Here is a 57452-nt window from a genome sequence, read left to right on the forward strand (position 1 = left end):
CGGTATGCTCCGACGCGCCGTCAGGCATGCCGACGCGGTCGTGGTGCCCTCTCACGCCGTCGCGGAGCGTCTGTCCGAGCTCGCGAAGATCGGCGACCGTCTCCGTGTGATCGCCGGTGCACCGCCTCAGGGATTCCGCGCTCCCGGTGACGCGTCCGAGCGTCGCCGCGCTCTCTCGCTGCCCGACGAGTACGTGGTTCTGACCGGGTCCGTCTCGAGTCTGTCCGACGGCTTCCGGGGTGCGGTGGCCGCCGGCCTCGACGCGGTGGTCATCGACGCGCCGGAAGGGGCGGAGCCTCGTCACGCCGACGCCGCTGCGGCGGCAGGACTGCCGGAGAGGCGCACGCATGTGCGGGGGGCACTGAGCGTCGAGGATCGTGCAGCGGTACTAGACGGCGCATCCGCCTATGTCGCGACGGATGCGGTGGCAGGCTGGCCGTGGCGCGCGGTGGAGGCCATGGTGCTCGGCGTTCCCGTCGTGGCGGTCTCCAGTGGGTCACATCGGGACGTCATCGCCGACGGGGGCATGCTGGTCCCCGCCGAGTCGATCGCCGACGCGGTCGCCGAGGCGACCGGTGGAGCGGCAGACAGACTCCGCGTGCTCGCCTCCGACCGGTCACGAGCCTTCTCCTGGGCGAGCTCTGCGGAACGCCTCTGGGGCCTGCACGCAGACCTGTGATTCGCTGAGAGCAACCTGCGCATACGCGCGACACGCCGAAAAGTTGTGGCGCAAAGCGTGTAACAGTGGCATCATCACGCAACTTCCGTCACACTGGTCACATGTCTCGACGTGCCCCACGCTCGCGAAACAACATGAGGCTCCCCCGGCTCCTCACCTGTTTCCTCGCTGTCTCCGCCCTTGTCATCGGAACGGTGGTCCCCGCCACTGCCGCCAACGCGTCCGTCTCCGCGAGCGGCTCGAGCACGTCTCGAATGATGTCCGACCCCGCCTCGAGCGGGATCGCCAAGACCTCGCTGGCAGGATTCAACGCCGGCAACATCATCAGCGACGCCGTGTTCACGAACAAGAGCACGATGACCGAGGCGCAGATCCAGGCGTTCTTCAACAGCAAGGTGGCTCGGTGTCAGGGGGGCCGAGACGAGAACGGCGAGCCGATCGTGTGCATCAAGGACTTCACGATGAACACGGTGACCCGTCCGGCAGACGCGTACTGCAGTGGGTATTCGGGGGCTGCGAACGAGTCCGCGGCGCGCATCATCTATCGAGTCTCACAGGCCTGCAACATCAACCCCCAGGTGCTGATCGTGATGCTCCAGAAGGAGCAGAGCCTCGTCACCCACACGTGGCCGAGCGCCTGGCGCTACCGGATCGCCCTCGGGCAGGGGTGCCCTGACAATGCGCCCTGCGACCCGAACTACATCGGCTTCTTCCACCAGATCTACGGGGCGGCTCGCCAGATGCAGATCTACATGGAGGGCAAGTGGTTCCAGTGGTATGCGCCGGGCAAGACTTGGAACATCCTCTACAACCCGGACCCGAAGCTGGGATGCGGCTCTTCCCCCGTCTACATCGCGAACAAGGCGACCTCGGCGCTCTACTACTACACGCCGTACCAGCCTAACGCTGCGGCACTTCGCGCCGGCCACGGCGACGGTGACCGCTGCTCCGCGTACGGCAACCGCAACTTCTACAACTACTTCACCGACTGGTTCGGCTCGACGCAGTCGTCTGCGAACAACCCGTTCGGGAACATCGAGCTGATCGAGGCGCTCCCCGGAGAATTCCGGGTCTCTGGTTGGGCCGCAGACCGCGACACTCGGGATCCCATCGGCGTGCACGTCTATGTCGGCGGCGTCGGAACAGCGATCACGGCAGACCGGCCCAGGGCTGATGTCGGCAACGCGTACCCGGACCTCGGACCCAACCACGGGTTCGATGCCCGCGTCGCGGCGACAGGAGCAGGGCCGGTGGACATCTGCGTGTACGGCATCAACGTCGGCTCGGGCGGCAATGTGCTCTTCCTCTGCAAGACGATACAGGCGAAGAGCGGCCCTCCGCAGGGGCTCCTCGATTCGGTCACTGTCGTCGATGGTGGCGTGCAGGTCGAAGGCTGGGCTGTCGATCCCGACACCGTCGACCCCGTCTCCGTGCATATCTATGTGGGGGCGGTCGGCACCGCCATCGTCGCCGATAAGAAGCGCCCGGATCTCGTCCCTCACTTCCCGGGTTACGGCGAGAACCACGGCTTCTCCGCGAAGATCAATGCGTCACCGGGCCGCCAGGACGTGTGCGCGTATGCGATAAACGTGGGGGCGGGCGGGACAGTGCTGCTCCGGTGCGAGACCGTCGTCGTCCCGGGCGCCGTCGATCTCGGTCGACCTCCCATCGGAGGGTTCGAGGGAGTGTCCGTCGACGGGACTGTCGCGACCGCCTCCGGCTGGGCGCTCGACCCCGACACCACGGCTCCGATCGGAGTCCACCTCTACGTCGGCGCGGTCGGCAAGGCCTATACGGCCGACAAGGATCGTTCCGATGTGGGCGCGGCGTATCCCGGATACGGCAACAAGCACGGATTCGTCGAGAAACTCACCGTGCCGGTGGGAAAGACCGACATCTGCGCATACGCGATCAACAACGGGGCGGGCGGCCACACCTTCCTCGGATGCCGAACGGTGACGGTCGCAGCCCCTGCGGGCCCCGACCTCGGACGAGCGCCGTTGGGGGTGTTCGAGGGTGTGGCCGTCGAGTCGGGCGGAGCCACGGTCAGCGGGTGGACCATCGACCCCGACGTCATCGACCCGATCTCCGTCCACATCTACGTGGATTCCACCAGCGCCGCCTACACGGCGAACAAGCCGCGTAGCGACGTCGGAGCTGCGTATCCCGCCTATGGTCCGAACCACGCGTTCGTCGAGAAGATCGCCATGTCGCCGGGAACGCATCAGGTATGCGTCTATGCCATCAACAACGGTGCGGGTGGTCACAACTTCCTCGGATGCAAGTCGGTCACGATCCCGGCACCCCCGACGGCGGATCCGGGACGCGCACCCTTCGGCGGGTTCGAGGGAGTCTCCGCATACACGGGGGGCGCCGAGGTCTCGGGCTGGGCGATCGACCCCGATACCGCCGATCCCATCTCCATCCACATCTACGTCGACAACTCCAGCGCGGCGTACAAGGCGGACAAGGTGCGCAACGACGTGGGCGCGGCATATCCGGCTTCGGGACCGAAACACGGTTTCGCGGAGAGAATAGCGATGTCGCCGGGAACACACCAGGTGTGCGTCTACGCGATCAACAACGGAGCGGGCGGGCACACGTTCCTGGGGTGCCGTTCGGTGAACGTGCCGGCCCCCGCCGGTCCCGACCCCGGCCGCGCGCCGTTCGGCAATCTCGAGGGCGTCACGGGCGAGGTCGGCGCGGCGACGGTCAGCGGGTGGGCAATCGATCCTGACACCTCGGAGCCCATCTCGGTCCACATATACGTCGGAGCGATCGGGACGGCCTACATGGCGGACAAGACTCGTAACGACGTGGGCGCCGCATATCCGGCGTCAGGTTCCAAGCACGGGTTCGGGGAGCGCATTCCGATGGCAGCGGGCAAGCAAACCGTCTGTGCCTACGCCATCAACAACGGAGCAGGCGGACACGCGTTCCTCGGGTGCAGAGACGTGGTGGTCGGCTGAGCGCGATGGAGCCCGGAGCTGCGGACCTGTCGAATGTCCGCGCAGCTCCGGGGCAGAATTCGTCGCGCTTCATCGCCTTGGACGGGTTGCGCGGTGTCGCGGCAGTGATGGTCGTCGTTTACCATTTCCTGCTCGCGACGAGCCTGAGCGACGAGTACCTCCGCGTGCTCAGCGGGGAGACGAGCTCCTCTCCGGTCGTCGGCCTCATTGCGAACACGCCGTTGCGATACCTCGTCATGGGGCCGGAAGCAGTCATCGTCTTCTTCGTGCTGAGTGGATTCGTCCTCGTGCTGCCCATGCTGCGCGGTAGCGGGTTGGACCTCTGGAACTACTTCCCACGGCGTCTGCTGCGGCTCTGACTACCGTCTGCGGCCGCTGTGGTCCTGGCCATCATTGTGATCATCGCGACGCGACAGGATCCTGCGCAGGTGGCCAGCTCCTGGAGTCAGGCCTTCAGCTTTCCCACGTTGACTGCAGCGGATGTCGTCGATTCCTTCTTCCTCATCACCGGTTCGCCGAAGCTGAACAATCCTCTGTGGACCCTCCGCTGGGAGCTGCTGTTCTCCCTGATGCTCCCGATCGCAGTCCTCCTCGTCCGAGGCGTGAAGAGGAGGCAGTGGCTGTGGATCCTCGTAGGCGGCGCTGCGAGCGGGATCGGGGCCGTGGTCGGCGTCCAGGCGCTCGCCTATGGGCCCGTCTTCCTCGCGGGAGGCCTGCTAGCCTCGACCGTCGTGGCGCGCGGCCGCGACGCGTCCCGGCGCACATCGTGGGCCTGGTTCGTCGGGGGCATTCTCCTCATCGGGGTCCCCGACATCGTCCGGCTCGCGCTACCGGCGGATGTTCAAGGATTCTTGCGCCCGTTCTCCCAGGGGTTCGTCGTCACCGGAGCCGTCCTCCTCGTCTACGCTCTGGTCGGCGACTCGGGGCTCTCCCGTTTCTTCTCTCTGGGAGTGTTCCGATTCCTCGGTCGGATATCCTTCAGCCTCTACCTCATCCACGTGCCGTTGCTCCTCGGCGCGATTCACCTCGTTCCTGCCCACCCGATGCGCGCTATGGTCGTGGCGCTGCCCGTGATCTTTGTCGTGGCGTGGGTGTTCACGCGAGTCGTCGAAGAGCCTGCCGCGGCATTCTCTCGTCGAGTCGGGGAGCGTGCATCCCTGTCGGCACGCCAGTTGGCGCTGCCTGAGGCGTCGCGCAGGGACGGTTAGTCGCGCGGGTTCTGGGGTCCTCGGGAGGACGACTCGCTGAGACGCTGGAGAAGATCCGGGACTATGCGAGGTATGCCGCGAGCGAGTCCATCATGGGGGAGGGCGTGAATCCTGTCGCACCGATCTTGTCGATGTCGAGAACGCTGTTCTTCGGACGCGGGGCCACGGGGGCGGTGGCAGCGGAGAAGTAGGCCTCGGTGCTGACCCCCGTCACCCTGGCCGCATCGTGACCCGTCGCGGTGAAGGCGGACTTGGCGATCTCCGCCCAGGTCATCGGCTCTCCCGCGCCCGTGAGGTTGTAGACGCCATACTCGGGTCGTGTCTTCAGCAGATGCTCCACGCCGGCGGCGATGTCCGAGGTGAACGTCAGGCGGCCGACCTGGTCGTCGACCACCTTCGGATCGATGCCGCGCTCCGCGAGAGACGCCATCGTCCGCACGAAGTTGTTCCCCTCGCCGATCACCCAGGACGTCCGGATAATGTAGTGACGGGGTACCGTGCTCACAGCAACGTCGCCGGCTGCCTTCGTCTGGCCATAGACACCCAGCGGGCAGAGGGGGTCGTCCTCCGAGTACGCACCGTTCTTCGTTCCGTCGAAGACGTAGTCGCTCGATACGTGCACGAGCGTGATGCCGTTCGCCGCCGCTACCTTCGCGAGGGCTGCAATGCCCGTCACGTTGGCGGCCCAGGCATCTGCTCGGCCTTCCGGCGTCTCCGCTGCGTCGACCGCCGTATATGCGGCGGCGTTGATGATCGTCTCGTAGTCACGCCAGCGATGGGAAAGGGGGAAGGAGGGCTGGGTGAGATCCAACTCGTCGCGGCCGGCATACTCGTACTCGGCCGAATCGCCCAGGAGGTCACGCAGAGCGCGACCTAACTGGCCGTTCGCTCCCACCACGAGGGTCTTCTTGGGGGGGATGGGCGTCACATCGGCGAGACGAGGATGGGCAAGGTCCTTCGGCGAGATCTCGACCTCTGCGAGGGGAATCGGCCACTTCACCGCGGCGGTCTCATCAGCGAGGTTGAGGAATGAGTACTCCGCGTCAGCTGACCAGTGGTCGTTGACGAGGTACACGTACGCGGTATCGGCCTCGAGCGTCTGATACGAGTTGCCGACGCCGCGGGGCACGAATATCGCGCGAGAGGGGTCGAGCTCGGCCGTGAAGACGGTGCCGAAGGAGCGGCCCTCACGCAGATCCACCCAGGCGCCGAAGATGCGGCCGGTCGCCACGGAGACCCACTTGTCCCAGGGCTCCGCGTGGATTCCGCGCGTTGTCCCGATCGCGTCGTTGAAGGAGATGTTGTTCTGCACGGGGCCGAAGTCCGGCAGGCCGGCCGCGATCATCTTCTCGCGTTGCCAGTTCTCCTTGAACCAGCCGCGGGAGTCGCCGTGGACCGGGAGATCTGCGATGAGCAGGCCCGGGATCGCCGTCTCAGTGACCGTGAGCGCCTTGCCGAACTCCGTCATCACTGCCCCTTGGACGCGTAGAAGGACTCGGTGGTGTCCTTCGACGGAGCCCACCAGGCCTCATTGTCGCGATACCAGGCGATGGTCGAGGCGAGCCCAGACTCGAAGTTGCCGAAGGCCGGGGTCCAGCCCAGCTCGGTGCGCAGCTTCGTGGAATCGATCGCGTACCGCAGATCGTGACCGGCGCGATCCGTGACGTGATCGTAGGCGTCCGCCGGCTGACCCATCTCGGTGAGGATGAGCTCGACGACGGACTTGTTGTCCTTCTCGCCGTCGGCACCGATCAGGTAGGTCTCGCCGATCTCACCCTTGTCGAGGATGGTGAGCACGGCAGAGGAGTGGTCGTCGGCGTGGATCCAGTCACGCACGTTCTGGCCTGCGCCATACAGCTTCGGCCGGATGCCGCGGATGACGTTCGTGATCTGGCGCGGGATGAACTTCTCCACGTGCTGATACGGACCGTAGTTGTTCGAGCAGTTCGAGATGGTCGCCCGCACGCCGAACGAACGCACCCAGGCGCGCACTAGCAGATCGCTGCCGGCCTTGGTGGAGGAATAAGGAGACGAGGGGTTGTAGGGCGTCTGCTCGGTGAACCGCTCGGGGTCGTCGAGCTCGAGGTCTCCGTAGACCTCGTCGGTCGAGATGTGGTGGAAGCGACGATCGTGACGGCGGGCTGCCTCGAGCAGCGTGTAGGTGCCGATGATGTTGGTGTCGAGGAAGGGCCGCGGGTCGTGCAGGGAGTTGTCGTTGTGGGATTCGGCGGCATAGTGGACCACCGAATCGACATCGGCGAAGAGGCCGTCCACCAGCTCGGCATCGGCGATGTCGCCTTCCACGAAGCGCAGACGGTCGTCGGGGAGGCCGTCGAGCGATGCCCTGTTCCCCGCATACGTGAGCTTGTCGAGCACCGTGACATGGGCATCGGTGTTGTCGATGACGTGGTGCACGAAGTTGGAACCGATGAAGCCGGCGCCGCCGGTGACGAGCAATTTCTGCATGAGCTTTAGCGTACCGGGTGGGGTGCGCAGGATTCGGGGCGTTTGTTCAGGTGAGCGCGATCAGGGAGACTGTAGATCATGCGTGGCATCATTCTCGCCGGCGGCACAGGCTCCCGGCTGCACCCGATCACCCTCGGCGTCTCGAAGCAGTTGGTCCCGGTGTACGACAAGCCGATGATCTACTACCCGCTGTCGACCCTGATCCTGGCGGGCATCCGGGACATCCTGATGATCACGACGCCCCATGATGCGGAGTCGTTCCAGCGGCTGCTGGGTGACGGGTCGAAGTTCGGGGTCTCGATCACCTACAAGACACAGCCGTCCCCGGATGGCCTCGCACAGGCCTTCATCCTGGGCGAGGAGCACATCGGCGACGAGTCCGTGGCCCTCGTGCTCGGAGACAACATCTTCTACGGCCAGGGGATGGGAACTCAGCTGCGCCAGTACACGGAGCTCGACGGCGGGGTCGTGTTCGGCTATCGGGTCGATGACGCGACGGCATACGGCGTCGTCGAGTTCGACCGCGAGGGCAAGGTCGTCTCTCTCGAAGAGAAGCCTGCGCAGCCCAAGAGCAACTACGCCGTGCCCGGTCTCTACTTCTATGACAACGACGTCATCGAGATCGCCAAGGCGCTCAAGCCCTCACCGCGCGGTGAGCTGGAGATCACCGACATCAACCGCGAGTATCTCGATCGCGGGAAGCTGAAGGTGCAGCTCCTCACCCGCGGCACCGCATGGCTCGACACGGGCACGTTCGACTCCCTCGCGGAGGCGACCGATTTCATCCGCACCGTGGAGAAGCGCCAGGGCCTCTCGATCGGCTGCCCCGAGGAGGTCGCTTGGCGAATGGGATTCCTCACCGATGACGAGCTGCGCGAGCGTGCGGAGCCGCTCCGCAAGAGCGGTTACGGCGAGTATCTGCTCAAGGCGCTCGCACAGGGACGCTGACTAGGCTCGACCGAGTTCGATGACACGTCGATCTTGGCGTGGCCATGAGTTGTGCCCTCTTCGCGAGGGGCTGGAGGGATTAGATGACGACGGCGGGACAGAAGCCTGCGACTTTTCCGGACGGAGGGCGTCGCCTCGTCATTTACGTTGTCTACGACCGCCGAGGCACGGTCGAGGAGTTCGTCCGCTACGCGCTGAAGGGCATGCGCGATGACGCCGGGCACATCCTTGCCGTCGTGAACGGTCCTCTGGACGATGCCGGTCGCGCACTGCTCGAGACCGTCACGGATGACATCCTCGTCCGTCCGAATGTGGGTTTCGACATCTGGGCGCACAAAGAGGGGCTCGCGCACATCGGCGACCGCATCGCCGAGTTCGATGAGGTGCTGCTGACGAACGACACCTGGTTCGGGCCTGTGCGTCCGTACTCGCCTGTGTTCGAGAAGATGAATGCCCGCGAGGTGCACTTCTGGGGGATGACCGACCACGAGTGGGAGCCGCTCAACAAGTTCACCAACGAGGGCGAGCTGCCCTACCACCTCCAGTCGTTCTGGATCGCGGTGCGCAAAGAGATGTTCCTTTCGCCGGAGTGGATGGCGTACTGGCGCGATCTCCCCGAGATGCCGTCCTACTTCGATGCCGTGCTCAAGCACGAGATCGAGTTCACCAAGCACTTCCAGCAGCGCGGCTACAAGGCCTCGGTCGCATTCGCGTCGGCCGACTATCCGACCGAGCACCCTTCGCTCTTCAACGCCGATCTGCTGCTCGCCGACGGAAGTCCTCTTGTCAAGCGGCGCCCCTTCTTCCACTACCCGCCCTTCCTAGACAGGCACGCGGTGATCGGACGCCGCACGGCGGCCGTCATCGCCGGTTACGGATACCCGATCGAGTTGATGTGGAGCAACCTCGCGAAGAATGTGCAGCCCAAGACGCTGAACACCGATGCCGGGATGCTCGAAGTCCTCGACGAGATCGAGCACGCCCCCGCACCCGATCGACGAATCGCCGTCCTCGCTCACTGCACCGATCCGCGTACCGTGGACCACATCCTCAACCGGCTCGAGCAGATCCCCGTCGACTTCGATCTCGTCGTCACGACAGGTGACGACGAGAAGGCCGCGCTCATCCGCACTGCGATCGATGACCGGCAGTTCGCGAAGGCCACGAGCGTCGACATTCGTACGGTTCCCGCCAAATACGGGCGGGACATGAGTGCGTTCTTCATCGGCTGCCGCGACATCCTCGAGTCCGATCGGTACGACCTCGTCGTCAAGGTCCACTCCCGCGCTCCACGCAAGCGTGGTGCGAACATCGCTCGCTACTTCCGTCGGTACCAGCTCGAGAACCTCATCTCCAGCCCCGGACAGTTCTCTAATCTCCTGGGCCTCTTCGAGAGAGAGCCGGGACTGGGAGCGGTGTTCCCGCCGATGATGCACATCGGCTACTCGTTGGCGGGTCGCGGATGGTCTCATTATCGTGAGCCCGCTCTCGAGATCTGCGAGCGTCTGGGCATCAAGGTGCCCTTCGATGGGGCATCGCCGCTGGCGCCCATGGGCGGTATGTGGATCGGTCGACCGCAGGCGCTGCGGCTCCTGCTCGAGGACGAACTGAGCTACGAGGACTACGCCGTCTCTAAGCGCGACGGCGCCGACCTCGCGCGCGTGCAGGAGCGCCTCATGCCGCTGGCGATGGGCGAGCTCGGTTATCACAGCCGCACCGTGCTCAACCAGGAGCACGCGGGGATCGCCTATGCGAACCTCGCGTACAAGCTCGACCAGCTCTCGATCACCCCGCCCGGGTACCCCTTGGAGCAGATCCAATGGCTGCATCGTGCGGGGTGGGCCGGCGCCGGTGGAATCGTCGCGATGACTCGCATGTACATGCGTCTGAACCATCCGGCGACCTCTGCGCGTCTCGCACCGATCATGCGCCCCTTCGTCGCGGTCGCCCGCATCGGGATGCACACGCTCCGCAAGGTGCTGCGACGAGGGCACCCGATCGAGGGAGAGATGCTGTGATGATGAACGATCAGCCGTCGGGGCTGGCCCCCGACAGCAAGCGCGCGGTCATCTACGTCGTGTTCGACCGGCGGGGTGCCGTCGAGGACTACGTCGTGTACGCCCTGGAGCAGATGCGCGACGACGCCGATCACATCCTCGCCGTGGTTAACGGAGCCCTGAGCGGGGAGGGTCGGGAGCGTCTTGAGGCCGTGACGGACGACATCCTGGTGCGTCCGAACGAGGGCTTCGACATCTGGGGTCACAAGGCCGGCATCGATCACCTGGGCGATCAGATCGGCGACTACGACGAGCTCGTGCTCACCAACGACACCTGGTTCGGGCCCGTGCGCCCGTACGCGCCGGTGTTCGATCGCATGGCGTCGCAGAAGCTGGACTTCTGGGGCATGACGGACAACGTGCGGATGAAGAACCCTGCAACCGGCGAGGGCCTGGTGCCGGACCATCTGCAGTCCTTCTGGATCGCGGTGCGCAAGCGGATGTTCCTGTCCCAGTCATGGCGCGACTACTGGCGTGATCTGCCAGCCATGGATGACTACTACGCCGCGGTGCTCAACCACGAGGTGACTTTCACGCAGCGCTTCTCCGAGGCCGGTTTCGTATCCGAAGCTGCATTCCCTGCGGAGAAGTACCCGACCGGCCATCCCGCGCTGTTCAATGCCGACCTTCTGATCGCCGAGGGCTGTCCGCTCGTCAAGCGTCGTCCTTTCTTCCACTGGCCGCCGTACCTGGACCGTCATGGAGTGATCGGCCGATGGATAGCCGAGGACATGGCGGCGTACGGATACCCCGTCGAGCACATGTACTCGAACCTGGCGCGGAACGTCCCTCCGAAAGATCTGAACGTCGATCTCGGATTGAACAACGTGCTCGGTGATCGCGATCACGGGTTTGACCCGTCTCGTCCGCCCCGCATCGTCGCGATCCTGCACATCTTCTACGTCGACATGACGGATGAGATGCTCGACCGCGTCGACATGCTCCCCACGACTTACGACCTCGTCATCACCACGCAGGACGAGGGGCGCGCTGTCGAGATCCGAGCGATCATCGACGCCCGGCCGCGCGAGGGCCGATCCGTGGACGTCCGTGTCGTCGCGTCCAACGACGGACGCGATCAGAGCGCGTTCCTCGTCGCGTGCAAGGACGTTCTGCTCGATGGCGCCTACGACCTCGTCGTCAAGCTCCACTCGAAGAAGACGCCCCAGGACGGTTTCAACGTCGGCCGTGCGTTCAAGGAGCAGCAGTTTGCGAACCTGCTCGCGAGCCCGGGCTACGCGGCCAACGTTCTCGCTCTCTTCCAACAGGAACCGGGTCTCGGAATCGTCTACCCGCCCATGGTGCACATCGGCTACCCGACGATGGGGCGCGCCTGGTGGGCGAACAAGCCGGGATTCGAGAAGCTCGCGACGCAGATGGGGATCATGGTGCCGCTCGACGACATCTCTCCGCTCGCGCCGTACGGGTCGATGTTCATCGCTCGCCCCGAGGCGCTGCGGTTGTTGATCGAGCAGCCCTGGGCATACTCGGACTTCGGCGGCGCGGAGGCGTATCAGGACGGTGGCCTCGCCCACGTGCTCGAGCGCGTCCCCAGCTATGCAGCCGCCGAACTCGGCTACCACACCCGCACCATCACGAACGCGGACTACTTCGCGGCGAGCTACACGACGCTCGACTTCAACTTCGACGAGATGTCGTCGACCGTCCCCGGACGGACGTACGAGCAGATCGCCTTCCTGCGAGGCATCGGACATGTGGGGGAGGGGAAGCTGCGCGATTTCGCCCGGATGTACATGCGGCGAAACCACCCCGGTGCCGGCGCACGAATCCGCGCCGTCCGTGAGCGCATCGTCGGCGGTATCCGTCGTCGGCTGCCCGGGCGTCGCTGAGGCGCGCCGCACCGAGGCACAGGATCTGCTGAGGATAGGCTCAGGGACGACCCGAATACCCGTAAAGGAAACCCCCGTGGACAGATTCACTCGGCTCGCCGCCGAGCCGTTCACCACGATCGACGCGCGCGGACTCCGCGACGGCGGTCGTGGCGGCAAGGTCGGCGAACTGTATCGACGGCGCGAGCTGCTCATGCTGCTGATCCGCCGCGACCTCCAAGCGCGTTATCGCGACAGCTTCCTCGGGTTCCTGTGGACGGTGATCCGCCCACTCGTGCAGTTTCTCGTGTATTTCATCGTGCTCGGACAGATCCTCGGGGCCTCACGGGGCATCGACAACTTCGCGATCTACCTGTTCGCCGGGTTCACGCTCTACACGTTCTTCGCCGACGTGATCTTCGGTTCGACGGGGTCGATCATCTCGAACGCCGGACTCGTCAAGAAAATCTATCTCCCTCGTGAGATCTTCCCGCTCGGGAGCATCGGAGCGGCCAGCTTCATGTTCCTCGTCCAGCTCGGTGTGCTCCTGGTCGCCGCGCTCCTGCTCAACGGTCTCCCAGAGCCCGTGCACATGCTGTGGTTCTTCCCCTCTCTCGGCATGGTGCTGCTGTGGGGAATCGCGGCCGGGCTCCTGCTGGCTGCGCTCAACGTCTACCTGCGCGACATCCAGTACCTCACCGAGGTCGTCATGATGCTCGCGATGTGGGCGTCTCCGATCGTCTACTCGTGGACCATGGTCAAGACGGTCGTCGCGCAGTACGACCTTCCGACCTGGCTCCTCGAGGTGTACCTGGCAAACCCTCTCACGGTGGGTGTCTTCGGATTCCACCGCGCGTTCTGGGGTTCCGGAACCATCGCCGACTACCCCCCGAACCTCGGACTGAGGATGGCGATCATGAGCGTCATCGGACTCGTGTTCCTCTGGATCTCGCATCGCGTCTTCACACGCATGCAGGGCAACTTCGCGCAGGAGCTGTAGACCATGATCGATAACACCGACCTCTCGTCCCGCCCGGACATCATCCGTCTCAACGGCGTGAGCAAACAGTTCCGCGTGCGCAAGGACAACAACTTGAAGGATCGCATCGTCCACTTCGGGCGCCACGGGAAGGCGTTCCGCGAAGAGTTCACCGCTGTCGACGAGATCACGCTCGATATCAAGGCGGGCACGACGGTGGGCCTGCTCGGACAGAACGGTTCTGGCAAGAGCACTCTCCTGAAGCTCATCGGCGGCATCGTCGCACCCACCACCGGTACCGTGCAGGCGCGGGGGCGGATGGCCGCGCTGCTGGAACTCGGCGCCGGGTTCCACCCCGACCTGTCCGGCAGGGAGAACGTCTATCTCAACGCCGCCATTCTCGGACTCAGCCGCGCGCAGATCGACGAGCGCTTCGACGACATCCTCGAATTCAGTGGCATCGGCGACTTCATCGAGACAGCCGTCAAGTTCTACTCGTCCGGCATGTATGTGCGCCTGGCATTCGCCGTCGCGGTGCACACCGATCCCGATGTGCTGCTGGTCGACGAGGTCCTCGCCGTGGGAGATGAGGCTTTCCAGCGCAAATGCATGGATCGCATCCACCAGTTCCGCGAGGAGGGGCGGACGATCATCCTCGTCAGTCACTCCGCGCAGCAGGTTCAGGAACTGTGCGACCGCGGCATCCTGCTCCACCGCGGCAAGCTCGTGTTCGACGGAGACATCAATCGGGCTGTCGACGGACTGCGCGACGTGCTCGCCGACCGCGAGGTGGGGGAGGCCCCGCCGGAGGAGACCATCCATCCGATCCAAGTGAAGGGCATCGAGCTCATCGATGACGAGGGCGGGACGATCAAGGAGCTTCCGACAGGAGACCCCTTCACGATCCGGGTTCATGTTGACACGCTGCGGCCTATCGAACGCTGGGAGATCGGGTTCAGCATGGACACGCCGCTCGGCCAGATGGTTATGGCCTCCAACACCGAGGTCCTCGGCGTCACGCTCGACCCGATTGCGGGGAAGACAGTCATCGATCTGCGGATCACCGACGCGGGCTTCGGCCCCGGCGACTACTTCGTCAACGCGAACGCCGCCGGTGTCAGCGAGCCGAGTAGCCACGGCCTGATGCGAGGCGCCACCCTGCGTGTCCGGACAGATGATATGACGATGGGGACAGTGTCGGCCAAGATCACCGTGGATTCATCGGTGGAGCGATGACGGCGACAGCTCCGAAGGTGGCGGCTGTCGTTCTGTCGTACAAGCCGGACGCTGGCATCATCGGCAACATCGATGAGCTCGCGAAGCAGGCCGAGCGGGTCTACGTCGTCAACAACTCGCCAGATGACTCCGCCACGGCTGACGTGCTCGCACCGCTGACCGGCCGCGATTCCGTGGTCGTGCTCGACCAGGACGGCAATGTCGGTGTCGCGGCCGGATTCAACTCTGGCATGCGACAGGCTCTCGCAGACGGATTCGACTACGTCTGGATCTTCGACCAGGACAGCACGGTATCGGACGGCATGCTCGCCGCGCTCCTGACTGCGTTCGAGCAGCCGGGCGCGCCGGTTGCCATCGCGGGGCCGGCATTGCGCGCCGAGGAGACCGGGCATCTCTACGACGGTGAGTCCAGTTCCGGGATCCGCGACCAGGTCGCGCTGATTTCGTCCGGTGCCCTCTTCGCCCGTGAAGCACTGGATGAGATCGGTCTGCACGACGAGCGGCTGTTCATCGACTACGTCGACCACGACATCTCCTTGCGGGCGCGACGCTCGGGATTCCGCATCGTGAAGGTGTACGACACGGTCCTGGATCACCGATTCGGGGCATCCGTTCCTTCGACGTTCCTCGGACGACGGATCTACCTCTCGAACTATTCGCCGATGCGGCACTACTACATGACGCGCAACCGCGTGATCATGGTCCGGCGTTATGGCCTGGGACGATGGTTCTGGGAGGACGCGGCGTATGCCACGAAGTCCTGGATCAAGGTGGTTCTGTGCGAGAAGGATCGGAACCGGAAGATCGGTGCGGCCGTTCGCGGTGCCGTCGCGGGTCTCCGCTTCCGTCAGGTGGCGACGAGAGTCGACTGACTCGTCTTACGACGCGCGAGGACGTGAGCGACCTCGGTGCGGCACTGTGTTCTGGATATGATTGGCGATGATGTCGGAGAAGTCGGGTCGTGTGCTTGTGATCGTTCCAGCGTGGAACGAAGAGTCGAATGTGGGTGTGACCGTTCGAGAGGTTCTCGCGGCGGACGACCGCTATGACGTCGTCGTCGTCGATGACGGGTCGACCGATCGCACGGCAGAGGTCGCTCGCGGTGCCGGCGCTGCCGTCCTTCCTCTTCCGTTCAATCTGGGCGTCGGCGGGGCGATGAAGACGGGATTCACCTACGCTCAGCGTCACGGCTACGACTGCGCGATCCAGGTGGACGCCGACGGTCAGCATAACCCCGCGAACATCGCGGAGGTGCTCGAGGGCCTGCGGGTCGCCGACATCTCGATCGGCGCCCGCTTCGCCGATGTGGGCGACTACTCCGTCCGGGGTCCGAGGCGGTGGGCGATGGTCTTCCTCGCATCCGTGGTCTCCCGGGTCGCCAAGGCCAAGTTGACCGATGTGACCAGCGGCTTCCGCGCGGCGAACTCGCGTGCGATCGCGCAGTACGTTCGCTACTACCCGGCCGAGTACCTCGGCGACACGATCGATTCGCTCGTGGCCGCGGCACACGCCGGTCTCCGGGTCACGCAGGTACCGGTGGCCATGAGGCCCCGCAACCACGGCCGACCGTCGCAAGGCCCCATCGGCTCGAGCATCTATCTCTTCCGTTCCGTGTTCGCGCTGGGGCTCGCCATCATGCGCGGCCGTCGTTGGGAGGCCGGCGCATGATCGTCGTCGTCGGGATCGTCTTCGCCTTCTTCATCCTGGCGATCATCATCTGGATGCTGCTCAGCCACCGTCTCCGTGAGAAGTACGCGATCCTCTGGCTGACCATCGGCGTCACGATGCTGGTGCTCACGCTCTTCCCTGATCTGCTGTTCTGGCTGTCCGAAGTGCTCGGCGTCCAGATACCCACGAACCTGCTGTTCGTGGCGGCGCTCGCCCTTCTCATCGGCGTCACGCTCCACCAGTCCTGGGAGCTTTCGACCGCCGAGGATGAGACTCGTCGCGTCGCCGAGGAGATTGCCATCCTCCGCGCCGACGTCGAGGCGCTGCGTAATCAGCGCGCCGACAGCGAAGACGGAGTCGAGCCGTAGAGCCCCTCGTCTGCGTCGCTGCCGCGCTCTGAGAGCTGCTCAGCGATCGATGGTGGCGAAGAGGTCCTCGTCGTTCCAGCGTGCACGCGGTGATGTCCGGGTGATGCTCGGCCAGACGGACCAGACGAGTGCGACGATCGCTGCGGCGAACGCCAGCGATCCGAGGGCCCACACGCCCATCGGAGAGAGGGGGGCGTTCCACCACCATTCGATGCCGCGGTCGAGGTTGATTCCCGTGCCATCGGCACCGGTGATGTACCGGCGAAGGTTCGTGTGCAGAGCGATGCTGTTGGCACCGATGATTCCGGCCGCGACGACTCCGACCTGTACGCGGGTCAGACCGAGGGCGGCATCCTTGAGACCGACCAGTGCCACTCCGACGAGCATGATCACCAGCGGATAGACGTAGCGGGGCTGGACGCCGGACCCGACCATGATCCCCTCGCGCATGAGGATGTACAGAGGAACGACGACGAGTGCGGCCAGGACACCGGCCATCGCGAGCCACTTGCGCGCGTTGCCGTGCTTCAGCCCCCAGAACAGCAGGGCAGCGAAGAGGCCGAAGGTCGTGCCCCAGACCAGGGCAGGCAGCTGCGTGTCGAGCCACCCGAGTCCCCAGAATCCGAGGGCGCCGATCCACAGCTGGGGAAGCGCCTGCACGTTGGAGAAGAGGAGGGAGAAGAAGGGCAGATCTCCGCTCTCGGTGGTGCTCGTCAGTACCCCCGACTGACCGCTGGTGAGAAAGAGCGCGCCGGCGATGACGGCGAGGCCCGCGGGGAGCAGCAGCTGGAGCAGAAAACCGCGCGTCGGGCGGAAGGCGAGAACGACGGCGACGGCGAGCGCGACGACACCGTAGGCTGCAGCGTCACTGCGCGCGCCTGCACCGATGAGCATCAGCACAGTGGAGAGCGCAGCCAGCGCGACCTTCTTGCGGCCGGTCTGTTCGAAGAAGCCCCAGACGGCGAGCCACAGCCCACTTGCCTGAAGGATCGCCCAACTGCTCGGATTCGCGCTCGGGATGAGGAACATTCCCAGCGGAACGATCCCGATCAGGGAGGCCCAGACGAGGTTCGGTCGCATCCGCAGCGGCAGGAGGAAGAACAGGGCGCAGAGCACGCCGACGAAGAGGAGCGCGTTGAACGCTCGCATCATCAGGATCGAGAGCGATACGTCGTCGGTGACGAACGCCGTCATGACGCCGTAGAAGACAGGGGGGTACCCGTTGTCGTACCAGTTTCCTCGCTGGGTGTACGTCATGCCGTTCTCATCCAGCGGGCATGTCGCCGCCTGGTCAGGTTTGAAGGCGAAGCACTGCGCGGCTTCCGCGAGATCGGAGGGGAGCGCCCGCACCCTGTCGGAATCGGTGGTCTCGCAACGACCTTCGATGGGGCCGTTCGCACACCAGATGCTTCCCATGTGGTAGTCCTCGTCCGGACTCGAGCCCTGCGGGGAGGAGACTCCCCAGGCGAGAAGCGCGACCAACAGTGCGAGGGGGGCGAGTACTGCAGCAACGATCTGTCGTGTCCGGCGGGTCATCGCAGAGGGGCTCCTCGTTCAGGGAAGCGACACTGCCGACGAGTAGGTTCGGTGGCACAGAAGGTCGCAGGTGTTGTGTGGTGCGTCTTCACCGCGTCCCATCCTATCCGCGCGCCCGGCGGGCGATTCGACGCATCATCGTCCCGCATGTCGATGACATCCCGGACCTCGGCGTCGCGAAGCCGCGGTCCGCGCCTCAGACGACGAGGGCGCGCCGAAGGCGTCGTGCGTTGCGCATGTCGATCGCGAAGAAGGCGATGAGCACGATGGTTCCGATCGCGGCGTAGGAGATCAGCATCGCGCCGATGTTCGGGATCGTGATCGTGAAGGCGATCCACTGCGCGGCTGCAGCGACGAGAAGAAGAGCGGCGGCACCGCGTGAGGTGGAACTCGTCATCTTGATCATCATTCCCTGGGCGGCGATCCAGGGAAGGTAGGCGAGCGCGGTCGGCACGAGCAGGTCGGCGGCCGGTGCGTATGCGGCCGGATAGATCAGACCCACGATCCAGTCGCCGAGCACGAGGAAGACCAGGATCATGGCCACGCTCGTCGCGACCGAGAGGCCGAGAGTGGCGAGGACGCCGACCCGTGAGAGGTTCGGGTTGTCTCGATTCGCGACGAAGCGAGGCAGCAGATAGAGCGACAGCGTCGAGGGCAGCAAGAAGCCCGTCTTCACGAGAACGGTCACTGACGCATACATGCCGGCAAGATCTTCGGGCGCCCCGGCCCGAAGGAAGATCACGTCCGAACTCGTCAACCAAGCGAAGGCCACCGTGAGAACGATGATCGTGACTCCGGCTTGGCTGAAGACGCCTTTCTGCGGGCGCGGGACACCGTGGGCGGTCCAGAGCCCGCCGACGACCGCGACCACGAGGGCGGCGAGCACTGCTCCGACGAAGCCGCCGAGTCCCGTACCGATCGCGATGGCTCCGACGGCGAAGATCACGCGCGCGATCTGGGAGAACGTCGACCACCAGACCGCCTGGGCCACACGGCCTGATCCCTGGAGCAGCCCCACCGTATCGGCGAAGACGAAGCTGAGAGGAATCGTCACCGCCGCGGCGAGGATGACCAGGGGTGTCGTGTCGAGTGCGGAGGCAAGCCACGGAGACAGCGCCGCGACGACGGCCGCGCCGCCCAGCCCGAGCACGATGGCGTCGAGCGGCCAGCGCTTCCTCTTCACGTCGCCGTGCTCGACCGTGGTGAGAGCTGAGGCCGTCTGAACCGTCACGGTGCTCTGGAGCGACGCGCTGCCGATGGCCGCGACGTTGACGATCACGAAGAACGCGGCGAGCAGACCGAAATCGGCGGGGGACAGGACCCGGGCGCTCAGCAGCTGGAACGCGAAGGAGGCGATGATCCCGAGGCCGCTCGCAACGCCCACGGCAAGGAGCGCCTTGCCGTGGGAGCGGACGTGCACGCCGATCCCTGTTCGTTGCGGCTTCGGGTTCGTCTTCGTCTCGTGTTCGGCCATCTCGTGGTCATCCTGACGTCTGTGAGCGCGGGGACGTCGGCGGCGGAGCCTTCGAGTATGAGCCGCTCGTGTCGCCGCCATGATACTCGGCGGGTCTGAGGGCGGGCTGTCTGGCAGGGCGCTCACACAGGTTCCCGGACGGGGGAGGGTAAGGTTCTTCTTTGTGACACCCTCCCCACTCGTTGACCCTGCCGTGCCTGCCGCGGCCGGAACGCGGATCGCTGACAGCGCCGATGTCTCCTCGGATGCGAATATCGGAAGCGGAAGCTCGATCTGGCATCTTGCGCAGGTCCGAGAGAGCGCCGTCCTCGGCGAGAACTGCATCATCGGGCGTGGCGCCTACATCGGCACGGGGGTGCGCATGGGGGACAACTGCAAGGTCCAGAACTATGCGCTCGTGTACGAGCCGGCAGTCCTCGGCGCCGGTGTCTTCATCGGACCCGCCGTGGTTCTCACGAACGACACGTATCCGCGCGCGGTCACTCCCGACGGGCAGCTGAAATCCGCGCACGACTGGGAGCCTGTCGGAGTCGTCATCGGTGACGGCGCGTCCATCGGTGCACGGGCGACCTGCGTCGCTCCGGTGATCATCGGCGCATGGGCGACGGTCGCGGCAGGGGCCGTCGTCGTCAAGGACGTCCCTGACTTCGCCCTTGTCGTCGGGGTTCCGGCGCGTCGGGTCGGATGGGTGGGCAAAGCCGGCGTCCCGCTAACGGAAACCGAACCCGGCGTCTGGGTGTGCCCGACGACCGGCTCCCGCTATCTCGAGACAGATGGCGTTCTCGCATTGGAGGAACGATGACGGAATTCATCCCCGCGGCGAAGCCGCTGATCGGTGACGACGAACGAGCGGCCGTCGACCGCGTGCTGCTGAGCGGCATGGTGGCTCAGGGCCCCGAAGTCGCTGCGTTCGAGAAGGAGTTCGCCGACCACTTCGTGGACGGGCTCCCTGTCATCGCGGTCAACTCCGGGACCTCGGGGCTCCACCTCGGGCTGCTCGCCGCAGGCGTCGGACCCGGTGACGAGGTCATCGTCCCGTCCTTCACCTTCGCAGCCACCGCCAACGCGGTCGCGCTCACCGGGGCCACACCCGTCTTCGCGGACATCGAGCCTGAGACGTTCACGCTGGACCCCGCCGCCGTCGATGCGGCCGTCACGGAGCGCACCCGTGGCATCCTTCCCGTGCACCTCTACGGCCACCCGGCTCGGATGACCGAGCTCGGCGAAATCGCGGCGAAGCGCGGCCTCGCGCTCTATGAGGACGCAGCACAGGCGCATGGTGCCGCTCTGAACGGCCGCCCCGTGGGCACGTTCGGCACGATGACGATGTTCTCGTTGTACCCGACCAAGAACATGACGAGTGGCGAGGGCGGCATGGTCGTCACCGCTGACGAGGAGACCGCGCGCCGTGTCCGGCTGCTGCGCAACCAGGGCATGGAACGTCAGTACGAGAACGAGCTGATCGGCTTCAACGCGCGGATGACCGACATCCACGCCGCGATCGGACGCGTGCAGCTGACGAAGGTGGACGCCTGGACCGAGACGCGTCGATCGAACGCCGCGTTCCTGGACGCCAACCTCTCAGGCGTCACCGTTCCCCCGGTCGCTGAGGGGGCGAGGCACGTCTACCACCAGTACACGATCCGCGTCGAGGACGACCGAGACGGATTCGTGAAGGCTCTCAAAGAGGAGTACGCGATCGGCAGTGGCGTGTACTACCCGATCCCCAACCACCGGCTCCCGTCGCTCGCGCAGTACGCGCCAGGACTCGACCTCCCCGCGACCGAGCGTGCGGCTCGTGAAGCGGTCTCACTCCCGATTCATCCGTCGCTCTCGGCCGCGGACCTCGATCGGATCGTCGCCGCGGTGAACGCTCTCGCCGGAGCCGGCAGCTGATGGCGACCCTGAAGGCCGGTCTGCTCGGCGTCGGATCGATGGGACGCCATCACGCGCGGATCCTTCGCGACATCGAGGGAGTCGAGCTCGTTGCCGTCGCAGATCCCGGTGGCGACCCCTATCGCGTGGCGGGTGGCATCCCCCTCCTTGCGAACGTCGAGGAGCTGATCGCCGCCGGTATCGACATCGCCGTCGTCGCCATCCCGACCCGGTTCCACGCCGAAGCCGCGCTCACCCTCGCGGACGCCGGCGTGCACACGCTGGTGGAGAAGCCGATCGCGGACGACAGCGTTTCCGGTCACCGTGTGAGCGAGGCCTTCGAGGCACGGGGGCTCGTCGGGGCCGTCGGTCACGTCGAGCGATTCAATCCTGCGCTCCAGCAGCTTCGTCGCCGACTCGCCGAGGGCGATGCCGGAGCCGTCTATCAGATCGCCACGCGACGACAGAGCACCTTCCCGGCGCGTATCGGCGATGTGGGGGTGGCCAAGGACCTCGGCACGCATGACATCGACCTCACCGCATGGGTCGCTCAGTCCGTGTATTCCTCGATCAGTGCGCAGACCGCGTTCAAGAGCGGTCGTGAGTTCGAGGACATGATCGCGATGACCGGCCGCCTCGAGAGCGGGATCATCACCAACCACTTGATCAACTGGCTCAGCCCCATGAAGGAGCGGGTGACCCTCGTGACGGGCGAGCGCGGCACCTTCGTCGCAGACACCGCGACCGGCGACCTCACGTTCCATGCGAACGGCACCGAGCTGTTCGAATGGGATTCGGTCTCCACGTTCCGTGGTGTGTCCGAAGGGGATGTGACCCGGTTCGCATTCGCGAAGCGTGAACCGCTCCGCGCCGAGCTCGAGGCGTTCCGCGATGCTGTCCTCGGCCAGCCCAGCGAACTATCGACCATGAGTGAGGCGGTACACACGCTCGAGGTCGTCGAATCTGCCCTCGAGTCCGCGCGCGACGGCGGAAGGCTGGTGCGCATTGGGCGCGAACAGCACTGATCTCCTCGTCGTGGGGTCGGGATTCTTCGGCCTCACGATCGCCGAGCATGCCGCCCGGGCAGGCCGCAAGGTGACGGTCATCGACCGACGTCCTCACATCGGGGGCAACGCCTACAGTGAGGCCGAACCGGGGACGGGCATCGAGGTGCATCGCTACGGGGCGCATCTGTTCCACACCTCGAACCCGACGGTGTGGGAGTACGTCAACCGATTCACGTCGTTCACGAACTATGTGCACCGCGTCTACAGCACGCACAAGGGCACCGTCTTCCCGATGCCGGTGAACCTGGGCACGATCAACCAGTTCTTCCAGTCCGCGTACACCCCTGGTCAGGCACGTGCGCTGATCAGGGAGCAGGCGGGGGAGTTCGACGCGAAGACGGCTGCCAACTTCGAGGAGAAGGGCATCGCTCTCGTCGGACGCCCGCTGTTCGAAGCCTTCTTCCGCGACTACACCGCGAAGCAGTGGCAGACCGACCCCCAAAAGCTCTCCGGTGACATCATCAGTCGCCTCCCCGTGCGCTACACCTACGACAACCGCTACTTCAACGACACGTGGGAGGGCCTTCCGACCGACGGCTATACGGCGTGGATCGAGCGGATGGCCGATCACCCCAACATCGAGGTGCGGTTGGACGTGGACTTCTTCGACGAGTCCCAGCCCTTCAACAAGAAGGCTATGGTCGGGCAGGTGCCCATCGTTTACACGGGCCCTGTCGATCGCTACTTCGACTACGCGGAGGGCGCGCTCAGCTGGAGAACTCTGGACTTCGAGCAGGAAGTCCTCGATGTCGGGGATTTCCAGGGCACGAGCGTGATGAACTACCCCGACATGGATGTGCCGTACACGCGCATCCACGAGTTCAAGCACTTCCACCCCGAGCGCAAGGATGTCTACGACGCCGATCGAACGGTGATCATGCGGGAGTTCTCGCGTTTCGCCAAGCGGGACGACGAGCCTTACTACCCGGTGAACACTCCGGCTGACCGCGGGGGCCTCCTGGCGTATCGGGAACTGGCCAAGGGGGAGCGGGACGTCCACTTCGGGGGGCGTCTGGGCACCTACCAGTACCTCGACATGCACATGGCCATCGGCTCGGCGCTGTCGATGTGGAACAACAGTCTCTCGTAGACTCGACATCGTGAGTCACGCTGCTGTCGGGGCGCCCGGGACGCCCCGGCGATATCTGCATTCGCTGTGGCTGCTGTCGGCCCGAGACCTGAAGGTCCGCTACTCGACCAGCATCCTCGGCTATCTCTGGTCGGTGCTCGATCCGCTCGTCATGAGCGCGATCTACTGGTTCGTGTTCACGCAGGTGTTCAACCGCGATGTCGGCGAAGAGCCGTACATCATCTTCCTGATCAGCGCGCTGCTGCCCTGGGTGTGGTTCAACGCCTCGGTGTCGGACTTCACCCGCGCCTTCAAGAAGGACGCCCGGTTGGTGAGGTCGACCGCGATCCCGCGCTCGATCTGGGTGAACCGCATCGTGCTCAGCAAGGGCATCGAGTATCTCTTCTCGCTGCCCGTCCTGGTGCTGTTCATCGTGGTGAACCTCTTCGTCGAGCTCGATCCCGGCCGGACCGTGCACGTCGGCTGGGGAGTGCTGTGGATGCCGGTGGCGATGCTGCTGCAGACGGTGCTCCTGGTCGGGCTCGGACTGCTCGTCGCCCCGCTCTGCGTCCTCTTCGTCGACCTCGAGCGCACGACGGCGCTGATCCTGCGCGCGATGTTCTACGCCACGCCGATCATCTACAACGTCACCGACCTTCCCGGCATCTTCCAGACCCTCGGAGCGTTCAACCCCCTCGCGGGAATCATGATGCTCTACCGCATGCCCTTCTTCCCTGATCAGTGGAATCCGTTCACGCTGACGATCAGCGTCATCATGAGCCTGCTGATCCTCGGACTCGGCATCTGGACCTTCCGGAGCCTGGAACGCCTCGTGTTGAAGGAGCTGTGATGCGCTCGGCCATCGAAGTCCAGGGTCTCGGCGTCCACTTCCGTCGCAACAGGCGCGGGAGCCGTAGCTTCAAGGATCTCTTCGCCGGAGCGTCTCGTCGTTCTCGCCCGGGTGAGTTCTGGGCACTGCGTGACGTCTCGTTCTCGGTGGAGCCGGGCGAGTCCATCGGCGTCGTCGGGCGCAACGGTCAGGGGAAGTCGACACTTCTCCGGCTCGTCGCCAAGGTGCTCCTACCCGATGAGGGCACCGTCGCCGTCAACGGCGGAGTCGCGCCCCTCATCGAGATCACCGGAGGCTTCGTCGGAGATCTCACGGTGCGCGAGAACGTCCGTCTGACCTCCGGCCTGCACGGGATGTCCCGCGACGAGGTCACGCGCCGCTACGACGGCATCATCGAGTTCGCCGAACTCGCGGGATTCGAGGACACCCCGTACAAGCACCTCTCCAACGGGATGAAGGTCCGACTCGCCTTCGCGGTCGTCTCTCAGCTCGACGAACCGATCCTCCTCGTCGACGAGGTGCTGGCGGTGGGGGACAAGGCGTTCCGCGAGAAGTGCTACACGCGCATCGACGAACTGCTCGCCGAGGGCCGCACGCTGTTCTTCGTGAGTCACAACGAGCGCGATCTCCGTCGGTTCTGCACGCGGGGGCTCTACCTCGACAAGGGGGCGCTCGTTCTCGACGCACCGATCGCCGAGGTCCTCGACAGATACAACGCCGACTACAACTCGTAGCCGCGGCCGGAAGGCGAGGACTCGGGGTCAGAGCCCCACGAGAGTCTGCAGGTCTGTGACGGCAGCACGAGCGGCATCGATGGAAGCCGCGGTGTCGGAGCCATCGGTGATGGCAGCGTGCAGGTCGGCGAGGCGCTTCGAATAGGCGTCGACGCCGTCGCGCCACTGCTGTGCGATCGACGAGGGCGGCTGCGCGTCGGACAGGCGGCGTGCGTCCTGCTCCAGGGTGTCCATGACGGCCAGCGCATCATCTCCGGTCGCCCCGGCGATGATGTCGAGGCCGCGGGGAGCATCGGTCAGCCAGCCGCCCACCTGCTCGCGGAACACGTCGACGGTCGGGTCGACCGGTGCCGGCGGCGTGGTCTGCGGCGTGCGCGTCTCCGTGGGGGAGGCGGAGGGGGCCGTCGTTCCGGTCGGGCTGGGGGAGCCGCTCGCGCCGGGTGCGGGTTCCTCGCCCCGGGGCAGCAGGAAGAACAGCAGGGCGCCGACGATCGCCAAGGCGGCGACGACGATCCCGATGATCAGCCAGACGCGGCCCGTGTTCTTCGGCTTCGGCTCGACGGGCGCCCAACGGAGCTCGGGAGTCGGCTCGCTCATCATGCGTCTTCCAGTGGTGCCATGGGCTGCCAGGAGCGGTCGCGGCTGATCCTGCCGCCTTCCTTGAGCCCGCGGAACAGGTTGCTCGTGCCCCGCACCGTACGCTCGACGAAGAGCAGCCGGATGAGCTCCTTCGCGAACGTCATCGCGGTGCCGAGGCCGAAGAGCACGGGGTTGTAGTTGTCATGCACGCGGTAGTAGTGCTTGATGTAGGCGCGATTGCGCATGATGTAGAAGCGGTAGGCGTTGCTGGAGGCGTTCATGTGGCGGATGCCCATGTCCCACTGCTTGATCTCGCGCGTGCGTCGCAGCACGAACTCGTCGACGATGACGGCCGTCGTCTTGCGCGAGGCGAGCCAGCCGTACATCTGGTCATCCCAGTAGATGAAGAAGCGGTGGTCCGGCAGGCCGATCTGCTTCACGATCGAGCGGTGGATGAACATGCCCTCGAAGCATCCGCTGTTCATCTCCTTGTATCCGGAGTCGTCGAAACCGGACGGGGCGAACGGGATCGGAATACCCATGCGCTCCGCGATGCGGTACTGCCAGTAGAACTCGCTGCCGTCGTAGTCGTAGCGCCGCCCCTGGATGCTCTTGAAGCGCGGGGCCCACTTGCCCATCTTCGTGAGTCCGTCGGGGAGCACCTCGACGTCGTCGTCCATCATCCAGATCCACTCGGAGCCGAGTTCGTAGGCGGTGCGCATCCCCTCGCTGAACCCGCCGGAGCCACCCGTGTTCGTCTCCAGGCGCCGGTAGACGATCTCGGTGCCGATGCCGTCGCGGAACGACTCGACGACGTCGGTCGTGTCGTCGGAGGAGGCGTTGTCGATGATCACGACGCGTCCGGGCTTCGGGTCCATCGCCGTGATGCTGGTGAGGAGTCCGGTGAGCAGATGCGATCTGTTGAAGGTGACGACGACGATCGTCGCCGCTTTCGGATCGAATGCAGCGGGCGCCGCGGTCATACCTTCTCCTCGAAGATCGGTGGGCAGTTCAGGGGTGTGAGGGCTGCGGCGCCTCGGGCCACCGTCGGGGACGATGCGGGACATGACGAGCAGTGAGTAGCCTACCGTCCGCCACCTTCGTATCCGCGGAGAGGCTCACCTCGGCTGCGGAGCGGTGATGGCTAGACTGGCTGCGATGAAGGTACTGATCACCGGCGGCGCCGGATACATCGGATCCACGGTCGCCACCGCGTGCATCGAGGCGGGGATCGACGTGGTCATCCTCGACGACCTCTCCAAGGGGCTTCGGGCGTTCTGCGAGGGACGTGACCTCTACGAAGGCGACATCGCCGACCCGGACGTCCTGACGCATCTTCTGGCAGATCACCCCGACATCGACGCGGTCGTCCATTGCGCCGCACGGATCGTCGTGCCGGAATCCGTCGCCGACCCCCTCGGCTACTATGACGCCAACGTAGGCAAGACGATCGTCCTGCTCCAGCATCTTCGCGACGCGGGGATCGCTCGCATCGTGTTCAGCTCGTCCGCCGCGGTCTACGCGGGGGACAGCGGTGAGGGAGCGGACGAGGGCAGCCCGCTCGGCCCCTCCAGCCCGTACGCCACGACGAAAGCGATGGTCGAGCAGATCCTGAAGGATGCCGCGTCGAATGGTGACTTCCGGGCGATTGCTCTCCGCTACTTCAACCCGATCGGCGCCGACCCGAAGATGCGCACCGGGCTGCAGAACCCCGTGCCCTCGCATGCGCTCGGGAAGATCATGCAGGCCCGCGCCGCCGGCGAGCCGTTCGCTATCACTGGCACGGACTGGCCGACGCGGGACGGCTCCGGACTCCGCGACTACATCCACGTCTGGGACCTCGCGCTCGCGCACGTCGCGGCCGTCCGGAGATTCGATGAGGTCGCGACGCTCGACGACCCCTATCAAGTGGTCAACATCGGCACCGGCGAGGGCGTGACCGTCCGTGAGCTCGTCGCCGCATTCGAGCGTGTGACGGGTGAGACTCTTCCCGTCATCGAGACGGCCCGTCGTCCTGGAGATCAGGCCGGCGCCTTCGCGGTCGTCGATCGCGCATCCGACGTGCTTGATTGGCGCGCGGAGCGCTCCGTGGATGACGGGGTTCGAGACGCGATCGTCTGGGCGCAGAAGCTGGCCTCGGTGCTCTGACCGGGCTCGTCGGCTACTTCTGAGGCCGCAGCGTCGGGATCGCGCCCGTGTGCGCCGCATCGATGTTCTCGCGCCAGGACCGCGATTGCCCGGCGCGCAGGGCGCACAGCACCAGCATGAACCATCCCGCACCCACCAGGGTGAAGCTCTCGAACATCGAGTCGACCGCGAGCGTGACGATGATGATCGGGGTCCATGCGTAGACCACCGAACGACGCGTGCTCGCGACGAGCCAGGAGCGGATCAGGGCGACACCGCCCAGGAGAAGGAAGACCACCAGGCCGGCCGCACCGAGCTGCAGGAGCACATCGAAGAAGGCGTTCAGCGCACTCTGATGGCGGTCGTCGAGCTGGAAGTTGATGTAGGTAAACGGGTACTCGCCGCGGGCCCAGTCGCCGAACCAGCCCCAGCCCTGGATCGGCTTGACCGCGACGAAGTCGAGGATCGTGTTCCAGAGCGAGCCGCGCAGGGAGAAGTCGGACCCGGCGTCGAGCAGGGCGATGATCTGGTGGCGCAGTGCAAAGGCCGCGGCGAGAGCGAGCGCCACGACCGCAGCGAGCATCCACTGCACGATCGCTCGTCGCTCCGGTGGGGCGTGGCGGACGATCGTGAGCGCCACGGTGACGACGCCGACGGCGCAGGCGAGGACCAGGACCGTCGGCGAGGAGGAGAGCAACGCCAGGAACCCGGCCAGCCCGATCGAGACCACGGCGAGCGGTGCGTTCACCGACTGCGTGCGCCACTCGATGACGAAAGTGATCAGCGCGATGACCGCGATGAAACCGAGCATGTTGCGACTGCCGAACAGGCCCTGGATCGGGCCCCCCGCCGCGAGATCGCCCTGGATGCCGAGGAATGTGAACGGCAGGTCGAGCAGGACGCCGGAGAGGATCTCCACGGCGAGGGAGGCGGCCAGCAGCACGCGGAGAGTGTCTCCGATCGCCCGGACGGTCTGGAGGGTGTCGCGGATGTGTCCGATCGTGATGGCCAGGAACGCGTAGCCGAACAGCGACATCCAGCCGAAGAGCGTGTCGGACTTGTCGGTCGTCCAGAAGACGCTCACGAGTGCCCATGCGAGGAACGCCAGCAGAGAGGACGGCGCGATGCGCAGCAGCGAGAGCTCCTCCCGGCGTACCCAGAGGATCGACGCGCCCAGCACGCACAGCACCGCGATGATCGTCCCCAGTGTGACGGCCGATGTCATCTGCCGGATCGCGTACGACCCGAACACCGCCGTCAGCGCGGCGAGCGTGAACGCACGGGCCAGCTCCACCGATCCGAGCAGGCGGACGAACGGGCGCACCGGCGTCACGGCACCCGCCGCTGCTGAGCGCCGCGTTCGAACAGGAGGTCGCGTTCGCCGACCCCGACCAGCGGCACCGACTTGAGTTTGAAAGACAGCAGCACCAGGAGCAGCCAGCCCCACAGCATGATCGGCGTCGACTCGGAGAAGCCCTGCACGAGCAGCACCACCGTGAACAGGTTGGGCAGGAGGGTGAGCGGGGAGAAGGGGCGCTCGCCGTCGAGGTCCCAGCGCGGTCGGTCGACGGCGAAGAACCAGGAGCGCCACAGCAGCGTGCCGTACGCGACGGCCATCAGGATGACACCGACGACGCCGAGCTGGAGGAGCACGTCCAGCCACATGTTGTGGGCATGGAAGACGGTGATGCCGTGGTCGGTGATCCACTCGTCGAAGGCCGGGTCTTCGGGGATCCAGGGGCTCGAGAACCCGTTGCCGAAGACCGGGTGCTCGCCCGCGCGCTGCAGCACCTTCGTCCAGATCTTGTCGGAGCGGCCGGTGAGATCCGCACTCCGGCCGAGAAGACCCAGCAGCGGCTCCCGAAGCAGCCAGGCTCCCAGCCCTGCGATCGCCGTGCCGCCGATGGCGACCACGTAGATCCGGGTGCGGGCGCCGGGCGTGCGCGCACGCCGCATCGCCAGTGCGACGACGAGGACCAGCGCGACCGCGGCTGCGCACACGAGCGCGGTGGCTGATGCCGTGCGCAGGAGGAAGTAGGCCGCGAGCAGCATCCACAGGGCGAGGGTGGTGCGCCACCGGGCCCGCGCCGCGAACAGGACACCGAACGTGATGAGCGCGAAGAGCGAGATGATCGCCAGGAGGTTGGCGTTGCCCACGATGCCCTGGATCCGCCCGCCGTCGAACAGGTTGTCGCGCACCCAGTACCACTGCGGGTCGATCTTGCCGTCCGGCAGCGTGAGGAAGTTCGGAAGCAGCGGGCCGTGCAGCACCAGCGAGACCCAGAGCTCGATCGCCAGCGAGAGGCCCAGGATCCACTTGAACGCCGAGGACAGTGCCCGCACGATCTCGTGCCAGGTGAGCACGTGAGCGAGGAAGAGCCCGTTCACGGTGACGGCCGCGAGCAGCACCCAGGTGATGATCGTCGAGCCGCGCCACTGCGACCAGGCGACCGAGACGAGGGCCAGGGTCGTGTATCCGAGCGCGGTCCAGGGCAGGCGGCGCCAGCGGAACGGCTGCGGACGGTTCCGGGCGAGCATCGGGATGCCGATGGCGAGGGTCGCGAGGGTGAAGACGGCGAGCGTGATCGCGGCGCCGTCCCGTCCGAGCAGGTTGTACACGGCCGAGTGGGCGAACGTGACGAAGAGGACGAGGATCGCATAGCCGCGCAGCAGCAGATGCCCCGTCGACTCGCGCTCCGGCGCGGTTGGTGGGGCAGACACCGGATGCTTCGTGTACTGGGCCATCGCGTTCAGGCTACCGCGCCGTGCTCCGAGCGTCGCTGAACGCCGCAGCGCGGCTCTACGCTGGTGGCATGCTGCTGAGCCTCACGAACACGCCCCGCGACTACGCCTGGGGATCGGACTCGCTTCTCGCCGACCTCGAAGGCCGCACGCCGACCGGCGCACCGGAGGCCGAGGTCTGGTTCGGAGACCACCCCGGCGACCCCGCCGATGTGGCCGACGGCGGCACGCTCGATCAGGTCACAGGGGGCACGCTCCCGTACCTGCTCAAGCTGCTCGCGGCGGGGCGCCCGCTCTCGATCCAGGTGCACCCGACGATCGAGCAGGCTCGCGACGGCTGGGCCAGGGAGAGCGCCCTCGCCTCGGACGACCCGCGGCGCAACTATCGGGACGACAACCACAAGCCGGAGCTCCTCGTCGCGCTCAGCGAGCGGTTCGAGTCGCTGAGCGGGCTGCGACCGGTCTCCGACACGCTCTCCCTACTGGAGGCGCTCGACGACAGCGACGGCGTCCGGCAGCTGCGGGCACGCCTGAGCGCCGAGGGCGATGCGCTGCGCGACGTGATCGCGTGGGTGCTCGGCGGCGAGGCGCGCACCGAGGTGGAGGAGATCATCGCCGCGATCGTCGCGGCCTCGACGCGCGCCGACGCGGGGGAGTGGGGCACCACGCTCCGCGCGATCGCGGGTGTGGCGCGGACCTATCCGGGCGACCCGGGCGTCGTCGTGGCGCTTCTGATGAACCACGTGGTGCTGAAGCGAGGAGAGGGAGTCTTCCTGCGCGCCGGTCTGCTGCACGCGTACCTCTCCGGCCTCGGCGTGGAGATCATGGCCGCGAGCGACAACGTTCTGCGCGGCGGCCTCACCCCCAAACGCATCGACGTCCCCGAACTCCTCTCGATCCTCGACACCACGCCCGGCGAGGTGCCCGTGCTGCGAGGGGAGGGTGAGGGGCCGATCACGTCCTATCCCGTTCCGGTGCCCGACTTCGCTCTCGAGCGGGTCGTCCTCGACGGCGCGCCGATCGGGCTCGAAATCTCGGGACCGACCATGGTGCTCGCGACCGCCGGCGAGGTCGCTGTGGCCTCGAACACGGGGAACGACGTCGCGCTCCAGGTCGGCACCGTCGCGTTCGCCGATTCCGCGGAGGGGTCCCTCACCGTCTCGGGCGTCGGAGAGGTGTTCATCGCGGGCCCCGGGCGCTGACCCGCACGCCGACGCTCCGGATTCCGACACGCCGATGACGGCCCAAGAACCTTAAAGAGTTGCTTGAGGGTTTACCATCCGCGACTTGACCGGAGCGAATGACACGGGTGTAATTAGTCATGCGCACGGCCCGCCGGGGGGCGGAGACAGGGTTGGAGATCGAGATGACGGGTTACCGTTCAGACGTACCGGAGAACTGGTTCGTCGATCCGATCAACCTCGGCGTTCCCGGGGTGCGGCGCACCGACGCCGCCGACGACGACAACGCCCTCGCCTGGCAGAGCGATGCGCTCTGCTCGCAGACGGACCCCGAGGCGTTCTTCCCTGAGAAGGGCGGATCCACCCGAGACGCCAAGCGGATCTGCACATCGTGCGACGTCCGCGGCGAGTGCCTCGAATACGCTCTCAACAACGATGAGCGATTCGGCATCTGGGGTGGACTCTCCGAGCGCGAGCGTCGCAAGCTCAAGCGCCGCGCGAGCTGAATCGCCCGCTGCCGAACCGCGAACGATGAGGCCTCATGGCTTCGCGGGCGCGCCGCGTCGGGTACGCCGACGTCGACCGTCGCGCGCATAGGCTGACGACGTCATGCCAGCCCGAGTTCACGCCATCATCGTCGCGCGCACTGGATCCTCTTCCCGAGCGCAACTCCTCCGCACTCTCGAAGCCCTCCGCGCACAGACCACGCCCGCAACCGCTGTGACCCTCGTCGTCTGCGGCGATGCGTCGTCCGTGCGCGAGAGCGAGGCGGTGGCGAGCACCGTCGAGGGGATCATCGAGGCGCGCGCCACCACGTCCTTCGCGGAAGCCGTGGAACTGGCGCGACCGCGTGTCGCCGAAGGATCGGCGATCTGGCTGCTCGCGCAGGACACGGCGCCGCATCCGCGGGCGCTGGAGCGTCTGAGCGGCACGCTGGAGCGCTCGCCCTCCGCGGCCATCGTCGCTCCCAAACTCGTCGCCACGGACAATGACCGTGAGATCGTCTCCCTGGGCGTCAGCATGACCACGCTCGGGCGCTCGGTCGAACTCGCCGCAGGGGAAGTCGACCAGGGACAGCACGACCGCTCCGACGATGCCCTCGGTGCCGATGTGCGAGGCCTCCTCATTCGGGGTGAGGTCCGTGACGCCCTGCGCCCGGATCCCGCACTCGCCGGTGCCGACGAAGGACTCGATCTCGGTGTGCGCGCCCGCCTGGGTGGAGGCCGCGTCGTGCTCGCACCGAGCGCGCGGATATCCGTCTCTCCCGGCGGGCCTGCCGCGCTGCCGTCCGGACGATCGCGCCGGGCCTACGTGACCCGCCTCGCTCAACTGCACCGGCGCCTGGTCTACGCACCGGCGGCTGCCGTGCCGCTGCATTGGCTCAGCCTGCTTCCGCTCGCGCTGTGGCGATCTGTCACCGACCTCGTCGGAAAGCGGCCGGAGGCCGTTCTGCCCGAATGGGGGGCCGCGCTCACGGCCATGTTCCGCTTCGGCGCGATCGCGCGCTCCCGTGCCAGGATCAAGGCCTTCCGCACGTCGACCTGGGCCAGCATCGCGCCGCTGCGCGTGACCTCGTCCGAGCTGCGACGGCGTCTGGACGACGGTCACGGCAGCGAGGGCGGTGCCGTCAGCGAACTGCGATTCTTCTCCGGAGGTGGAGCCTGGGCCGTGCTGGCGGCGCTCGTCGTCAGCATCGCGTCCTTCACGAGTCTGCTGGCTTGGCCGACGCTCGGGGGAGGAGGACTGCTCCCTCTCCGGCAGACCGTCGCCGCACTCTGGAGCGACGCGGCTTGGGGAGTGCGCGACGTCGCCGTCGGCCTCGTCGGACCCGCCGATCCCTTCGCCGCCGTCGTGGCGGTGCTCGGCTCGCTCTGGCCTGCCGGTCCGTCCTTCGCCATGGTGCTGCTGTGGCTCCTCGCGCTTCCGCTCGCGGTCCTGGGCGGGTGGTTCGCCGCCACGCGCGTGACCGACCGCGAGGGGCTGCGGATCTTCGCCGGCGTCGCCTGGGCTCTCGCGCCTACCTTCCTCACCGCTCTGATCGACGGACGTCCGACCGCGGTGCTCGTCCACCTCCTGCTTCCCTGGCTCTTCCACAGCGCCGTCGTCGCGCACAGGTCGTGGGGCGCGGCCGGAAGCGCGTCCCTCCTCCTCGCCGCCGTCATCGCCTGCGCGCCGTCGCTGGCCCCCGCCCTCGCCCTGCTCTGGATCATCGCGCTGGGCATCGTGTTGGGAACCGCGCAGTTCCGAGGTGCGGGACGACTGCTCTGGCTGCCGGTGCCGACCGTCGCGCTCTTCGCGCCGCTCGCGATCTGGCAGCTCTCCCACGGCACGCCTCTGGCACTCCTGGGAGACCCGGGACTCATCTGGGCGGGTCCCCAGGCCGCAGCGGATGCCGTCGGGCGTCTCGCACTCGCCGGGGGGTTCCCGACGGAGGCGCTGGCCGGCTGGATGGACGTGATCCCCGCACCGATCGCCGCCTGGGCACCGCTGCTGTGCGCCCCCCTCGCCGCGCTCGCGCTCGGCGCGGCGGTGGCTCCGCGGTGGCGCGCGGGCATCACGCTGCTCGTCGTCGCGCTCTCCGGGCTTGCGACGGCGTTCCTCGCGGTCGGCGTCACGGTGAGTTTCGCCCAGGGCACTCCGGTCGCGATCTGGCCGGGCACGGGCCTCAGCCTGGCCTGGATCGGTGTGGTCGGCGCGGCTGTCGTCACCTTGGACACCGCTCTCACCCTTCCCCGGCTGCGGATCCTCGCCGCCGTCGTCGCAGCATCCGCCCTGGCGGTCTGCGCGGTCCCTGCGCTCAGCGCACTGCACATGGACCGTTCGGTGCTCACGAACGGCCCCGATTCCACGCTGCCGGCGTACGTCGCGGCGCAGGCCGCGGGCGATCGGCCGATCGCGACCCTCGTGCTCACCCCTCAGAACGACGGCGGGCTCGCCGCAGAGGTGGCCTGGGGCGCGAGCGAGACGCTCGGTTCGCAGTCGACCATGCTCTCCACCGCCGTCGAGCCGCAGGGCGCCGACATCTCCGGCCTCGCTGTGGATCTCCTCTCGGCCCGTGACTTCGATGCTCCCGGGGAGCTGGCGCAGATGGGCATCAGCTACGTGCTGGTCGCCCAGGTTCCGGGCGAGGGCGACAAGGCAAGGACTCTGCGCACGGCCGCGGTCGCCTCGATCGACCAGCGCGCCGGACTCGTCCACGCGGGAACGACCGATCGTGGCGTGCTCTGGCGGCTCGAGGCCGAGGTGGCCGCGCAGTCGTCGATGACCTCGAGCCAGCAGGGCACCGCACGACTCGTGATCACCCTCCAGCTGCTGGCGGTCTTCGCCGCGCTCCTGCTGTCGATCCCGACCCGTGCGTCACGCCGTGCGGCGCGCGCGCAGTCCCGGATCGTCGGTCGCGTAGCCGACGAGCCGATCGTCCTGCCGCGGCACGCGGAGGACAGGGAGCTCCTCGAGGACGTCCCGGTCGGGGCGATCGAGGATCCCCAGGATGAGCCCGCCCTGAACGACGAGGCGATGGCCCCGATCGCCGAGCCGGTGATCGATGACGCGCCGGCACCGAGTGTCGAAGCATCGTCCGCCATCGATGAGCAGCACCCGAAGTCGACCGAGGAGGACCGATGAGCAGCGGGACCCGCGCATTCCGAGTCGCTGCGACGGGCGCTCGAGTCATCACCGGTGTCGCCGTCATCGCCGCCTGCGTGGTCGGGGTCGCGACAGCGGTGCACGCGCCATGGCCGGTCGTCGAACACGACCCCGCACAGGTCGAGGTCACGCCCGTTCCCGGCGACAGCACTCTCGTCTGCAACGGCGATCTCCGTGCTCTCGGGCGCGACTCGTCGGCCCCGCTGGACATGCTCTCGGCAGCGTCGCCGACCCTGACGACCGGAGGCACGGCGGGAGACCCCGCGGCGGAGGGACTCGCGATGACGGACCTCCCGGACGCAGGCGGGCCGCAGGTGCTCACCGGCGCGGTTGACGGACGCTCGGTGCCCCTGATCGCCGGCGCGGAGTCCGTCACGATCGCCGCCGACGACCTCGCGGGGTACGCCGCGCTGCCCTGCGGGGTGCCGCGGTTGGAGTCCTGGCTGGTCGGGGGGAGCATCGACACCGGCACCGAGGACATCGTCACGCTCACGAACGCGGCCGACGTCCCGTCGACGGTGACACTCTCGGTGTACGGACCTGCCCGCAGCACCCGGACGGTCATCGTCCCCGCCCGGTCGCAGGCAGCTCTCCCGCTCACATCGTTCGCCACCGGCAACGACGTGCCCGTGGTCAAGGTGAGCGCGGTGGGCGCACCGGTGCGAGCCGCCCTCCAGTCATCGCTCGTGCGCGTTCTCGATCCCGCAGGCATCGATCTCCAGGACTCGGTGGCGGGGCCGCAGCAGAAGCTCGTCTTCACGGGAGTGCAGGCCTTCGCGGCCAGCGGCGATGATGCGGAGATGGCCGTCCTGCGCGTGCTCTCACCGGGTGTCGCCGCGCGCGTCCAGGTGACGGTGCGCGCAGAGGGCGCGACGGGCGCCGCTGACGAGTTCACGGTCCCGGTCGAGGCCGATCTGCCCTCTCAGGTGTCGCTTTCCGGCCTCGAGCCGGGGCAGTACACCGTCGAGGTCGAATCCGACGTGCCGCTGGTCGCCGCGATCAGGCAGCAGGACGGATTCGGTCTCGACTCGGACTTCGCCTGGGTGATGCCCTCCCCGGAGCTCGACGTCGACGTGGTGTTCGCGGTTCCGGCCGGCCCCGACGCCCGACTGCAGCTGGCGAACACGTCCGACCGCGATGCGACAGTGACGCTCGAATCCCTCGACGGCGGCCAGCCGCAGGAGATCGTCATCCCGGCGGGACGCACCGGCGGACTCGAGGTGCCCGGGCGGACCACCTATCGGATGCAGACGACAGCCCCCGTGCATGCTGCGGTGACCCTCACGGGACCCGGGGCGATCGCGGTGCTGCCCGTTCAGGCGAGCGGTGCCGGAGAGAAGCCGATCACGGTCTATCCCTGACCGAGGAGAGAGTCTCCGCAGCGGGAATCTCAGTGGTCGTGGCCGAGATCCCACGGCTCGCGGCCGACGTACTCCGCCGCTGCCCGGAACACGGCGCTCTCGATCGCCATACGGCGGTGCGCCGCATCGTCGTGCCCCGGGGGGAGGAGCCGCTCGATGGGAAGACGGAACAGCACGATGCGCTTGTTCTTGCGGTCGAGGTACCAGCGCGGCACCTCTTCGGTCGCATCGAATCCCGGGATCGCGCCGATCTCGAACCTCACGTCCTGCAACTCCGGCCATGTGCCGCGGAGGAATTCGACCGCGGTGCCGACGGTGAGATCGAATCTGTCGAGGCGGCCGTCGAGCGGAGCCAGCGGTGGCCGCACGACCTCGCTGCGGCCGAGGCGGCCGTGGCGGCCGTGTCGCGCCCCGCGCCGAGGGGCTGCGGAGGTGTGGGTGGCACGGCGACGAGGCATGACGAAAGTCTAGGCGGTGCCCGGCGCGCCCGGCGCGGCATCCGCGGCCGCGACGGGGTGCGCCGTACGCTGGCGGAGATGGACGGACGACTGTGCTCGAAGGTCGGCTGCGCGCGAGAAGCCGTGGCCACCCTCACCTACGACTACGGCGACCAGATGGCGGCCCTCGGCCCGCTCGGTGCCGCGAATGATCCTCAGGCGCATGATCTGTGTTCTCCGCACGCGGACCGGCTCTCGGTTCCCGCCGGTTGGCTCGTCGTGCGTCACGAGGCTCTGCGCGCCTGAGGTCGTCGCCTCGACACGCGGACCCACCGGTCGGCCCGGATCCGAACTCTGGATACGCTGACCGCAGGCGTGCCAGGGCGGCGCTGCCGGAAAGGCACTCGTGATCGTCTGGCGTCGCTGGATCTTCCCCCTGCTTCTCGTCGTGATCTTCGGAGCGTGCGCAGCCGCTCTCGTCAAGATCGCCTTCTTCCCCGACCGCGCGGAGAGCGTCGTCAGCCCCGAGGCCTCTGTCACGGATCCGATCGTCGCAGTGGAGCGCGGGTCGGTGGTGAACGCTCTGAGCCTGAGCGGGAACGTCGCGCGTGACGACGCCTACGCCGTGCGTGGAGAGCTCAACGGCACGGTGCTCGCCGTGCACGTGGGGGAGGGGGCGGCGGTGGCTGCCGGCCAGAAGCTCTACACCGTGCGCCAGGACGACCCGCGCTAGGACATCGACGTGCTCGCGCCCGAGGCCGGCGACGTGTCGGAGCTCGCCATCGTCAAGGGACAGACCACCACGGTCGGGACCGAGACCTACAAGCTCACCCCGGCCCGATACCATCTGCTGGCCACCGTCGATCCCGTGCAGCTGTACCGCCTCGTCAACGCCCCGACCGAGGCGACCGTCACCATCACGGGCGGCCCGGCACCTTTCGCGTGCACCGGCGTCGGGGTGCAGGTGACGGCGGAGGGCACCGCGAGCGTGCGCTGCGCTGTACCCGCGGACCAGACGGTCTTCGCCGGGCTCCCCGCGAAGATGGATCTCGCGCTCGGTCAGGTCGACGATGCGCTCGTGATCCCGGTCACGGCTGTCCAGGGCGGCGCGGGATCCGGCAAGGTGTGGGTCGACGCGGGCGACGGGTCCGACCCCGAGGAGCGGTCCGTGACGCTCGGCGTCAATGACGGCGTCATGGTCGAGGTGACGGAGGGGCTGGCCGAGGGAGACAGCATCCGCCAGTTCGTGCCCGGCTTCGTCGCTCCGGTCGAGGAGTTCTGCTACGAGGTCTCGCCGGGAGTGGAGCAGTGCGACAGCGGGATGAGCTGGTGAGTCTCGTCGCGCTCGACGACGTCTCCGAGAGCGTCCTGCTGGCCGATGACTCGCGCCTGGACATCCTTCGTGGCATCACGCTCGAAGTGGCTGCAGGAGACCATGTCTCGATCGTGGGACGGTCGGGGTCGGGGAAGTCGACGCTGCTCAACATCCTGGGGATGCTGGATGCACCCACATCCGGATCGGTCGCGTTCGAGGGACGCGAGGTGCGCCGGATGCGGTCGGGACGGCTCGACCGTCTGCGCGGCGACAACGTCGGCTTCGTCTTCCAGCAGTTCAACCTGCTCCCCGGGCGCACCGCGATCGACAACGTGATGATGCCGCTCGGCCATGCCAAGGGACGCATGTTCTGGAATCGTCGTCAGATCGCCGCCGACATGCTCGAGCGGGTCGGCCTCGGGCATCGCATCGAGCAGATCGCCGACAGACTCTCCGGCGGTGAGCAGCAGCGCGTCGCCATCGCGCGGGCACTCGTTCGCAAGCCCGTGTTGATCCTCGCGGACGAGCCGACCGGCGCGCTCGACATCGACACGGGCGCATCCGTCATGTCCCTCCTCGACGAGGTGGCCACCGAGACGGACGCCGCGCTGGTCACGATCACCCACGACCTCCACGTCGCCGCGCGTGCGCGCCGGCACTACCGGCTCGACGCCGGGCGTCTGGAGACGGTCGACCTCAGCCGCGCCTTCGAGGCCTCGACCCTGGCGGCCTCGGTGCCGTCCGCGCCGCCGGAGTTCGTCGCATGACCGGCTTCCTCGGCGCTCTCTCCGACGCCTGGGCGGAGATCCGCGTGCACAAGCTGCGCGTCCTGCTCAGCCTGATCGGGATCGCCGTGTCGGTGGGGGCGCTCACCGCGGTCGTGGCGATCTCGGAATACCAGCGCCAATTCCAGGCCGAGCAGTCCGACCGGTGGGGAGGGCGAGCGGCGACGGTCGTCGTCTCCGTCAACAGCGATGACGGCACACCTGTCGACGCCGACGAGTTCGATGCGCGCTTCAGCCGTGTCTCCGAGCGCTTCGGGTTCAGCCACACGGCGCGTATCGCCCAGGGAGTGCTCCTCGACGTGCAGCTCCCCGACGGCATAACGCCGGTGGCCGCGCGTGTCATGGACCCCGCGTTCTCGCAGATCCACCGGGAGCGGCTTCTGGAGGGGCGCTGGTTCCTCGACTCCGACGTCGAGGCGATGGCGCCGCCCGTCGTGATCACGGAGCCGCTCTGGGAGCGTCTGGGTCGGGTGCCGCTGACGCAGCACCCGACCGTGACACTCAGCGGCCCGGCCGGAGGCACCTACCAGGTGGTCGGCATCACACCGCGCCAGGGTTTCGGCGACGAGGAGCTGCGCGTCGACCTGCTCTACGACGCGTACCGCGCGCGCGTGGATGCGCTGCCCGCCGACGCCTGGACGCAGTACGAGATCTGGATGGGAACGGGGCAGGTCGACCAGATCGCGCCGGTGCTCGCGATGGATCTCCGAGCGGGCCTGCCCGAGGGACAGACGGTCACGGTGAACCGCTCCGACTGGGCGGCGCAGCCGGGGGCTCTGGACGCTCAGGCCACGTTCGAGATGGTCACCGGGGGTATCGCAGCGCTGATCCTCGCTCTCGGTGCGCTCAGCCTGATCAACATCCAACTCGTGGCGATGCGCCAGCGCGTGCGAGAGATCGGGGTGCGGCGCGCCTTCGGAGCGAGCTCGGGGCGGGTGTTCTTCGCCGTCTTCCTGGAGAGCCTGGTCGCGACGACCGTGGCAGGCGTGATCGGGATCGCGATCGTCGTCGCCGTGCTGCGCTCGGAGTGGATCATCACGTCGATGTTCTACGGGATCCAGGACATCCCGCCCTTCCCCATGCGCGCAGCGCTCATCGGTCTCCTCGCCTCCGTCATCGTCGGGGCGGTGTCGGGATTCATCCCCGCCCTGGTCGCGCTGCGGGTGAAGGTGATCGATGCGATCCGTTTCTGACACGCGCCTGCTGTCGGCCACTTCATGATGGAAGAATGAGCGCATGACCGAGCTCGAGTACCGCGTCGCCGACCTGTCCCTCGCCGAAGCCGGCCGTCACCAGCTGCGACTCGCCGAGAACGAGATGCCGGGTCTCATGGCGCTTCGTGAGGAGTTCGGCGCCGCGCAACCCCTGAAGGGTGCCCGGATCGCGGGCTCGCTGCACATGACAGTGCAGACCGCCGTCCTCATCGAGACGCTCGTGGCGCTCGGCGCCCAGGTGCGGTGGGCGAGCTGCAACATCTTCTCCACCCAGGACGAGGCGGCGGCTGCGGTCGTGGTCGGCCCCGGTGGCACCGTCGACGCGCCGGCAGGCGTTCCCGTGTTCGCATGGAAGGGAGAGACGCTCGACGAGTACTGGGCCTGCACCGATCGCATCTTCGACTGGTCCTCTGCAGGTTTCGACGGACCCAACCTGATCCTCGACGACGGCGGAGATGCGACCCTGCTCGTGCACAAGGGCGTCGAGTTCGAGAAGGCCGGCGCCGCTCCCGCGCCGACCGAGACCGACTCCCACGAGTACACGATCATCCTCGACCTGCTGCGCGCCTCGCTCGCGGTCGCACCCGATCGCTGGACCAGGCTCGCCGCTGGCCTCATCGGCGTCACCGAGGAGACCACGACCGGTGTGCACCGGCTGTACGAGCTCGCGGCCGCGGGGGAGCTGCTCTTCCCCGCCATCAACGTGAACGACTCGGTCACCAAGAGCAAGTTCGACAACAAGTACGGCATCCGGCACTCGCTTCCCGACGGTCTCAACCGTGCGACGGACGTGCTCATGGGTGGCAAGGTCGCCTTCGTCTGCGGCTACGGAGACGTCGGCAAGGGGGCTGCTGAGGCTCTGCGCGGTCAGGGTGCGCGCGTGATCGTGAGCGAGGTGGATCCGATCTGCGCGCTGCAGGCCGCCATGGACGGCTTCCAGGTCGCGCGTCTGCTCGACGTGGCCGGCGAGATCGACATCCTGGTGACCGGCACTGGCAACCGCGACGTGGTCACGACCGAGCATCTGCAGGCGCTGAAGCACCTCGCGATCGTGGCGAACGTCGGTCACTTCGACAACGAGATCGACATGGCAGGGCTCGAAGCACGCGACGGCGTGGAGAAGGTCGAGATCAAGCCGCAGGTGCACGAGTGGCGCATGCCGAACGGTCGTAGCGTCCTGGTTCTCAGCGAAGGACGCCTGATGAACCTCGGCAACGCCACGGGGCACCCGTCGTTCGTGATGAGCGCGTCGTTCACCAACCAGGTGCTCGCACAGCTCGAGCTCTACACGAACATCGCCGCCTATCCGACCGGCGTCTACGTGCTTCCCAAGGCGCTCGACGAGAAGGTGGCCCGCCTGCACCTCGACGCTCTCGGTGTGCAGCTGACCACGCTCACCGACGAGCAGGCCGCCTACATCGGGGTACCCGTGGAGGGGCCGTACAAGCTCGAGCACTATCGGTACTGAGCACGCCCACTGCGGAACGGTGCTGACAGGAGGCGCCGAGTACCGGCTCAGACGCCGACGCGTCTGCCGGTGAGCCGCTCGGCGCGCAGATCGGAGTTCTGCAGTGCTCTGCGCTCGCGCTCACGGCGCAGCACGGTGATCCCGATCAGGATCTGCTCCGGCGGTGCGGAGGGCATCGGGGAGACGAAAGGGCTCGCCTCGGTGAGCAGATCGAGGGCGACCCGCTCCCGCGCGGACGGGATCATGCGGGGAGCACTCTGCAGGAACTGGGAGATCCGGCGGGCTAGCCGGTCGGGGAGCCGCGCGACGTCGGCGATCTGGGCCCAACCGGCCAAGGCCGGAGGGAGCACCGGGACGTGCGAGACGAGTGCCGGTGTGCGCACGCGCTGACTGTAGGTTCCGGCGACCAGATCGCCCAAGCGCTGCGACCGCGCGTTGAACGCGCCGGTGAGCACGGCGACGCCGCCGAAGGTCATGTAGATCTCGAGCACGCCCAGAAGGGCGCGGATGAAGGCGTGACGGAACCCGGCGGCGCCACCGTCCACGCGTACGATCCTGCCGCCGACCGCCAGCTTGCCGAGACTGCGCCCCTTCAAGGCGACCTCCATCGTGATCGGCAGGACGACGAAGCTCACGACGAACGCCGAGACCAGGGCGATGCGGTCGGTGGTCTCATCCAGCACGCCGACATCCAGCAGCCAGATGCGCAGGAAGATCCACAGGATGAACACGGCGTATCCGAGGAGCATGTCGATCGCGGCGCCGAGCGCCCGCAGGAGGAACCCCACGGGCTGCACATCGATCGCGACGGCTTCGCCGGAGAGCACCTCGTCGGAGACGTCGATCGGGACGGACATGAGTACAGTAAATCAGGTGGATGCCGATGCGTTGACCGATGCACGCCGCGCCGAATGGGAGCGACTGGACGAACTCAGTCGCGCCCGACTCGACGGCGACGGGGTGGACGAGCTCATCGTGCGATACCGCGCCGCCTCCGCCGATCTGGCCGAGCTGAAGACATCCGTCGGCGACTCGCCCCAGGGCGCGTATCTGTCCACCATCCTCGTTCGCGCCAGGCTGCGCCTCACCGGCGCGTCCGACAGCATCCTCACGCAGACGGGACGATTCTTCCGCCTGCAGCTTCCTGCTGCGCTGTACCGCCTGCGCTGGACGACGCTGGTGATCGCGATCTCGTTCATCGCGGTCGCCGTCGGTACCGCAGCCTGGATCGCGAGCGATCCGGCGCTGGTGGCGACCCTGGGCTCCCCGGCGGCCCTCGAGCAGTACGCGGACGAGAGCTTCACGGGCTACTACACCGAGAACCCGGCCGCTGCCTTCATGGGGATGGTCTGGACGAACAACGCCTGGATCGCCATGCAGTGCGTGCTCTTCGGCGTCACCGGGATCTGGCCGGTCTACGTGCTCGTGCAGAACGCGATGGGACTCGGCACCACCGGGGCCGTGATGGCCGTCCACGACAAGGCCGACCTCATGGTCCTGTACATCCTCCCCCACGGAATGCTCGAGATGACGTGCATCTTCGTGGCGGCTGCCGCCGGCTTGCATGTGTTCTGGGCCTGGGTCGCACCCGGCCACCGCACGCGAGGGGAAGCGCTCGCCGAGGAGGGGCGAGCGCTGGCGACCGTCGCGATGGGGCTGGTGTTCGCCCTCTTCCTCGCCGGTCTCGTCGAGGGCTTCGTGACCGGCTGGGCACTGCCGTGGCCGGTGAAGATCGGCATCGGCGCCGCCGCGCTCGCCGTGTTCCTCATCTACATGCTGGTGATCGGCGGGAGGGCGCATCGCCAGGGCGAGACCGGCGATCTCGTCGAATACGAAGCGGGCACCCCGCGCCTGGTCGTCGGCTGACTTCCGGCACCGGGTGAGGCCGCCCCGGGGCTCGGGCTCGGTCTCGATCGGTTCGGCGTCAGAGACGACCCGCCGCCTTCAGCTCGAGGTAGCGATCGGCGATCCTCGGGGGAAGCTCCTCCGGGTCGGCGGCGATCGCCTCCCCGCCGGCTCTGCGGATCGCGTCCGCGACGTTCTCCGCGTCGCGGAGGGAGCGTTCGGCGGCCGCTGCCAGGTACACCTCTTCCCGGGAGTCGCGACGGCGTGCGAGCGCGGAGATCCCGTCGTCGGTCACGGATCCGACGAGCACGGTCGTCGCACGAGACGCGTTCGGGAAGGCTCCGAGGAACCCACGGGCCGACTCGGCGGCATCCTGCGCCGTCAGTGCCACGATCAGCGAGGGACGCGTGGTGAGCGTGCGCACCGCGGCGAAGGCTCCATGCCAGTCCGTATCGACCAGTCGTGCGTGCACGGGAGCCATGGCATCGGTCAGCGCCGGGAGGAGAGCGGCGCCATCGACGCCCGTGACACGACCGCGCACCACCCTGTCGTACATGAGCAGGTGCACGTGGTCGCCGGCACGCGAAGCGAGCGCGGCCAGCAGCAGGGCCGCCTCGAGTGAGGCGTCCACGCGCGTGCCGTCGCCGACACGCGCCGCGGCGGTGCGCCCGGTGTCGATGATGATGACGACGTGGCGGTCGCGTTCCGGTCGCCACGTGCGCAGCATGGTCGTTCCCGCCCTGGCGGTCGCCCGCCAGTCGATCGAGCGCACATCGTCGCCGCGGACATACTCGCGCAGCGAATCGAACTCGGTGCCCTGACCGCGCACCTGGATGCTGGTGTTGCCATCCAGTTCGCGCAGACGCGCGAGGCGGGACGGAAGGTGCTTGCGCGAGGAGAAAGCGGGGAGCACGCGGATCGAGCCGCGAACCGAATGACGTGCCTGCCGACCCGCGATGCCGAGAGGGCCGCGGGATCGGATCATCACGAACTCGCTGACCAGCTCACCGCGGCGGCGGGGAAGCAGCGGAATCGTGACACGGCCGCGCTCGCCCGGGGGCAGGAGCAGACGCTGTCGCTCCGTCGGCGCGCCCGCCGTCGGCTGCCAGGCGTCACGGATCACCGCGTTCAGCAGCTTCGTGCCGTGGTTGTGCACGGCCACGCTGACGGGGACGGGCTCTCCGATGCGCACCCGTCGGGGGAGTCTGCGGCTCACCGTGACCGAGCGAGGACTCGCGGCGAGGGCGACGTCGGCGGCGACGAGCAGCAGGCACAGACCGATCCACGCACCGAGAACCGCGTACGCCGGGTAGCCCGCGAGTCCGGCGATGACGAGCGGGATGAGGCCCACGGCAAGGGCGACGGCGAGGCGGCCGGTGACGAACACCTAGATCGGCACCCTGGTCTGCTGCACCACGGAGGTGAGCACCGCATCGGCGGACACGCCCTCCATCTGGGCATCGGGTCGCAGCTGGAGGCGGTGACGCCACACCGGAACCAGCATCGTCTGCACGTGGTCGGGGGTGACCGCGGAAGAGGCGTTCAGCCAGGCCCACGCCTTCGCCGCGGCGAGCAGACCGGTCGAGGCGCGCGGGCTGGCTCCCAGCTCGACGGACGGCGACTGGCGGGTCGCACGAGCGAGGTCGACGACGTATCCGAGCACGTCGTCGGTGACCTCGACCGCTGCGGCTGCCTGCTGCGCCGCCCTGATCTCCTCGGCGGTGACGACGGCCTCGAGGCCGGTGAGCTCACGAGGGGAGAAGCCCTCGGCGTGTCGGCGCAGCACCGACACCTCCGCGTCGCGCTCCGGCATGCCGACGACGAGCTTCATCAGGAAGCGGTCCAGCTGCGCCTCGGGCAGCGAATACGTGCCTTCGTGCTCGATGGGGTTCTGCGTCGCGGCGACGAGGAACGGGTCGGGCAGGGGACGGCTGACGCCGTCCGCCGACACCTGACGCTCCTCCATGGCCTCCAGGAGTGCGGCCTGGGTCTTCGGCGGCGTGCGGTTGATCTCGTCGGCGAGCAGGATGTTCGTGAACACCGGACCCGCGCGGAAATCGAACTCGCCGGTGCGTGCGTCGTACACGAGTGACCCGGTGACGTCGCCGGGCATCAGGTCGGGGGTGAACTGGACGCGCTTGGTGTCGAGCCCGAGTGCCCTGGCGAACGAGCGGACGACCAGGGTCTTCGCGACACCGGGGACTCCCTCCAGGAGCACGTGGCCCCTGGCGAGGAGGGACACGAGCAGTCCGGTGACGGTGCCGGCCTGGCCCACCACCGCCTTGTCGACCTCGGTGCGCACCCGGTGCATGGCCTGACGCAGCGCGGCGTCGTCGATGGGATGGTTCTCAACGGTCACGTGTTTCCCTCTGATTCTCGGGGATGGGTGGTCGGATCTGATCGGTCGGCGTGGGTGCTGTCGTCCACGGCGGTCTCGAGCTGGTCGAGGCGTCTGGCGAGGTCGACCAGGCCGGCGTCGTCGTCGGGGAGCGACCCGGCCAGCAGGGTCTGCAGTGTGCCGCGCGGGATGCGCAGTCGGTCAGAGGCCGCATCAGCGACCTCGTCGGCGCCGGCGTGGACGGCGAGTCCTAGTCGTCGGGCGAGCCGGCGCTGCGTCCCCTCGCGGAGAGCCTGCGCGGCGTGCGCCGCATCCGCAGCTCTCGCCGTGAGACGTGCACGTCCGTGCATGGTCTCGGATGCGCGCACGGTGACCGGAAGCGTCTCGGCGACGAGGGGGCCGAACCGCTGGCCGCGCCAGAGGGCAGCGGCTATCCCTGCGGCGATCAGCAGCAGGATCGCAGGAGTGACCCAGGTCGGTGTGAGGCTTCCGAGCGTGTCGATCGGCTCGGCTTCGATATCGGAGTCCGCGAAGCTCGGGACGTACCAGACGATGCGGTCGGTCTGGCCCAGCAGGGCGAGGCCGAGGGCGGCGTTGCCGTTCTCGGCGAGAGTCGCGTTGCTGAAGAGCCTCGTGCCCTCCACGATGACGCGTTGCGGACGGGCGCGGCGGTCCACGAGCACGGCCGCACCGTCGGCGTCTCCGAAGCAGGCCTGCACGCCGTCCGCGGGAGTGAACAGGCGGTCGGCGCGGATCGTCCCCACCTCGGCGAACTCGGCGACGTCGCAGTCCGCCGTCGCTGCCGACAGTGTTCCCGTGGCGTTGTCGCCGATGCCGAGCTCGTTCAGCAGGTGTGTGCTGGTGGAGAGGAAAACGACGCGCTCCGCGGGCTCGGTGAGCGTCTGCAGGGCCTCGTCGGTGAGCGTGTACGGGTTGGACATCACGAGCGTCGTGCTCTCGTCGATCGCCGCGCGCGCCTGGGATCGAGAGCGGTGCACCTCGATGTCGACCCCCTGGTCGCGCAGGATCTCGGCGAGCGCGAGCGCGCCGGCGTCATCGCGTGCCTCCGGATCGAGCGCTCCTCGTGCTCCAGGTGCGGTCGCGGCGACACGAAGACCGACCAGCGCGACGATCAGCACGAGGGCGGCGACGATCGTCCACCCGATGATCGTCTTCGCCCGACTCGGGCGGTGCTCCGCGGTGGAGGGATCACCCGGGGACGATGCGGCAGTGGGGGAGACGGTGGGCTCGTGATCGATCACACTCATGCCGGCACTCCTTCGGGGCGGCGCGCGCGGATCCGGTCATCGGTGTCGACGAGGTCGCGATACGTCTCCGGCGTCGCGGAGTGCCCGAGGTAGCGGACGTCGTCGAACGAGACGGCCGCTCGACGCATCGCGCCGGCCTCGTCGGCGAACACCGTGCTCGCCTCGCGGGCGATCGACTGGGCCGTCGCGCCGGGGGCCGGATCGATCAGGTCGCGCTCGCGCAGGCTGCGCGCGATGGCCCGGTAGCGGAGGATGGTCGCTGCATCCCAGTCGCGCTCGCGCGCGGCCCGGTCGGCGTCCGACCTCAACTGTGCGGCGCTGCGATCGTCGGCTGCTCCGAGGAGGTCGCCGGTCGGGCGCCTGACCGCGCGGGAGCTGCGCGGTCTTCCCCAGATGATGAGAGCGGCGATCAGTGCGGCCGCGATGATGACGGTGACGATGATGAGCGCGGACGGCCCCACGTTCGCGCCGTTGCCCGAGCTGAAGAGGTCAGCCAGGAAGCGGCCGATGTCACGGGCGAGGAGATCGAACCACGTGGGTTTCGCGTCGGCGTAGCGGGGATTCGAGAGCTCTTCCTCCGCCCAGCGTCGTGCGTCGTCCCCATCGGGGACGAAGAGGTCGTCGAACCGTCGGATCATGCGGCGCCGTCGGCCCCTGGCGCTGTCCAACCGCCGTCAGTGGGAGCGTCTCCGGCGGCAGGGCTGCTGGGCGTCGGGGACGCGCTGGTCCGGACGGGAGGCACGGGAGGCGCAGGAGGCGGCGGTGCGGGGAAGGCGACGGAGGGCGCCGAGGCCGCTGCTCCGTTCTGCGTCTGCGCAGGAGGTGGCACAGGAGGCTGTGCAGGCGAGCCCGGTGCGTACGGGTACGGCGTCCCCGCGTACGGCTGGGCGGGAGAATACTGCGGAGCGAACGACGGCGCAGCCCCCGGTTGCGTGACCGGTTGCTGTGCGCCGTACTGCGCGTACGCATACCCCTGCGACATCATGACGTGCTCCGGCACCTGGCGGGGCGGCGGTGCCGAGGTGACAGCGCGCGTCGGGTCGACGCGGAAGGGATCGTCCTGCTGCTCATCGGTCCAGCCGAGGTCGCGGCGCTCGACATACGCGATCAGGGTCTGATCCAGCCCTTCGTAGCGCATCCGGCAGTCGAGGTAGACGAGTGCGGAACCGGTGCTCTGCACCACGAGCGTGATCGCCTGGATGACCAGGAGCAGGATCTGCGGGGCGATGAGCGTCACGATGAAGGCGATGACAGCGCTGGGGTCCTCGGCGCCCGTGGGTGCGACCACGGAACCGAGAAGGGAACCGAGCAGTGTGACGGGCACGCTGACGACCTGCGCCGCGATGCCCATGATCGCGCTGATGAGGAAGGTCACCCCGAACGCGACCCAGAAGCGCCCGCGGGTGAGTCGCCAGGATCGCACGAAGGCGTCACGGAAACGCGCACGCTCGAGGACCAGGATCGAGGGCACCAGCAGCAGCTTCGTGGTGAGCCACACCGCGAGCGGGATGCAGGCGAGGACGATGACGATCACCACGAGGACGACGACGCCGACCATCTCGACGCTGCCGCCGAGACCCCCGGCGATGAAGGCGGCGATGATCACCGCGGCGATGATGAAGATGCCGAACACGGCAGCCACCGAGAGGGAGGCGAACCCGGCGAGTCGCCAGAACGCGGGGGCCATCCGGCGCCAGAGCATGCGCAGCGTCGCCTTCACCCCGATCGCGGCGTACCCGATCTCCGCGGCGACGACGCCCTGCATCATCGCCGTGAAGGCGATCGAGGCCAGTCCGACGGCGAGTCCGGCGATCAGGTTCACCGCGATGGTGCCGGCCATCACCGCTTCGAAATCCGGAGAGGAAGGCGAGACCGTCTCCAGGCGGCTGAAGGTCGTGAAGAGGACGACGCCCATGACCACGGCGGTGACGACGACCACGACGAGCTGGATCACGACGGCGAAGCCGAAGAGCACCTTGGGGTTGTGGCGCAGCGCCGCGAAGGCCTTGCCCAGCAGCATCCCGAACGACAGTGGATGAAGGGGAATGATGCCCTTCTTCGGGGCAGGCGTCCACGTCTGGCCGGTCACAGGCACTCCCTCTCCATCGCGCGCTCCCATCGTGTCATATCCGATGCGTGGCGCGCAGACCTGGGGTCGGCGGGACTCGGTGCCATAAGGTAACTCTTATGACCTCACGTATTCTCGTGGTCGACGACGACACCGCGCTCGCCGAGATGATCGGGATCGTGCTCCGCACCGAAGGCTTCGAGCCGGTGTTCTGCGCGGACGGTGCGCGCGCCGTCGACGAGTGGCGCACGCAGCGGCCCGACCTGGTGCTGCTCGATCTCATGCTCCCCGGTATGGACGGAATCGAGATCTGCACTCGCATCCGTGCCGAGTCCGGCGTGCCGATCATCATGCTCACCGCACGCAGCGACACCGCCGATGTGGTCCGCGGACTCGAGGTCGGCGCAGACGACTACATGGTCAAGCCCTTCAACCCGAAGGAACTGGTGGCGCGCATCCGCACGCGGCTCCGGCCCACGCCGCAGGCCACGAGCGAGCAGCTCCGGGTCGGGGATCTCACCGTCGACGTCGACGCGCACGAGGTCCGTCGCGGCACCGCCCCGATCGCTCTCACACCGCTGGAGTTCCAGCTTCTCGTCGCGCTCGCCTCGAAGCCTCAGCAGGTGTTCTCCCGGGAGATGCTGCTCGAGCAGGTCTGGGGCTATCACTACAAGGCAGACACCCGGCTGGTGAACGTGCACGTGCAGCGTCTGCGCGCGAAGGTCGAGCTCGACCCCGACAACCCGAAGATCGTCATGACGGTGCGCGGCGTGGGCTACCGCGCCGGGAGCATCGGCTAGGAGCACGATGGCCGCGACGACAGCGACCACCACGACGGTCGCTGTCCTGCGCGACTGGCGAGGCTGGCCGACGATGCTCGCCATCCTCTGGCGACGCTCGCTCCGCTTCCGCACGCTCTCGATAACCCTGCTCGCCACCTCCCTGGCGATCTTCATCACGTGCGTGACGATGGCCCTGGTCATCCAGAACGATCTGTTCATCTCGCGCAAGGACGTCGCTCTCGAAGACTCCCGCCGAGCGGTCGATCAGGCGCAGGGGATCCTGGATGTGGCCGAGGTGGGAGACGACTCTGCTGCACTCACGGAACTGTGGAACAGCGTCCAGTCGAATCTCACGCGCACATCGAGCACGGATCAGCTCGCCGGGTTCAAGATCGACAACGCGAAGGGCGTCCGCCTGAACGGCTTCGAGGCGGGGTTGAGTCGGAGCCTGCTGAGCCCCGAGCTCCAGGCCCGCGTCGTGGAGTTCGACGATCGCCAGGCCTGGCAGTCCGTGGCGCTGCCCGTCGCGGACGGGGGAGAGGTCCCCGGCATCATCGTGGGCCAGCAGCTCCAGGTGCCCGAGGCGGGAGCGTTCGCGATCTACTTCGCCTACGACCTGGGCGATGCCGATCAGACCCTCGTCTTCGTGCAGCGCACGCTCTGGATCGCCGGGATCGGTCTGGTCGCGATCGTCGCCGCGATCTCGTGGATCGTCCTTCGCGCGGTCTCCACCCCGATCGTGCAGGCCGCAGAGACCAGCGCACGGCTCGCGGCGGGCGACCTCGGGGTGCGCCTCGAGGTGCACGGAGAGGACGAGTTGGCCACGCTCGGACGCTCGTTCAACGCGATGGCGGACAGCATCGAGTCGCAGATCAAGGAACTCGGCGAGCTGTCGATGGTGCAGCAGCGCTTCGTGTCGGATGTCTCGCACGAGTTGCGGACACCGCTGACCACGATCCGCCTCGCTGCGGACATGCTCAACGACCAGCGCGAGGAGTTCGACCCCACCACCGCGCGGACGGCGGAGCTGCTGCACGCCCAGGTGCAGCGGTTCGAGACGCTGCTGTCGGATCTGCTGGAGATCAGCCGCTACGACGCGGGATCGGTGCAGCTCGAACTCGAGGCGACGAGCCTCACCCACCTGGCCGAGGACATCATCGAGCAGATGCGCCCGCTCGCGGAGGGTCATGGCACTGAGCTGCGGCTCGTGGCGCCTGGCGGCTACTCACCCGTCGACATGGATCCGCGGCGCGTGCGCCGGGTGCTGCGCAATCTGATCGGCAACGCGATCGAGCACGGCGAGGGGCGTCCCGTCGTCGTCACGGTCGACAGCAACCAGCACGCCGTGGCGGCAGGGGTGCGAGATTTCGGCCTCGGGATGCAGCCCGCCGACGCGGAGCGGGTCTTCGACCGCTTCTGGCGCGCCGACCCCTCTCGTCAGCGCACGATCGGCGGCACGGGACTCGGGCTCTCCATCGCCCTGGGGGATGCGAGTCTGCACGGCGGCACGCTCGAGGTCTGGTCGGAGCTCGGTGTGGGAACGAACTTCGTGCTCACGATCCCCCGGCACGACGGGATCCTGGACGGTCCGAGCCCGATCTCCATCGAGCCGCAGGAGCCGTTCGCGGAGATCGGCGACGCGACGCAGCCGATCTCGTTGACGGACGCGCCCGCCGGTCTGTTCGACGAGGAGGACCGGTCATGACCCGGCGACGAGGGACACGGAGGATGCTGGCCATCGCGCTGGCACTCACCGCGCTTGTGCTTCCTGCGTGCGCGGGACTGCCCACCAGCGGTGATGTCGCCGTCGGCCTGAAGCTCGGGGAGTCCCCGCAGGACGTCGACATCCTGCCGGTCGCCTCCGGCCCCATCACGGGTGCCGGGCCCGAGGAGATCGTCGAGGGCTTCCTCGAGGCCGGCATCACGACGACCGAGAACTGGGACACCGCACGCGACTTCCTCTCGCCCTCGCTGCAGCGGAGCTGGAGTCCCTCGGCAGGGGTGTCGATCGACGTCGGCACGGATACCAGGACCATCACATCCTCGGTCCCCGACGACGAGGTGGAGGGTGCGGACACCGCTGAGGTCCAGGTCACGCTCGACCTGGTCGCGAGCGTCGACGACTCCGGCGGCTACTCCGAGGCCCTCGGGTCATCCAACGTGGCGTTCACGCTGCAGCGGATGGAGAGCGGCGAATGGCGCATCACGCAGGCGCCGGACGGTGTCGTGATCGACGAGACGCGCTTCACCAAGGTCTTCGAAGGGTATCCGCTGCAGTACTTCGACCTCGGCTGGTCGAGACTGGTGCCTGACATGCGCTGGTTCCCGCGGCGGCAGAGTCCCGCGACGACCGTCACGCGGGCCCTCATCGGCGGCGAGCCCAGCGGATGGCTGGACCCGGCGGTGCAGAACGCCTTCCCCGCCGACGTGCAGCTGGCACAGGACGCGGTGCCCATCGTCGGACAGGTGGCCGATGTCGCGCTCACGCGCCCCGCTTCGGGCCTCGATGCGGCCACTCTCGCCCGCATGCGCACCCAGCTGCAGGCGACCCTCCGCGGCGCCGGCGTCGCGGTCACCCAGGTACGGTTCACCGTCGACGGGCGCGACCTCGGTGCCGGCGTGGCGGACGTGGTGGAGCCGTCGGCCGAGGTCGGCACGCTTGTGCTGCAGAACGGCGCCTTCGGGCGGATCGTCGGCGATGAGATCTCGCCCCTCACCGGTATCAGCTCGGAGATCACCGCCATCACGCAACCCATCGTCTCGATCGATGTGGCTGCGGATGACTCCCGCGCCGCCACGCAGCTCGGTGACCAGCACGTCTATCTGATCGGCGAGGGAAGCCTCGACGAGCTCGATTCCCGTCCAGGGCTCATCAGACCCTCGCTCGACTCCTACGGGTACACCTGGTCCGTCCCCGCGGGAGCGCCCACGGCCTTGCAGGCGTCGGGGAGCGACGCCGTGGCGCATCAAGTCGCGACGGCGTGGCCGAGCGCCTCGGCGATCTCTCATCTGAGGGTCGCACCGGACGGCGCCAGGGTGGCTGCCGTGGTGACCGTCGGCAAGCAGATGTGGGTCGTGGTCGCAGCCGTGGTTCGCGACTCGGCGGGCATCCCGATCGAGCTCGGCGAGGTCAAGCAGTTGACCCAGTTGTTCGAGCTGGCGACGGGGCTGTCCTGGCTGGGTGCAGACCGTGTGGGAGTCCTCGTCGATCCGAACAGCCCGCGTCTTCTCACTCAGATGGTGGGAGGGCCCGGTTCGGCAGAGGCCGCCCCGAGCAATGCGATCTCGATCGCCGGCGCTCGCACCGCTTCCGGCGTGCGGATCCTCGGAGCGAACGGCGAGCTGTTCGCCCACGCGGGGTCGGCATGGCGCGAGGTCGCGTCCGGCGTCTCCGTGCTCGCCACTCGCGTCGGCGAGTGACATTCCCTGCACCGACGGCGGTCGTCACACGATCGTGCGCAGAACGGAGCGCGGTGGCGGAACCGGACGGATCCACGGCCGCATACTCCTCGCATGTGGACGAAGCCCCAGCTGCTCGGCGTCGGCGCGGAGATCGCCGCGTTCCTCCTCGCAGCGTCGTGTGCCGGCTGTGATGAGCCGGGAACACTCCTGTGCCCGCGATGCCGAGAGGCGCTCGCACCGACCCCGCAGATCGCGGTGACGCCTCGAGGGATGCAGGTCACGGCCGCCCTTCGGTTCGAGGGTGTCGCGGCCCGGTGCATCCGTCGCCTCAAGGGTGAGGGCGAGACGCTCCTCGCCCGTCCGCTCGGCGCGGCCCTGGCGACGGTGCTCGCGCCTTCGGTGGGCGCGGCGACGTGGGTCGTGCCGGTGCCGACGACCAGGAGCGCGTTCCGTCGGCGCGGCTATCGCGTCCCCGACCTCCTGATCCGTCGAGCGCAGTCCGAGCCGCAGCGGCTGCTCTCCCTCGCGAGCCGCACGGTCGACCAACGTGATCTCGGTGTGCGGGCACGAGAGGCGAACGTACGCGGAGCCTTGCGTGCGCGTCGGAGGGGGGAGGGCGCCGAAGCGGTGATCGTCGACGACGTCGTCACCACCGGGGCGACGCTGGATGAAGCGTCGCGAGCCCTGAGATCAGCCGGATTCCGTGTGGTGGCGGCGGTCGCGCTCGCCGCCACGCCGCGTCGCAGCGGATTCGGATGAACCTCATCGGGGATGCACCGGCGATACAGGGGAACCAGACCGTGACATCCGCCGATCAGCGGACTACGGTGGGGGGGACACAAGGCGACCACGGTCCGCCCTTGGCCGGGAGGACCGGGACAAGGAGGCAGCAATGGAAACAAGCATCGTTGGCGTCGGAGTGGGTATCACCGATCGCTTCCGAACCGTTGTCGAAGAGAAGATCGCCAAGATCCAGATGCTCGCGTCCCGCGCGCAGAGACTGGATGTGAAAGTCACCCATCGCGTGTATCGCAACGGTCGTGTCCCCGACGAGACCGTCGAGCTGACACTGATCGGGAAGGGACCGGTCGTTCGCGCAGAGGCGACGGACGGAGACAAGTTCGTCGCCCTCGATCTCGCTGTCGACAAGATGTCCGAGCAACTGCGTCGCGCCAAGGAGAAGCGAGTCGACGGACGACAGCACCCTCGCGGCGCGCACTTCGAGAAGGGAAGCGGATCGCTCGAGGGCATCGACGTCCAGCCGGCGTCGGCCGACATCCTCCACGCGGTGGCGACCGGCAGCATGCCGGTGCAGCAGAGCGAAGAGGAAGAATACTCGCCCGTCGTCATCCGCACGAAGAGCTTCGATGCGGTGTGGATGACCGTTGAGGAAGCCGTCGACAGGATGGAACTGGTCGGACACGACTTCTTCCTCTTCGTGGATGTGCGCACCGACCACCCGAGCGTCGTCTACCGCCGCAAGGGCTGGGATTACGGTGTGATCGCGTTGAGCACTCAGGCTCCGCCCTCCGAGGCTCTCGCCTCCTGATCCGCAGTGCACGACGGCCCGATCCCGGAAGGGATCGGGCCGTCGTGACGTCCGGATGCCGAGACGCGTCGGAATCAGTCGAAGATGCCGTCGAGCAGACTGCCGATCACGAGACCGCCGAGGATGCCGGACGCGAGGTCTCCGCCACCGCCGCCGCGCCGTCCGCCGCCACCGCCCCAGCCGCCGCCACCGCCCCAGCCCTGGTCCTGCGGGCGGGAGGAGTCGATGTCGCGCTGGGCGAGCTGAAGTGCCTCGGATGCGAGGTGAGCGACCCGGCGGGCTTGCACGAGTGCCGCCTCGCGGGTGTCCTCGGCGGGCAGCAGATCCGACAGATCCACACGAAGCCTCTCCGCCTCGGCGAGGCGGGTGCGGGCGTCTGCGCCGATCCATCCGCGGTGTCCGGAGATGAGGCCGCGGGCCACGCCGAGCTGGCGGTCGGCGTCATCGATCGCGTGCTGCACCTGCGCGATGCTCGGCAGCGGGTTGTCCGCGCGATGACGTGCCTTGGCGATCGCCTCGTCGAGCGCCGAGTTGGCGTCGCGCAGCTGGGAGAGCTCGGCGAACGGGTCGTTCGGCTGTCCGGAGGGCGTGAGCGCTGCGAGGGCGCTCTGCAGCTCGGCGACGGCCTGGGCGACGGCGGGTACGTTCGGCGCGGTGCGAGCGGCGATGAGATCCCCACGGGAGTCGGCCACGACCTCGGCGAGGGTGGACTCGGCGCGCAGCGCCTCGATCTCGAAGTCCTCCACCGCATCGAGCAGCGCGGACGCGCGTCGTGTGGCTTCGGTCGCCGTCTCCAGGGCGACGTTCGCCTCCTCGTTCTGCTTCGCCGCGCGACGACGCTCCGAGACATCGGCGCTGTGCGTCGCGAAGCTGATGAGCTGCTCGGCCTCCGCCGCGCTGGCCGTGATCTGGTGCATGGCGGAATCGGAGTATCGGGCCGAGAGCCGAGCGACGGCCTCGTTGGTCTGTGGGATCCGAGCGCTGAGGGCGGCCGCCTCGGCCCGTACCTGCGCGATGATCTCGGGCGCGCGGCGAACCTTGGCGACCGACTCGGCGAGGACCGACGTCTTCTCGTCGAGCAGGTCCTGGGCCCAGTCGCAGAGCTGGAGGATGCGGGCGTTGCGCGTACGGAGCTCCTCGACGGTGTCGGGAATCTCGTCGTGGTTCAACTGGTGGAGCTGGAATGCCTCGCGCAGGTGGGTGCGCACCGCAGCGAGAGCCTTGCGCAGGTCACCGGTGAGCGACTCGCCGAGTTCCGCCTCGGCGAAGGAGAGCTCGTCCGAGGTCGTGCGGATCCGCTCGTCGGCGCTGACCAGGGCCTGTTCGGCACGGCGAGCCAGATCGGCGTCCTGTGCGGCGAGTTCTTCCTGTTCGCGTTTGCGTTTGCCCCAAAATCCAGCCATGAACCGATCCTAGTTTCCCCGGGGCCTGTGGTGGCTGAGCATCCGCTCGGGGCGAACGGGGATCTCACGCCCGTCGCGGCGTGCGGAAGACGTCGGCGACGCCGGTCACAGGGCGGGCACGGGCGCGGCGATCGGGGCTCCGGCCTTCGCCGGCCTCCCGCGCTTGGGGCGTTCGGCGGTGAGCTCGAGCGACAGCGCATGGCGGGGATGCCCGCTGAGGCGCTGCGCCGCGTGATCGAGCCAGCGGACTTCGGCCTCCGCGGCGAAGATCATGGAGTCGGCGACCAGCGACCACGCGAGTCCTTCGGGGTCGTCCCCGTCTCCTCGCGCCTGTCGCTCGTGCTGGAGCGCTTCCAGCTGTCGCATCGATGCCGATCGCTGCGCGTCGATCGTGGCTGCGGCGTCGACGCCGGGGAGGGTCGCTGCGACGGCCAGTTTGATCGTCAGTTCGTCGCGGGTGCCCTGGGAGCGCACGACGGGGGAGGAGAGCCAGTTCTCGACGTCCGTGTGCCCCGCATCCGTGACCTGCCAGTACACGTGACCGTGGTCGTCGGCATCGCCACGCGAGACCAGCCCGTCGCGTTCCAGACGCTCGAGGGTGTTGTAGATCTGCCCGACGTTCAGCGGCCAGATCGAGCCGGTGCGGCGATCGAACTCGTGTCGGAGCTGGTAGCCGTAGCAGGGCCCCTGCGCGAGGATGGCGAGCAGGCTCTGGCGTACTGACATCGTTCATCTCCGTTACCGTGCGTGGGAATGCGATACCGAGTATATGGTTATCGGTCGCACCCCCGGACCGACGCGCGGGACCACCATGCAGGCGACGTGCAGGTCACGGCCCGGTAACATGGCGAAGTATGCCTGGCGTCGGGTTCACCGATGGCCGGCGATTTACCCACTGACAGGGAGATGACATCCGTGGCCAATCCTCTTG

General features: G+C 67.6%; 51 protein-coding genes and 1 pseudogene (2 of these 52 cut by a window edge). 35 read left to right on the plus strand and 17 right to left on the minus strand.

All coding sequences use genetic code 11. From position 1 onward, the window contains the following. The 3 genes and pseudogenes from KY497_RS09355 to KY497_RS09370 all read left to right on the plus strand — a co-directional run. On the plus strand, positions 1 to 679 hold the 3' portion of the coding sequence (locus KY497_RS09355) for a glycosyltransferase (protein ID WP_219868917.1). The gene continues 395 nt to the left of window position 1, outside the view; only the last 679 of its 1074 coding nucleotides appear in the window; the start codon falls outside the window, past its left edge; its stop codon occupies positions 677 to 679. A gap of 257 nt (positions 680 to 936) precedes the next feature. Further along, positions 937 to 3648, plus strand: coding sequence for a hypothetical protein (locus KY497_RS09360; RefSeq protein WP_229778923.1), 2712 nt, complete (start codon positions 937 to 939; stop codon positions 3646 to 3648). 107 nt (positions 3649 to 3755) lie between these two features. Next, a pseudogene (locus tag KY497_RS09370) lies at positions 3756 to 4856 on the plus strand (acyltransferase family protein). 61 nt (positions 4857 to 4917) lie between these two features. On the opposite strand, the gene KY497_RS09375 reads toward KY497_RS09370, so the two are convergent. Together KY497_RS09375 and rfbB are read right to left on the minus strand one after the other, a co-directional pair. After that, entirely contained in the window at positions 4918 to 6324 is a 1407-nt protein-coding gene (locus KY497_RS09375; RefSeq protein ID WP_141386626.1) for a bifunctional dTDP-4-dehydrorhamnose 3,5-epimerase family protein/NAD(P)-dependent oxidoreductase, read from the minus strand. Further along, positions 6324 to 7322: a dTDP-glucose 4,6-dehydratase gene (gene rfbB, locus KY497_RS09380; protein WP_141386625.1), complete on the minus strand. Its 999-nt coding sequence runs from the start codon at positions 7320 to 7322 to the stop codon at positions 6324 to 6326. Before rfbB ends, KY497_RS09375 begins: the two co-directional genes overlap by 1 nt. Before the next feature lie 78 nt (positions 7323 to 7400). Here rfbB and rfbA point away from each other — a divergent pair, with 78 nt between their 5' ends. The 8 genes from rfbA (at position 7401) to KY497_RS09420 (ending at position 16407) form a co-directional block, all read left to right on the plus strand. Next, positions 7401 to 8270, plus strand: a complete 870-nt coding sequence (gene rfbA / locus KY497_RS09385) for a glucose-1-phosphate thymidylyltransferase RfbA (protein WP_141386624.1) — start codon at positions 7401 to 7403, stop codon at positions 8268 to 8270. A gap of 83 nt (positions 8271 to 8353) precedes the next feature. Continuing rightward, positions 8354 to 10288 carry a rhamnan synthesis F family protein gene (locus KY497_RS09390; RefSeq protein WP_219868919.1) on the plus strand — a complete coding sequence of 645 codons (1935 nt, stop codon included), beginning with the start codon at positions 8354 to 8356 and terminating at the stop codon, positions 10286 to 10288. Beyond that, positions 10288 to 12177: a rhamnan synthesis F family protein gene (locus KY497_RS09395; protein ID WP_219868920.1), complete on the plus strand. Its 1890-nt coding sequence runs from the start codon at positions 10288 to 10290 to the stop codon at positions 12175 to 12177. Before KY497_RS09390 ends, KY497_RS09395 begins: the two co-directional genes overlap by 1 nt. A gap of 76 nt (positions 12178 to 12253) precedes the next feature. After that, positions 12254 to 13156, plus strand: coding sequence for an ABC transporter permease (locus KY497_RS09400; RefSeq protein WP_219870373.1), 903 nt, complete (start codon positions 12254 to 12256; stop codon positions 13154 to 13156). Positions 13157 to 13159: 3 nt separating this feature from the next. Further along, positions 13160 to 14371 (plus strand): ABC transporter ATP-binding protein, encoded by a 1212-nt coding sequence (locus tag KY497_RS09405; protein ID WP_219868921.1) that lies wholly within the window; start codon positions 13160 to 13162, stop codon positions 14369 to 14371. Next, on the plus strand, positions 14368 to 15243 hold the full coding sequence (locus KY497_RS09410) for a glycosyltransferase family 2 protein (protein ID WP_141386619.1): 876 nt from the start codon (positions 14368 to 14370) through the stop codon (positions 15241 to 15243). The genes KY497_RS09405 and KY497_RS09410 overlap by 4 nt, the downstream gene beginning before the upstream one ends. 67 nt (positions 15244 to 15310) lie before the next feature. Continuing rightward, on the plus strand, positions 15311 to 16039 hold the full coding sequence (locus tag KY497_RS09415) for a glycosyltransferase family 2 protein (protein WP_371861295.1): 729 nt from the start codon (positions 15311 to 15313) through the stop codon (positions 16037 to 16039). After that, positions 16036 to 16407 carry a DUF2304 domain-containing protein gene (locus KY497_RS09420; RefSeq protein ID WP_141386617.1) on the plus strand — a complete coding sequence of 124 codons (372 nt, stop codon included), beginning with the start codon at positions 16036 to 16038 and terminating at the stop codon, positions 16405 to 16407. Before KY497_RS09415 ends, KY497_RS09420 begins: the two co-directional genes overlap by 4 nt. A gap of 39 nt (positions 16408 to 16446) precedes the next feature. Here the strand turns inward: KY497_RS09420 and KY497_RS09425 are convergent, their stop codons facing one another. Both KY497_RS09425 and KY497_RS09430 read right to left on the minus strand, forming a co-directional pair. Beyond that, positions 16447 to 17943 carry a DUF2142 domain-containing protein gene (locus tag KY497_RS09425; RefSeq protein ID WP_141386616.1) on the minus strand — a complete coding sequence of 499 codons (1497 nt, stop codon included), beginning with the start codon at positions 17941 to 17943 and terminating at the stop codon, positions 16447 to 16449. A gap of 196 nt (positions 17944 to 18139) precedes the next feature. Beyond that, positions 18140 to 19417: a lipopolysaccharide biosynthesis protein gene (locus KY497_RS09430; RefSeq protein WP_167497409.1), complete on the minus strand. Its 1278-nt coding sequence runs from the start codon at positions 19415 to 19417 to the stop codon at positions 18140 to 18142. Between the two features lie 163 nt (positions 19418 to 19580). On the opposite strand from KY497_RS09430, the gene KY497_RS09435 reads away from it, so the two are divergent. From KY497_RS09435 to KY497_RS09460, 6 genes are read left to right on the plus strand one after another with little or no spacing between them, the layout of a single operon-like run. Next, entirely contained in the window at positions 19581 to 20219 is a 639-nt protein-coding gene (locus KY497_RS09435; RefSeq protein ID WP_258185636.1) for an acyltransferase, read from the plus strand. Continuing rightward, complete coding sequence (locus KY497_RS09440; RefSeq protein ID WP_219868923.1) at positions 20216 to 21313, plus strand: DegT/DnrJ/EryC1/StrS aminotransferase family protein; 1098 nt, start codon at positions 20216 to 20218, stop codon at positions 21311 to 21313. The genes KY497_RS09435 and KY497_RS09440 overlap by 4 nt, the downstream gene beginning before the upstream one ends. Beyond that, positions 21313 to 22317 carry a Gfo/Idh/MocA family protein gene (locus KY497_RS09445; protein WP_219868924.1) on the plus strand — a complete coding sequence of 335 codons (1005 nt, stop codon included), beginning with the start codon at positions 21313 to 21315 and terminating at the stop codon, positions 22315 to 22317. The genes KY497_RS09440 and KY497_RS09445 overlap by 1 nt, the downstream gene beginning before the upstream one ends. Continuing rightward, positions 22298 to 23449 carry a UDP-galactopyranose mutase gene (gene glf / locus KY497_RS09450; protein WP_219868925.1) on the plus strand — a complete coding sequence of 384 codons (1152 nt, stop codon included), beginning with the start codon at positions 22298 to 22300 and terminating at the stop codon, positions 23447 to 23449. The genes KY497_RS09445 and glf overlap by 20 nt, the downstream gene beginning before the upstream one ends. A gap of 10 nt (positions 23450 to 23459) precedes the next feature. After that, positions 23460 to 24278, plus strand: a complete 819-nt coding sequence (locus KY497_RS09455) for an ABC transporter permease (RefSeq protein WP_219868926.1) — start codon at positions 23460 to 23462, stop codon at positions 24276 to 24278. Further along, complete coding sequence (locus KY497_RS09460; protein WP_017831125.1) at positions 24278 to 25012, plus strand: ABC transporter ATP-binding protein; 735 nt, start codon at positions 24278 to 24280, stop codon at positions 25010 to 25012. Before KY497_RS09455 ends, KY497_RS09460 begins: the two co-directional genes overlap by 1 nt. A gap of 27 nt (positions 25013 to 25039) precedes the next feature. Here KY497_RS09460 and KY497_RS09465 read toward each other — a convergent pair whose 3' ends face one another. Both KY497_RS09465 and KY497_RS09470 read right to left on the minus strand, forming a co-directional pair. Continuing rightward, positions 25040 to 25609 (minus strand): hypothetical protein, encoded by a 570-nt coding sequence (locus KY497_RS09465; protein WP_258185637.1) that lies wholly within the window; start codon positions 25607 to 25609, stop codon positions 25040 to 25042. Next, positions 25609 to 26574: a glycosyltransferase family 2 protein gene (locus KY497_RS09470; RefSeq protein WP_219868928.1), complete on the minus strand. Its 966-nt coding sequence runs from the start codon at positions 26572 to 26574 to the stop codon at positions 25609 to 25611. Before KY497_RS09470 ends, KY497_RS09465 begins: the two co-directional genes overlap by 1 nt. A 175-nt stretch (positions 26575 to 26749) precedes the next feature. On the opposite strand from KY497_RS09470, the gene galE reads away from it, so the two are divergent. Beyond that, positions 26750 to 27739, plus strand: a complete 990-nt coding sequence (gene galE, locus KY497_RS09475) for a UDP-glucose 4-epimerase GalE (RefSeq protein WP_258185638.1) — start codon at positions 26750 to 26752, stop codon at positions 27737 to 27739. A 13-nt stretch (positions 27740 to 27752) separates the two neighbouring features. Here galE and KY497_RS09480 read toward each other — a convergent pair whose 3' ends face one another. Continuing rightward, on the minus strand, positions 27753 to 29051 hold the full coding sequence (locus KY497_RS09480; RefSeq protein ID WP_055869101.1) for an O-antigen ligase: 1299 nt from the start codon (positions 29049 to 29051) through the stop codon (positions 27753 to 27755). Continuing rightward, positions 29048 to 30463 (minus strand): O-antigen ligase, encoded by a 1416-nt coding sequence (locus KY497_RS09485; protein WP_219868929.1) that lies wholly within the window; start codon positions 30461 to 30463, stop codon positions 29048 to 29050. Before KY497_RS09485 ends, KY497_RS09480 begins: the two co-directional genes overlap by 4 nt. A 68-nt stretch (positions 30464 to 30531) precedes the next feature. Here KY497_RS09485 and manA point away from each other — a divergent pair, with 68 nt between their 5' ends. The 4 genes from manA (at position 30532) to KY497_RS09505 (ending at position 36647) form a co-directional block, all read left to right on the plus strand. Then, positions 30532 to 31662, plus strand: a complete 1131-nt coding sequence (manA, locus tag KY497_RS09490) for a mannose-6-phosphate isomerase, class I (protein WP_141386607.1) — start codon at positions 30532 to 30534, stop codon at positions 31660 to 31662. Positions 31663 to 31826: 164 nt separating this feature from the next. Then, complete coding sequence (locus KY497_RS09495; protein WP_081603945.1) at positions 31827 to 32147, plus strand: WhiB family transcriptional regulator; 321 nt, start codon at positions 31827 to 31829, stop codon at positions 32145 to 32147. 103 nt (positions 32148 to 32250) lie between these two features. Beyond that, positions 32251 to 35265: a glycosyltransferase gene (locus KY497_RS09500; protein WP_219868930.1), complete on the plus strand. Its 3015-nt coding sequence runs from the start codon at positions 32251 to 32253 to the stop codon at positions 35263 to 35265. Then, entirely contained in the window at positions 35262 to 36647 is a 1386-nt protein-coding gene (locus KY497_RS09505; RefSeq protein WP_219868931.1) for a DUF5719 family protein, read from the plus strand. The genes KY497_RS09500 and KY497_RS09505 overlap by 4 nt, the downstream gene beginning before the upstream one ends. A 29-nt stretch (positions 36648 to 36676) precedes the next feature. Here KY497_RS09505 and KY497_RS09510 read toward each other — a convergent pair whose 3' ends face one another. Beyond that, positions 36677 to 37105, minus strand: coding sequence for a hypothetical protein (locus tag KY497_RS09510; RefSeq protein WP_229778928.1), 429 nt, complete (start codon positions 37103 to 37105; stop codon positions 36677 to 36679). Positions 37106 to 37183: 78 nt separating this feature from the next. Between KY497_RS09510 and KY497_RS09515 the strand changes: the two genes are divergently transcribed. The 6 genes from KY497_RS09515 (at position 37184) to ahcY (ending at position 41866) form a co-directional block, all read left to right on the plus strand. After that, the gene (locus KY497_RS09515; RefSeq protein ID WP_021199833.1) at positions 37184 to 37390 is read left to right on the plus strand and encodes a DUF3499 family protein; all 207 of its coding nucleotides are present in this window, start codon (positions 37184 to 37186) and stop codon (positions 37388 to 37390) included. Between the two features lie 100 nt (positions 37391 to 37490). Beyond that, on the plus strand, positions 37491 to 37817 hold the full coding sequence (locus tag KY497_RS16715) for a hypothetical protein (protein ID WP_258185640.1): 327 nt from the start codon (positions 37491 to 37493) through the stop codon (positions 37815 to 37817). Positions 37818 to 37826: 9 nt separating this feature from the next. Further along, a complete protein-coding gene (locus KY497_RS16720; protein ID WP_258185641.1) occupies positions 37827 to 38417 on the plus strand; it encodes an efflux RND transporter periplasmic adaptor subunit in 591 nt (196 codons plus the stop codon). Then, complete coding sequence (locus KY497_RS09525; protein ID WP_258185642.1) at positions 38414 to 39166, plus strand: ABC transporter ATP-binding protein; 753 nt, start codon at positions 38414 to 38416, stop codon at positions 39164 to 39166. The genes KY497_RS16720 and KY497_RS09525 overlap by 4 nt, the downstream gene beginning before the upstream one ends. After that, positions 39163 to 40377: an ABC transporter permease gene (locus tag KY497_RS09530; RefSeq protein WP_219868933.1), complete on the plus strand. Its 1215-nt coding sequence runs from the start codon at positions 39163 to 39165 to the stop codon at positions 40375 to 40377. Before KY497_RS09525 ends, KY497_RS09530 begins: the two co-directional genes overlap by 4 nt. Before the next feature lie 43 nt (positions 40378 to 40420). Beyond that, a complete protein-coding gene (ahcY, locus tag KY497_RS09535; protein WP_219868934.1) occupies positions 40421 to 41866 on the plus strand; it encodes an adenosylhomocysteinase in 1446 nt (481 codons plus the stop codon). Positions 41867 to 41913: 47 nt separating this feature from the next. Here ahcY and KY497_RS09540 read toward each other — a convergent pair whose 3' ends face one another. Further along, positions 41914 to 42723 (minus strand): RDD family protein, encoded by an 810-nt coding sequence (locus KY497_RS09540; RefSeq protein ID WP_219868935.1) that lies wholly within the window; start codon positions 42721 to 42723, stop codon positions 41914 to 41916. Between the two features lie 16 nt (positions 42724 to 42739). Here KY497_RS09540 and KY497_RS09545 point away from each other — a divergent pair, with 16 nt between their 5' ends. Then, positions 42740 to 43732 carry a stage II sporulation protein M gene (locus tag KY497_RS09545; RefSeq protein WP_055869090.1) on the plus strand — a complete coding sequence of 331 codons (993 nt, stop codon included), beginning with the start codon at positions 42740 to 42742 and terminating at the stop codon, positions 43730 to 43732. 58 nt (positions 43733 to 43790) lie between these two features. Here the strand turns inward: KY497_RS09545 and KY497_RS09550 are convergent, their stop codons facing one another. From KY497_RS09550 to KY497_RS09570, 5 genes are read right to left on the minus strand one after another with little or no spacing between them, the layout of a single operon-like run. Beyond that, on the minus strand, positions 43791 to 45098 hold the full coding sequence (locus tag KY497_RS09550) for a DUF58 domain-containing protein (protein WP_219868936.1): 1308 nt from the start codon (positions 45096 to 45098) through the stop codon (positions 43791 to 43793). Next, on the minus strand, positions 45099 to 46022 hold the full coding sequence (locus KY497_RS09555) for a MoxR family ATPase (RefSeq protein WP_229778894.1): 924 nt from the start codon (positions 46020 to 46022) through the stop codon (positions 45099 to 45101). A 44-nt stretch (positions 46023 to 46066) separates the two neighbouring features. After that, positions 46067 to 47317, minus strand: a complete 1251-nt coding sequence (locus KY497_RS09560; RefSeq protein ID WP_219868937.1) for a DUF4350 domain-containing protein — start codon at positions 47315 to 47317, stop codon at positions 46067 to 46069. Further along, positions 47314 to 47955 carry a DUF4129 domain-containing protein gene (locus KY497_RS09565; RefSeq protein WP_055869087.1) on the minus strand — a complete coding sequence of 214 codons (642 nt, stop codon included), beginning with the start codon at positions 47953 to 47955 and terminating at the stop codon, positions 47314 to 47316. Before KY497_RS09565 ends, KY497_RS09560 begins: the two co-directional genes overlap by 4 nt. Continuing rightward, positions 47952 to 49406: a glycerophosphoryl diester phosphodiesterase membrane domain-containing protein gene (locus KY497_RS09570; protein WP_055869086.1), complete on the minus strand. Its 1455-nt coding sequence runs from the start codon at positions 49404 to 49406 to the stop codon at positions 47952 to 47954. Before KY497_RS09570 ends, KY497_RS09565 begins: the two co-directional genes overlap by 4 nt. Positions 49407 to 49504: 98 nt before the next feature. Here KY497_RS09570 and mtrA point away from each other — a divergent pair, with 98 nt between their 5' ends. The 5 genes from mtrA (at position 49505) to hpf (ending at position 55118) form a co-directional block, all read left to right on the plus strand. Then, complete coding sequence (gene mtrA, locus KY497_RS09575) at positions 49505 to 50185, plus strand: MtrAB system response regulator MtrA (RefSeq protein ID WP_218682648.1); 681 nt, start codon at positions 49505 to 49507, stop codon at positions 50183 to 50185. A gap of 7 nt (positions 50186 to 50192) precedes the next feature. Continuing rightward, positions 50193 to 51872 (plus strand): MtrAB system histidine kinase MtrB, encoded by a 1680-nt coding sequence (mtrB, locus tag KY497_RS09580; RefSeq protein WP_055869085.1) that lies wholly within the window; start codon positions 50193 to 50195, stop codon positions 51870 to 51872. Continuing rightward, entirely contained in the window at positions 51869 to 53587 is a 1719-nt protein-coding gene (locus tag KY497_RS09585) for an LpqB family beta-propeller domain-containing protein (RefSeq protein ID WP_258185643.1), read from the plus strand. The genes mtrB and KY497_RS09585 overlap by 4 nt, the downstream gene beginning before the upstream one ends. A gap of 93 nt (positions 53588 to 53680) precedes the next feature. Next, positions 53681 to 54328: a ComF family protein gene (locus KY497_RS09590; RefSeq protein WP_127482567.1), complete on the plus strand. Its 648-nt coding sequence runs from the start codon at positions 53681 to 53683 to the stop codon at positions 54326 to 54328. 133 nt (positions 54329 to 54461) lie between these two features. Then, positions 54462 to 55118, plus strand: coding sequence for a ribosome hibernation-promoting factor, HPF/YfiA family (gene hpf, locus KY497_RS09595; protein ID WP_218683346.1), 657 nt, complete (start codon positions 54462 to 54464; stop codon positions 55116 to 55118). A 74-nt stretch (positions 55119 to 55192) separates the two neighbouring features. On the opposite strand, the gene KY497_RS09600 is transcribed toward hpf, so the two are convergent. Both KY497_RS09600 and KY497_RS09605 read right to left on the minus strand, forming a co-directional pair. After that, complete coding sequence (locus KY497_RS09600; RefSeq protein WP_055869081.1) at positions 55193 to 56521, minus strand: hypothetical protein; 1329 nt, start codon at positions 56519 to 56521, stop codon at positions 55193 to 55195. 105 nt (positions 56522 to 56626) lie between these two features. Continuing rightward, the gene (locus KY497_RS09605; protein WP_219868938.1) at positions 56627 to 57247 is read right to left on the minus strand and encodes a PadR family transcriptional regulator; all 621 of its coding nucleotides are present in this window, start codon (positions 57245 to 57247) and stop codon (positions 56627 to 56629) included. Between the two features lie 189 nt (positions 57248 to 57436). Between KY497_RS09605 and secA the strand changes: the two genes are divergently transcribed. Further along, a protein-coding gene (gene secA, locus KY497_RS09610) for a preprotein translocase subunit SecA (RefSeq protein ID WP_055869191.1) crosses the window boundary here: on the plus strand, positions 57437 to 57452 show its 5' portion. 2786 nt of this gene lie beyond the right edge of the window; the window shows 16 of its 2802 coding nt (coding positions 1-16); it begins with the start codon at positions 57437 to 57439; the stop codon falls past the right edge of the window.

The sequence above is a fragment of the Microbacterium sp. PAMC22086 genome (genome assembly GCF_019443525.1).
Classification (GTDB): Bacteria; Actinomycetota; Actinomycetes; order Actinomycetales; family Microbacteriaceae; genus Microbacterium; species Microbacterium maritypicum.

Excerpts from the sequence above, each read along its gene's own strand:
- KY497_RS09360 (WP_229778923.1), top strand. The coding sequence starts at position 937 with ATGTCCGACCCCGCCTCGAGCGGGATCGCCAAGACCTCGCTGGCAGGA.
- KY497_RS09375 (WP_141386626.1), bottom strand. The coding sequence starts at position 6,324 with ATGACGGAGTTCGGCAAGGCGCTCACGGTCACTGAGACGGCGATCCCG.
- rfbB (WP_141386625.1), bottom strand. The coding sequence starts at position 7,322 with ATGCAGAAATTGCTCGTCACCGGCGGCGCCGGCTTCATCGGTTCCAAC.
- rfbA (WP_141386624.1), top strand. The coding sequence starts at position 7,401 with ATGCGTGGCATCATTCTCGCCGGCGGCACAGGCTCCCGGCTGCACCCG.
- KY497_RS09390 (WP_219868919.1), top strand. The coding sequence starts at position 8,354 with ATGACGACGGCGGGACAGAAGCCTGCGACTTTTCCGGACGGAGGGCGT.
- KY497_RS09395 (WP_219868920.1), top strand. The coding sequence starts at position 10,288 with ATGATGAACGATCAGCCGTCGGGGCTGGCCCCCGACAGCAAGCGCGCG.
- KY497_RS09405 (WP_219868921.1), top strand. The coding sequence starts at position 13,160 with ATGATCGATAACACCGACCTCTCGTCCCGCCCGGACATCATCCGTCTC.
- KY497_RS09410 (WP_141386619.1), top strand. The coding sequence starts at position 14,368 with ATGACGGCGACAGCTCCGAAGGTGGCGGCTGTCGTTCTGTCGTACAAG.
- KY497_RS09415 (WP_371861295.1), top strand. The coding sequence starts at position 15,311 with ATGATGTCGGAGAAGTCGGGTCGTGTGCTTGTGATCGTTCCAGCGTGG.
- KY497_RS09420 (WP_141386617.1), top strand. The coding sequence starts at position 16,036 with ATGATCGTCGTCGTCGGGATCGTCTTCGCCTTCTTCATCCTGGCGATC.
- KY497_RS09425 (WP_141386616.1), bottom strand. The coding sequence starts at position 17,943 with ATGACCCGCCGGACACGACAGATCGTTGCTGCAGTACTCGCCCCCCTC.
- KY497_RS09430 (WP_167497409.1), bottom strand. The coding sequence starts at position 19,417 with ATGGCCGAACACGAGACGAAGACGAACCCGAAGCCGCAACGAACAGGG.
- KY497_RS09440 (WP_219868923.1), top strand. The coding sequence starts at position 20,216 with ATGACGGAATTCATCCCCGCGGCGAAGCCGCTGATCGGTGACGACGAA.
- KY497_RS09445 (WP_219868924.1), top strand. The coding sequence starts at position 21,313 with ATGGCGACCCTGAAGGCCGGTCTGCTCGGCGTCGGATCGATGGGACGC.
- KY497_RS09460 (WP_017831125.1), top strand. The coding sequence starts at position 24,278 with ATGCGCTCGGCCATCGAAGTCCAGGGTCTCGGCGTCCACTTCCGTCGC.
- KY497_RS09465 (WP_258185637.1), bottom strand. The coding sequence starts at position 25,609 with ATGAGCGAGCCGACTCCCGAGCTCCGTTGGGCGCCCGTCGAGCCGAAG.
- KY497_RS09470 (WP_219868928.1), bottom strand. The coding sequence starts at position 26,574 with ATGACCGCGGCGCCCGCTGCATTCGATCCGAAAGCGGCGACGATCGTC.
- galE (WP_258185638.1), top strand. The coding sequence starts at position 26,750 with ATGAAGGTACTGATCACCGGCGGCGCCGGATACATCGGATCCACGGTC.
- KY497_RS09485 (WP_219868929.1), bottom strand. The coding sequence starts at position 30,463 with ATGGCCCAGTACACGAAGCATCCGGTGTCTGCCCCACCAACCGCGCCG.
- manA (WP_141386607.1), top strand. The coding sequence starts at position 30,532 with ATGCTGCTGAGCCTCACGAACACGCCCCGCGACTACGCCTGGGGATCG.
- KY497_RS09495 (WP_081603945.1), top strand. The coding sequence starts at position 31,827 with ATGACGGGTTACCGTTCAGACGTACCGGAGAACTGGTTCGTCGATCCG.
- KY497_RS09500 (WP_219868930.1), top strand. The coding sequence starts at position 32,251 with ATGCCAGCCCGAGTTCACGCCATCATCGTCGCGCGCACTGGATCCTCT.
- KY497_RS09505 (WP_219868931.1), top strand. The coding sequence starts at position 35,262 with ATGAGCAGCGGGACCCGCGCATTCCGAGTCGCTGCGACGGGCGCTCGA.
- KY497_RS09510 (WP_229778928.1), bottom strand. The coding sequence starts at position 37,105 with ATGCCTCGTCGCCGTGCCACCCACACCTCCGCAGCCCCTCGGCGCGGG.
- KY497_RS09515 (WP_021199833.1), top strand. The coding sequence starts at position 37,184 with ATGGACGGACGACTGTGCTCGAAGGTCGGCTGCGCGCGAGAAGCCGTG.
- KY497_RS09530 (WP_219868933.1), top strand. The coding sequence starts at position 39,163 with ATGACCGGCTTCCTCGGCGCTCTCTCCGACGCCTGGGCGGAGATCCGC.
- ahcY (WP_219868934.1), top strand. The coding sequence starts at position 40,421 with ATGACCGAGCTCGAGTACCGCGTCGCCGACCTGTCCCTCGCCGAAGCC.
- KY497_RS09540 (WP_219868935.1), bottom strand. The coding sequence starts at position 42,723 with ATGTCCGTCCCGATCGACGTCTCCGACGAGGTGCTCTCCGGCGAAGCC.
- KY497_RS09555 (WP_229778894.1), bottom strand. The coding sequence starts at position 46,022 with ATGCACCGGGTGCGCACCGAGGTCGACAAGGCGGTGGTGGGCCAGGCC.
- KY497_RS09560 (WP_219868937.1), bottom strand. The coding sequence starts at position 47,317 with ATGAGTGTGATCGATCACGAGCCCACCGTCTCCCCCACTGCCGCATCG.
- KY497_RS09565 (WP_055869087.1), bottom strand. The coding sequence starts at position 47,955 with ATGATCCGACGGTTCGACGACCTCTTCGTCCCCGATGGGGACGACGCA.
- mtrA (WP_218682648.1), top strand. The coding sequence starts at position 49,505 with ATGACCTCACGTATTCTCGTGGTCGACGACGACACCGCGCTCGCCGAG.
- mtrB (WP_055869085.1), top strand. The coding sequence starts at position 50,193 with ATGGCCGCGACGACAGCGACCACCACGACGGTCGCTGTCCTGCGCGAC.
- KY497_RS09585 (WP_258185643.1), top strand. The coding sequence starts at position 51,869 with ATGACCCGGCGACGAGGGACACGGAGGATGCTGGCCATCGCGCTGGCA.
- KY497_RS09590 (WP_127482567.1), top strand. The coding sequence starts at position 53,681 with ATGTGGACGAAGCCCCAGCTGCTCGGCGTCGGCGCGGAGATCGCCGCG.
- hpf (WP_218683346.1), top strand. The coding sequence starts at position 54,462 with ATGGAAACAAGCATCGTTGGCGTCGGAGTGGGTATCACCGATCGCTTC.
- KY497_RS09600 (WP_055869081.1), bottom strand. The coding sequence starts at position 56,521 with ATGGCTGGATTTTGGGGCAAACGCAAACGCGAACAGGAAGAACTCGCC.
- KY497_RS09605 (WP_219868938.1), bottom strand. The coding sequence starts at position 57,247 with ATGTCAGTACGCCAGAGCCTGCTCGCCATCCTCGCGCAGGGGCCCTGC.